At 72.3% G+C, this 55,922-nt stretch carries 53 protein-coding genes, 1 tRNA gene and 2 pseudogenes (1 of these 56 running past the window's edge); 13 read left to right on the top strand and 43 right to left on the bottom strand.

What is annotated here, in order from left to right:
* Nucleotides 1-35, bottom strand: the 5' portion of a protein-coding gene (aceB, locus tag ACPA54_RS23630) for a malate synthase A (protein ID WP_423532817.1). It extends 1,570 nt beyond the left edge of the window; 35 of the gene's 1,605 nt are visible here — the first part of the coding sequence; it begins with the start codon at nt 33-35; its stop codon lies off the left edge, out of view.
* Nucleotides 36-243: 208 nt separating this feature from the next.
* On the opposite strand from aceB, the gene ACPA54_RS23625 reads away from it, so the two are divergent.
* Nucleotides 244-1,014: an IclR family transcriptional regulator gene (locus ACPA54_RS23625; RefSeq protein WP_423532815.1), complete on the top strand. Its 771-nt coding sequence runs from the start codon at nt 244-246 to the stop codon at nt 1,012-1,014.
* A 30-nt stretch (nt 1,015-1,044) separates the two neighbouring features.
* Here ACPA54_RS23625 and ACPA54_RS23620 read toward each other — a convergent pair whose 3' ends face one another.
* The 3 genes from ACPA54_RS23620 to ACPA54_RS23610 form a co-directional block, all read right to left on the bottom strand.
* A complete protein-coding gene (locus tag ACPA54_RS23620; protein WP_423532813.1) occupies nt 1,045-1,533 on the bottom strand; it encodes a DUF1877 family protein in 489 nt (162 codons plus the stop codon).
* Between the two features lie 114 nt (nt 1,534-1,647).
* Nucleotides 1,648-3,780 carry a restriction endonuclease gene (locus ACPA54_RS23615; RefSeq protein WP_423532812.1) on the bottom strand — a complete coding sequence of 711 codons (2,133 nt, stop codon included), beginning with the start codon at nt 3,778-3,780 and terminating at the stop codon, nt 1,648-1,650.
* Nucleotides 3,781-3,858: 78 nt separating this feature from the next.
* A complete protein-coding gene (locus tag ACPA54_RS23610; RefSeq protein ID WP_423532810.1) occupies nt 3,859-4,449 on the bottom strand; it encodes a nucleotidyltransferase family protein in 591 nt (196 codons plus the stop codon).
* Here ACPA54_RS23610 and ACPA54_RS23605 point away from each other — a divergent pair.
* The 3 genes from ACPA54_RS23605 to ACPA54_RS23595 all read left to right on the top strand — a co-directional run bounded on the left by ACPA54_RS23605 (nt 4,339) and on the right by ACPA54_RS23595 (nt 8,671).
* Nucleotides 4,339-4,686, top strand: a complete 348-nt coding sequence (locus ACPA54_RS23605; RefSeq protein WP_423532808.1) for a DUF397 domain-containing protein — start codon at nt 4,339-4,341, stop codon at nt 4,684-4,686. The genes ACPA54_RS23610 and ACPA54_RS23605 overlap by 111 nt on opposite strands.
* Before the next feature lie 155 nt (nt 4,687-4,841).
* Entirely contained in the window at nt 4,842-6,686 is a 1,845-nt protein-coding gene (locus tag ACPA54_RS23600) for an ABC transporter ATP-binding protein (RefSeq protein ID WP_423532806.1), read from the top strand.
* A 131-nt stretch (nt 6,687-6,817) separates the two neighbouring features.
* Nucleotides 6,818-8,671: an ABC transporter ATP-binding protein gene (locus ACPA54_RS23595; protein ID WP_423533069.1), complete on the top strand. Its 1,854-nt coding sequence runs from the start codon at nt 6,818-6,820 to the stop codon at nt 8,669-8,671.
* Nucleotides 8,672-8,738: 67 nt separating this feature from the next.
* Here the strand turns inward: ACPA54_RS23595 and ACPA54_RS23590 are convergent, their stop codons facing one another.
* The 3 genes from ACPA54_RS23590 to ACPA54_RS23580 all read right to left on the bottom strand — a co-directional run bounded on the left by ACPA54_RS23590 (nt 8,739) and on the right by ACPA54_RS23580 (nt 12,015).
* The gene (locus ACPA54_RS23590; RefSeq protein ID WP_423533067.1) at nt 8,739-9,857 is read right to left on the bottom strand and encodes an LLM class flavin-dependent oxidoreductase; all 1,119 of its coding nucleotides are present in this window, start codon (nt 9,855-9,857) and stop codon (nt 8,739-8,741) included.
* Between the two features lie 186 nt (nt 9,858-10,043).
* Nucleotides 10,044-11,495, bottom strand: coding sequence for a catalase (locus ACPA54_RS23585; protein WP_423532804.1), 1,452 nt, complete (start codon nt 11,493-11,495; stop codon nt 10,044-10,046).
* A 52-nt stretch (nt 11,496-11,547) separates the two neighbouring features.
* Nucleotides 11,548-12,015 (bottom strand): Fur family transcriptional regulator, encoded by a 468-nt coding sequence (locus ACPA54_RS23580; RefSeq protein ID WP_423532803.1) that lies wholly within the window; start codon nt 12,013-12,015, stop codon nt 11,548-11,550.
* 206 nt (nt 12,016-12,221) lie between these two features.
* Here ACPA54_RS23580 and ACPA54_RS23575 point away from each other — a divergent pair, with 206 nt between their 5' ends.
* The gene (locus ACPA54_RS23575; protein ID WP_423532801.1) at nt 12,222-13,241 is read left to right on the top strand and encodes a S1C family serine protease; all 1,020 of its coding nucleotides are present in this window, start codon (nt 12,222-12,224) and stop codon (nt 13,239-13,241) included.
* Nucleotides 13,242-13,274: 33 nt separating this feature from the next.
* On the opposite strand, the gene ACPA54_RS23570 is transcribed toward ACPA54_RS23575, so the two are convergent.
* The 7 genes and pseudogenes from ACPA54_RS23570 to ACPA54_RS23540 form a co-directional block, all read right to left on the bottom strand.
* The gene (locus tag ACPA54_RS23570) at nt 13,275-13,940 is read right to left on the bottom strand and encodes an RICIN domain-containing protein (protein ID WP_423532799.1); all 666 of its coding nucleotides are present in this window, start codon (nt 13,938-13,940) and stop codon (nt 13,275-13,277) included.
* A 135-nt stretch (nt 13,941-14,075) separates the two neighbouring features.
* A complete protein-coding gene (gene sugE / locus ACPA54_RS23565) occupies nt 14,076-14,399 on the bottom strand; it encodes a quaternary ammonium compound efflux SMR transporter SugE (RefSeq protein ID WP_423532797.1) in 324 nt (107 codons plus the stop codon).
* A gap of 223 nt (nt 14,400-14,622) precedes the next feature.
* Nucleotides 14,623-14,925, bottom strand: coding sequence for a GroES family chaperonin (locus tag ACPA54_RS23560; RefSeq protein WP_423533065.1), 303 nt, complete (start codon nt 14,923-14,925; stop codon nt 14,623-14,625).
* A 248-nt stretch (nt 14,926-15,173) separates the two neighbouring features.
* The gene (locus tag ACPA54_RS23555; protein WP_345678916.1) at nt 15,174-15,584 is read right to left on the bottom strand and encodes a DUF3618 domain-containing protein; all 411 of its coding nucleotides are present in this window, start codon (nt 15,582-15,584) and stop codon (nt 15,174-15,176) included.
* A gap of 168 nt (nt 15,585-15,752) precedes the next feature.
* Nucleotides 15,753-16,598 (bottom strand): energy-coupling factor ABC transporter ATP-binding protein, encoded by an 846-nt coding sequence (locus tag ACPA54_RS23550; RefSeq protein ID WP_423532795.1) that lies wholly within the window; start codon nt 16,596-16,598, stop codon nt 15,753-15,755.
* Between the two features lie 11 nt (nt 16,599-16,609).
* A complete protein-coding gene (gene cbiQ / locus ACPA54_RS23545) occupies nt 16,610-17,377 on the bottom strand; it encodes a cobalt ECF transporter T component CbiQ (RefSeq protein WP_423532793.1) in 768 nt (255 codons plus the stop codon).
* Nucleotides 17,378-17,411: 34 nt separating this feature from the next.
* A pseudogene (locus tag ACPA54_RS23540) lies at nt 17,412-18,471 on the bottom strand (energy-coupling factor ABC transporter permease).
* 269 nt (nt 18,472-18,740) lie between these two features.
* Here ACPA54_RS23540 and bcp point away from each other — a divergent pair.
* Nucleotides 18,741-19,214 (top strand): thioredoxin-dependent thiol peroxidase, encoded by a 474-nt coding sequence (bcp, locus tag ACPA54_RS23535; protein WP_423532791.1) that lies wholly within the window; start codon nt 18,741-18,743, stop codon nt 19,212-19,214.
* A 62-nt stretch (nt 19,215-19,276) separates the two neighbouring features.
* Here bcp and ACPA54_RS23530 read toward each other — a convergent pair whose 3' ends face one another.
* Nucleotides 19,277-19,681: a PIN domain nuclease gene (locus ACPA54_RS23530; RefSeq protein WP_423532789.1), complete on the bottom strand. Its 405-nt coding sequence runs from the start codon at nt 19,679-19,681 to the stop codon at nt 19,277-19,279.
* Nucleotides 19,682-19,702: 21 nt separating this feature from the next.
* On the bottom strand, nt 19,703-19,942 hold the full coding sequence (locus ACPA54_RS23525) for a hypothetical protein (RefSeq protein WP_423532787.1): 240 nt from the start codon (nt 19,940-19,942) through the stop codon (nt 19,703-19,705).
* Between the two features lie 258 nt (nt 19,943-20,200).
* Here ACPA54_RS23525 and ACPA54_RS23520 point away from each other — a divergent pair, with 258 nt between their 5' ends.
* Complete coding sequence (locus ACPA54_RS23520; protein WP_423532785.1) at nt 20,201-20,878, top strand: HNH endonuclease signature motif containing protein; 678 nt, start codon at nt 20,201-20,203, stop codon at nt 20,876-20,878.
* A 47-nt stretch (nt 20,879-20,925) separates the two neighbouring features.
* Nucleotides 20,926-21,008: transfer RNA gene (locus tag ACPA54_RS23515), tRNA-Leu, on the top strand.
* Nucleotides 21,009-21,074: 66 nt separating this feature from the next.
* On the opposite strand, the gene ACPA54_RS23510 is transcribed toward ACPA54_RS23515, so the two are convergent.
* The 12 genes from ACPA54_RS23510 to clpS form a co-directional block, all read right to left on the bottom strand.
* Entirely contained in the window at nt 21,075-22,670 is a 1,596-nt protein-coding gene (locus tag ACPA54_RS23510; protein ID WP_423533063.1) for a molybdopterin-dependent oxidoreductase, read from the bottom strand.
* An 870-nt stretch (nt 22,671-23,540) separates the two neighbouring features.
* A complete protein-coding gene (locus tag ACPA54_RS23505; RefSeq protein WP_423532783.1) occupies nt 23,541-24,149 on the bottom strand; it encodes an XTP/dITP diphosphatase in 609 nt (202 codons plus the stop codon).
* Between the two features lie 161 nt (nt 24,150-24,310).
* A complete protein-coding gene (locus tag ACPA54_RS23500) occupies nt 24,311-24,697 on the bottom strand; it encodes a hypothetical protein (RefSeq protein ID WP_345681183.1) in 387 nt (128 codons plus the stop codon).
* A gap of 213 nt (nt 24,698-24,910) precedes the next feature.
* Nucleotides 24,911-25,645: a ribonuclease PH gene (rph, locus tag ACPA54_RS23495; protein WP_345681184.1), complete on the bottom strand. Its 735-nt coding sequence runs from the start codon at nt 25,643-25,645 to the stop codon at nt 24,911-24,913.
* Between the two features lie 92 nt (nt 25,646-25,737).
* Nucleotides 25,738-26,484 carry an MBL fold metallo-hydrolase gene (locus ACPA54_RS23490; protein WP_423532780.1) on the bottom strand — a complete coding sequence of 249 codons (747 nt, stop codon included), beginning with the start codon at nt 26,482-26,484 and terminating at the stop codon, nt 25,738-25,740.
* Nucleotides 26,481-27,293 carry a glutamate racemase gene (murI, locus tag ACPA54_RS23485; protein WP_423532778.1) on the bottom strand — a complete coding sequence of 271 codons (813 nt, stop codon included), beginning with the start codon at nt 27,291-27,293 and terminating at the stop codon, nt 26,481-26,483. The genes ACPA54_RS23490 and murI overlap by 4 nt, the downstream gene beginning before the upstream one ends.
* A 164-nt stretch (nt 27,294-27,457) precedes the next feature.
* Nucleotides 27,458-28,408 carry a PLP-dependent cysteine synthase family protein gene (locus ACPA54_RS23480; RefSeq protein ID WP_423532776.1) on the bottom strand — a complete coding sequence of 317 codons (951 nt, stop codon included), beginning with the start codon at nt 28,406-28,408 and terminating at the stop codon, nt 27,458-27,460.
* 2 nt (nt 28,409-28,410) lie between these two features.
* Nucleotides 28,411-28,689, bottom strand: a complete 279-nt coding sequence (locus ACPA54_RS23475; RefSeq protein WP_345681188.1) for a MoaD family protein — start codon at nt 28,687-28,689, stop codon at nt 28,411-28,413.
* A 134-nt stretch (nt 28,690-28,823) separates the two neighbouring features.
* Entirely contained in the window at nt 28,824-28,934 is a 111-nt protein-coding gene (locus tag ACPA54_RS23470; protein WP_423533061.1) for a putative leader peptide, read from the bottom strand.
* Nucleotides 28,935-29,069: 135 nt separating this feature from the next.
* Nucleotides 29,070-29,495 (bottom strand): M67 family metallopeptidase, encoded by a 426-nt coding sequence (locus ACPA54_RS23465; RefSeq protein WP_345681189.1) that lies wholly within the window; start codon nt 29,493-29,495, stop codon nt 29,070-29,072.
* Between the two features lie 71 nt (nt 29,496-29,566).
* On the bottom strand, nt 29,567-30,166 hold the full coding sequence (locus tag ACPA54_RS23460; RefSeq protein WP_423532774.1) for a DUF2017 domain-containing protein: 600 nt from the start codon (nt 30,164-30,166) through the stop codon (nt 29,567-29,569).
* A gap of 160 nt (nt 30,167-30,326) precedes the next feature.
* A complete protein-coding gene (clpS, locus tag ACPA54_RS23455) occupies nt 30,327-30,617 on the bottom strand; it encodes an ATP-dependent Clp protease adapter ClpS (protein WP_345681191.1) in 291 nt (96 codons plus the stop codon).
* A 183-nt stretch (nt 30,618-30,800) separates the two neighbouring features.
* Between clpS and ACPA54_RS23450 the strand changes: the two genes are divergently transcribed.
* Nucleotides 30,801-32,129, top strand: a complete 1,329-nt coding sequence (locus tag ACPA54_RS23450; RefSeq protein WP_423532771.1) for a nicotinate phosphoribosyltransferase — start codon at nt 30,801-30,803, stop codon at nt 32,127-32,129.
* A gap of 98 nt (nt 32,130-32,227) precedes the next feature.
* The gene (locus ACPA54_RS23445) at nt 32,228-32,854 is read left to right on the top strand and encodes an isochorismatase family protein (RefSeq protein ID WP_423532769.1); all 627 of its coding nucleotides are present in this window, start codon (nt 32,228-32,230) and stop codon (nt 32,852-32,854) included.
* A 13-nt stretch (nt 32,855-32,867) separates the two neighbouring features.
* On the opposite strand, the gene ACPA54_RS23440 is transcribed toward ACPA54_RS23445, so the two are convergent.
* Nucleotides 32,868-34,835 (bottom strand): immune inhibitor A domain-containing protein, encoded by a 1,968-nt coding sequence (locus tag ACPA54_RS23440; protein ID WP_423532767.1) that lies wholly within the window; start codon nt 34,833-34,835, stop codon nt 32,868-32,870.
* Nucleotides 34,836-34,985: 150 nt separating this feature from the next.
* On the opposite strand from ACPA54_RS23440, the gene ACPA54_RS23435 reads away from it, so the two are divergent.
* Nucleotides 34,986-35,219 (top strand): hypothetical protein, encoded by a 234-nt coding sequence (locus ACPA54_RS23435; RefSeq protein WP_345681195.1) that lies wholly within the window; start codon nt 34,986-34,988, stop codon nt 35,217-35,219.
* 119 nt (nt 35,220-35,338) lie between these two features.
* Here the strand turns inward: ACPA54_RS23435 and ACPA54_RS23430 are convergent, their stop codons facing one another.
* From ACPA54_RS23430 to hppD, 4 genes are all read right to left on the bottom strand, one after another.
* Nucleotides 35,339-35,980 carry an RDD family protein gene (locus ACPA54_RS23430; protein WP_423532765.1) on the bottom strand — a complete coding sequence of 214 codons (642 nt, stop codon included), beginning with the start codon at nt 35,978-35,980 and terminating at the stop codon, nt 35,339-35,341.
* A 155-nt stretch (nt 35,981-36,135) separates the two neighbouring features.
* The gene (locus ACPA54_RS23425; protein WP_423532764.1) at nt 36,136-37,131 is read right to left on the bottom strand and encodes an RDD family protein; all 996 of its coding nucleotides are present in this window, start codon (nt 37,129-37,131) and stop codon (nt 36,136-36,138) included.
* 166 nt (nt 37,132-37,297) lie between these two features.
* Nucleotides 37,298-38,692 carry an FAD-binding oxidoreductase gene (locus ACPA54_RS23420; protein ID WP_423532762.1) on the bottom strand — a complete coding sequence of 465 codons (1,395 nt, stop codon included), beginning with the start codon at nt 38,690-38,692 and terminating at the stop codon, nt 37,298-37,300.
* 156 nt (nt 38,693-38,848) lie between these two features.
* Nucleotides 38,849-39,979: a 4-hydroxyphenylpyruvate dioxygenase gene (hppD, locus tag ACPA54_RS23415; RefSeq protein ID WP_423532760.1), complete on the bottom strand. Its 1,131-nt coding sequence runs from the start codon at nt 39,977-39,979 to the stop codon at nt 38,849-38,851.
* 205 nt (nt 39,980-40,184) lie between these two features.
* Here hppD and ACPA54_RS23410 point away from each other — a divergent pair, with 205 nt between their 5' ends.
* Nucleotides 40,185-40,688, top strand: coding sequence for an Lrp/AsnC family transcriptional regulator (locus ACPA54_RS23410; protein WP_423532758.1), 504 nt, complete (start codon nt 40,185-40,187; stop codon nt 40,686-40,688).
* A 53-nt stretch (nt 40,689-40,741) separates the two neighbouring features.
* On the opposite strand, the gene ACPA54_RS23405 is transcribed toward ACPA54_RS23410, so the two are convergent.
* The 8 genes from ACPA54_RS23405 to ACPA54_RS23370 all read right to left on the bottom strand — a co-directional run bounded on the left by ACPA54_RS23405 (nt 40,742) and on the right by ACPA54_RS23370 (nt 50,640).
* A complete protein-coding gene (locus ACPA54_RS23405) occupies nt 40,742-41,518 on the bottom strand; it encodes a S16 family serine protease (RefSeq protein ID WP_423532756.1) in 777 nt (258 codons plus the stop codon).
* 94 nt (nt 41,519-41,612) lie between these two features.
* Nucleotides 41,613-42,329 carry an IclR family transcriptional regulator gene (locus ACPA54_RS23400; protein ID WP_345680103.1) on the bottom strand — a complete coding sequence of 239 codons (717 nt, stop codon included), beginning with the start codon at nt 42,327-42,329 and terminating at the stop codon, nt 41,613-41,615.
* Nucleotides 42,330-42,801: 472 nt separating this feature from the next.
* Complete coding sequence (locus ACPA54_RS23395; RefSeq protein WP_345680102.1) at nt 42,802-44,583, bottom strand: DEAD/DEAH box helicase; 1,782 nt, start codon at nt 44,581-44,583, stop codon at nt 42,802-42,804.
* Between the two features lie 219 nt (nt 44,584-44,802).
* Nucleotides 44,803-46,998: a xanthine dehydrogenase family protein molybdopterin-binding subunit gene (locus ACPA54_RS23390; protein WP_423532754.1), complete on the bottom strand. Its 2,196-nt coding sequence runs from the start codon at nt 46,996-46,998 to the stop codon at nt 44,803-44,805.
* On the bottom strand, nt 46,995-48,641 hold the full coding sequence (locus tag ACPA54_RS23385; RefSeq protein ID WP_423532752.1) for a 2Fe-2S iron-sulfur cluster-binding protein: 1,647 nt from the start codon (nt 48,639-48,641) through the stop codon (nt 46,995-46,997). The genes ACPA54_RS23390 and ACPA54_RS23385 overlap by 4 nt, the downstream gene beginning before the upstream one ends.
* A gap of 26 nt (nt 48,642-48,667) precedes the next feature.
* A complete protein-coding gene (locus tag ACPA54_RS23380; protein ID WP_423533059.1) occupies nt 48,668-49,483 on the bottom strand; it encodes an FAD binding domain-containing protein in 816 nt (271 codons plus the stop codon).
* A 182-nt stretch (nt 49,484-49,665) separates the two neighbouring features.
* Nucleotides 49,666-49,977 (bottom strand): DUF3039 domain-containing protein, encoded by a 312-nt coding sequence (locus ACPA54_RS23375; protein WP_423532750.1) that lies wholly within the window; start codon nt 49,975-49,977, stop codon nt 49,666-49,668.
* 105 nt (nt 49,978-50,082) lie between these two features.
* Nucleotides 50,083-50,640: a YqgE/AlgH family protein gene (locus ACPA54_RS23370; protein ID WP_423533057.1), complete on the bottom strand. Its 558-nt coding sequence runs from the start codon at nt 50,638-50,640 to the stop codon at nt 50,083-50,085.
* Nucleotides 50,641-51,301: 661 nt separating this feature from the next.
* On the opposite strand from ACPA54_RS23370, the pseudogene murA reads away from it, so the two are divergent.
* Nucleotides 51,302-52,618: pseudogene (murA, locus tag ACPA54_RS23365) on the top strand (UDP-N-acetylglucosamine 1-carboxyvinyltransferase); the annotation flags it as partial.
* A gap of 288 nt (nt 52,619-52,906) precedes the next feature.
* Here the strand turns inward: murA and ACPA54_RS23360 are convergent.
* Both ACPA54_RS23360 and ACPA54_RS23355 read right to left on the bottom strand, forming a co-directional pair.
* Nucleotides 52,907-53,188 carry an HU family DNA-binding protein gene (locus ACPA54_RS23360; RefSeq protein WP_345680097.1) on the bottom strand — a complete coding sequence of 94 codons (282 nt, stop codon included), beginning with the start codon at nt 53,186-53,188 and terminating at the stop codon, nt 52,907-52,909.
* 233 nt (nt 53,189-53,421) lie between these two features.
* A complete protein-coding gene (locus ACPA54_RS23355) occupies nt 53,422-54,822 on the bottom strand; it encodes an NAD-dependent malic enzyme (RefSeq protein ID WP_423532748.1) in 1,401 nt (466 codons plus the stop codon).
* Nucleotides 54,823-55,922 lie beyond the last annotated feature (1,100 nt).

Here is a 55,922-nt window from a genome sequence, read left to right as displayed (position 1 = left end):
GGGCCGCCGGTCACGGTGACGACCGGTGCGGTCATGTGACTCACTCCTTGTTGGTGTGGGGGGGCGGGGTACGCGGAAAGGGGCGGCCGGGTCCCTGCGGTTCAGCTAACCGCAGGTGCGGTCCGCCGCCGGGCCGACACGTCGATCCTCCTGGGTGGCACGGCGACTTCTGTAGAGTGGACATTAGTTTCCGAGACGCGGAAATTCAACAAGTTGTTGAGACATCGTGGTGGAGGGTATGGAATGGCCGAGCGGGCGACCGGCGGCGTGCAATCCCTGGAGCGGGCGTTCGACCTGCTCGAAGTCCTCGCCGACGCGGGCGGCGTCCTCGGCCTGAGCGACCTCGCGGCCCGGTCCGGGCTGCCCCTGCCGACCATCCACCGTCTGGTCCGCACCCTCGTCCCGCTCGGCTACCTGCGCCAAGACGCCTCGCGCCGCTACACGCTGGGCCCGCGCCTGATCCGGCTCGGCGAGACCGCCGGCCGGCTGCTCGGCAGCTGGGCGCGGCCGTACCTGGCGGAACTGATGGAGTCGACCGGCGAGACCGCCAACCTCGCGGTGCTGGAATCCGGCGAGGTCGTCTACGTCGGCCAGGTCCCGTCCCGGCACTCGATGCGCATGTTCACCGAAGTCGGCCGCCGCGTACAGCCGCACTGCACCGCCGTCGGCAAAGCCCTGCTCGCGCAACTCCCCGAAGACCAGGCCGCCCGCGCCCTCGGCACCGGCCCGCTCACCGCACACACCGCCTACACCGTCACCGAACCCGCGGAACTCCTGCGCCAGTTCGTCCGGATCCGCGACCAGGGCTACGCCGTCGACGACCAGGAGCAGGAACTCGGCGTCCGCTGCATCGCCGTCGTCGTCCCCGGCGCCCCCACCGCCACCGCCCTGTCGGTCTCCGGCCCGGAAGCCCGCATCCGCGCCGTCGACGAAAAGGACCTGGTCGCCACCGCCCAGGAAATCGCCGCCCGCCTGGGACAGGCGCTGAGCAGCGGCGCGGACGTGGCGGAGTAGCACCCGCGAGGGCGGGAACTGCCGCGGCGCCTACTGGTCGACGGTGAACACCACGGCGCGCCCGGCACCGGCCGCCTCGGCGAAGAAGGCACGCAGGGCGTCGAAGTTCCCGGCGGTGTACGCGAAGTCCTCCTCGCCGCGGACGCCTTGGTAGTCGACGAAGTCGAGGCCGAAGTACCGGTCGCGCAGCCACGCTTCGTCGAGCGGCGCAAGTGCGGCGGCCACCTCGGCAACCTCGTCGGCGGTGACGAACACGACCACGTAGTCGTCGGCTTCGTGGCAAGGCATACCGCCGAGGACGGCCAGCGACAGTACCGAAGCACCGTCGTCGGACAGCGTCCCGTCGGTCAGGCAGCGGTGCAGCGCGTCCCAGGCCTTGTCGGTCTCGACCAGCCAGGCCGGGTCCCAGGCCTCCTCGATCTCGGCGACCCACTCCCGCACCTCGGCGTCGTCACGGGCCGCGGCCAGAGCCGCGGCCTGTTCCCCCGTCAACGCGAAGTGCACTCCCCGGCAGGCCACGATGCCGCGCTCCCCTCGACTTTCCCGGGTTCCTCCCGGTCCGGCCGACCGTATGCCCCGGCGCCGACACGGCCGGCGAAACCCGCCGCGGAGGCACGGGCGGGCGCCCTCCGGCTACTCGACGTCGATGCCGAAGTCGCCGACGAGTTCCTCCAAGCCGCCGCGGTAGCCCTTGCCGCCGATGACGAACTGCCAGTCCCCGTTGGAGCGGCGGCGGAACGAGCCGAGGACCAGGGCGGTTTCGCCGCCGCGACCGTCGGAAACCTCGAGTTCGTCGAGTGTCTGCGAGCCGGTGCCGTCCGACAAGAGGATCTTCGCGTCGGTGAAGCCCGCCAAGTCGGCGTGCGGGTTGACCGTCGGGTCGATCGCCGCGACGAGCACCACCCGGTCGGCGCGGGCGGGCAGCGCGTCGAAGCAGACGCGCACGGCGGCCTTCGCCGCGCCCGTCGCCGGGACGCTGCGGACCGTGCCGTCCGGGGTGGCGTTGTTGTTGAAGAACACGAAGTAGTCGTCGGACAGCACCCGGTTGCCCTCGCACACCAGCGTGCAGACGTCCAGCGCGACGCTGCCCGACCACACCATGCCGAGCACGTTCGCGTCGGCGTCGGAGGTCCCGGGGGCCGGGGCGGCAGGCGCGGCGGCCTGGGCAGGTGGCGCGGCGGCACTGCCGCGGCTCCGGCGGCCCGCATTGCTCGCGTCCAACCGGCCTTGCAGACCGCACTGTTCGAGCAGCTGGAGCAACTCGGCGCCGTTGATCAACGTCATCGGCTTGCCGCGCACGAACGTGTAGGACGTCGGCCCGAACCCGGACGTCGTCACCAGCACGCCCTTGTTCGCCCCGGTGTCCAACACCGTGCCGTACAAGTCCCGCACCGCCGTCGGCGGCACCGTGTTCCGGTACCGCTTCACCTGCACCACGATCTTCCCGCCGCTCAGCGGATCCGGATCGTGCGCATCCACGTCCACGCCGCCGTCACCCGAGCGCACCGTCGTCACGGCCTGCAGCCCGCGCGACCGGAACAACTCCGCGACCAAGTTCTCGAACTCGATCGGGTCCATCGTGAACAAGTCCGGCGCCTCGTCCGAACCGCGCGACACCACCACCGGGCTCGCCTCCGCCGGACGCCGCGCCGGCGGCACCGCCGCACGCTGGTCCGGCTTCGTCGACAACGCCCCCGCCAACGGCCCCGTCAGACACTCCACCGCGGACACCTGCGCCAGGTTCAGCCGGTCGAAATCCGCCCGCGCGACCGCCGCCGACGCCAGCACGATCTCCGTGCGGTTCCCCGTCGCCGGATCGTGGTCGTCCACGAACCCGTTCACCGCCACCGAATCCAGGGCCCCGAACTCGTCCGCGGCGAACACGTCCCGCAGCACCAACAGCACGCACTGCGCCAGCAGATCCCGGTAGATCGCCCGGCGCTGCGCCGCCGACCGCGCCGTCTCCTTGTCCTGGTCCGTCGACGGCATGTACCGCACCGACTTGACCTCGGGCACCACCTCGAACGCGGGCAGCTCCCAATCCAGCACCAGCTGCTTGAGGTTCGCGTCGTAGGACGCCGACACCCGGCGCGGGAAGTCCTGCGGCCACACCGACGACGCGTACAGGACCGCCGAGAAGAACTGGATCGCCGCCTCGCTGTCGCCCCGCCGCAGCGTCTCGCCCAGATCGCGGATGCCCGCGTTGTGACGGCGCAGTTCGGCGATCCGGGTCGCCGCCCACTGGTCGTACTGCCGCCGGTACTCCTCCAACTGCCGCACCCGCTGCGTCTCCGCGGCCTGCGCGGCATACCAGTCCCGCTCGAACCGGGCCCGCGCCTCCTGCTGCGCGCGCTGGTTCGCACCCATGCCCCAACCGGACGCGTTCGGCTGGTAGTTCGCCTGGTTCGGCATCACGATCGGCACGGCCAACTGCCCCGGCGCGAACGGCTCGACCTGCTCGGGCACGAGCATCGCCGAACTGCGGAACGCGGGCGCAGCGGTCCCCGCCGCCAGCAAGCCCTCCAACGCGGCGACCTGGGCGTCGATTTCCTCAGTACGCGCCCGCGCGTCCGCATCCCGGCGGCGCCGGTACTCGGCCTGCTGCTCGCGGTGGTTCTGCGCCATCGCCCGCTCCGCGGCACGCTGTTGGCGTTCGCGTTCGCGGCGCTCCTGCTCGACCGCGCGTTGCTGCGCCTGCTGCCGGCGCTGCTCCTGACGCTGGGCCTCGGCCCAAGTACCGATCAATCCGTTGGTGCGCCGGGTCATGCCGCGACTTTAGCGCGCGCGGCCGACTGGCGTACGGGCGGCCGGGAACCTCGCGGCCGGGATGGTGCGCAGCGCCCGTCAGCGGAGTCGGTGCAGGTCGCCAGGCGTGTCGATGTCGTACGGGTCGGCGACGTCCGCGCACTCGACCGGCCGCAGTTCCGCGGCGTGCGCGCGCAGGAAGGTACGGGCGCCGGCATCGCCTTGCGCGCTGTCGGCGACGTCCGGCCACCAGCGGGCGGCGAAGAGGACGGGGTGGCCGCGGTCGCCGTGGTACGTGGCCGCGGCGAGGTCCGCGCCGTCGCGGAAGGCGGCGGCGAGGCGGGCGACGGCGGGGGCTCCGATGCCGGGCATGTCGACGAGGGTGACGACGACGGCCGCGGCCTCGGGCGGCAGCGCGGCGAGACCGGCACGGAGCGAGGAGCCCATGCCGGAGGGCCAGTCGGGGTTGTCGACAGGAAGCGCGCCGGTGAGGTCGGCTTGACCGCGGACCCGGTCGGCGGCGGCACCGAGGACGACGACCACACCCGCACAGCCGCCGTCGCGGAGCGTACGGATCCCGTGCTCGACGAGGGGGCGGCCGTGGTGCGGGAGGAGGGCCTTGGGGCGGTTGCCGAGGCGGGAGCCGGAGCCGGCGGCGAGGAGAAGACCCCAGACGGGGGTGTTTTGCATGGTTCCTCCACCCTACAGACCGCGAGGCCCGGGGCTCACTTGCCGGATTCCTCCGCACAGCCCCGGCCCCTTGGGTGGCGGAAGTCGTCCTACAGCGGTCAGACCGCGCAGGAGTGCGTCGAGGTGGCCCCGCTCGGCGGTGCGGTCGGAACGCGTGATTCCAAGGACGTATGCCTCGGCCACCTGGCCATCCCCGCGTCCTCCTGGAGTGTGCTCACGGCCGCAATCAAGCGCTGAGCACCGCCGTCCCGCTCAAGGGCGGCCCGTCGTCCGACGGGCCGCCCTTCCCCTTGTCCGGCATCCGGCAGGGGTGATCCACAGTCCCCCGCCAACCCACCCATCCCGGAAAAATCAGATGCCTCCCCGCTCCCCTCCCCGTACCGTCGGGCACCATGGCCGACCCCACGTCCGCCGCGTCGACGCCGTCCACAAGACACCGCCCGTCGACCACGGCATCACTGCTTCGCCTGCGCCCGTTCGTTCGCCCGGCGCGCACCCGCTTGGCCCTCAGCGCCTCGGCCGCGCTGCTCGGCATGGTGACCGGCCTGACCATCCCGCTGGTCATCGCGCACGTCGTCGACGGCCCGGTCGCCGACGGCGACACCGCCGCGCTGTGGCCGTGGGCGGCCTTGCTGCTCGGCCTGGGCGCGCTCGAATCGACGTTCTTCTGGGCCCGCCGCATGCTGTCCGCCCGCCCGCTCACCCGCGTCGAAGAGTCGATGCGCAACGCGCTGTACGATCACCTCCAGACCCGCCCGGTCGCCTTCCACGACCGCTGGCAGTCCGGCCAGCTCCTCTCCCGCGCCACCCACGACCTCGGCCAGCTCCGCCAGTTCCTCTCCTTCGTCGTGGTGTTCCTCGCGGTCAACTCGAGCGCGTTCCTGATCGGCACGATCGTGCTGTTCGTCCTCGACCCGCTCCTCGCCGCCCTGATCACCGCCGTCTCCATCCCGGTGTTCGTGGCCGGCACGGTCTTCGAACGCCGCTACCGCGTCGTGGCCCGCCGCGCCCAGGACCAGTCCGGCGACCTCGCCACGGTCATGGAGGAGTCGGTGCTGGGCATCCGCATCCTCAAGGCGTTCGGCCGCCACCGCGCGATGGACCGCCGCTTCGCCGCCGTCGCCCGCGACCTGCGCCGCACCGAGATCCGCAAGGCCCGCATGCTCGGCACCACGTGGGCGGTCCTCATCGCCGCCCCCGAGCTGGCCATCGCCGCGGCGCTCTACCTCGGCGTCCGGCAGGTCGCCGACGGCGCCACCACCACCGGCACCCTCGTCGCGTTCTTCACCACCGTCATGTACCTGCGCTGGCCGGTCGAGTCCATCGGCTGGCTGCTCGCCGCGACCACCGACGCCGGGTCCGCCGCCGGACGCTACTTCGAGGTCCTCGACTCCACCGGCGAACTCCCGGACACCACAGAACCGGTCGAGCCGGACAAGGTGCACGGCGCGCTCGCCTTCGAAGGCGTCCGCTTCCGCTTCCCCGACGCCCCTCCCGACACCCTCGACCTGCTGCGCGGCATCGACCTCGCCGTCAGGCCCGGCGAAACCGTCGCCCTGGTCGGCGCGACCGGCAGCGGCAAGACCGCCATGACCGCGCTCGTTCCGCGCCTGTACGACGTCACCGGAGGCCGCATCACCCTCGACGGCACCGACATCCGCGACCTGCCGCTCGCCCGGCTGCGCGGCATCGTCGCGGTCGCGTTCGAAGACCCGGTGCTGTTCTCCATGAGCGTCCGGGAGAACGTGCTGCTCGGCATGCCCGACGGCACCGACGAGGACGTCGAACGTGCCCTCGCCGTCGCCCAGGCCGACTTCGTCGCCGACCTGCCGTGGGGATTGGACACGCGCGTCGGCGAGGAAGGCATGGACCTGTCCGGCGGCCAACGCCAGCGCCTCGCGCTCGCCCGCGCGGTCGTCTCCCGTCCCGCCGTCCTGGTCCTCGACGACCCGCTGTCCGCACTCGACGTGCACACCGAGGCCCAAGTCGAACGCGCTCTGCGCAACGTCATCTCCACCACCACCGCGCTGGTCGTCGCGCACCGCCCCAGCACCGTGCAACTCGCCGACCGCGTCGCCCTGCTGGAGAACGGCCGGATCACCGCCGTCGGCACCCACGACGACCTGCTGCGCCGCAGCTCCGCCTACCGCGCGCTCATGTCCGCGGACGCGCCCCGGCTGCGCGGCCCTGCCCGCACCCCGCGCCCGTCCGCCGAACCCGCCGAGGAGGCGGTGTGACCCCCGACGACACCACCGCACCGACCCGCCCCTCCACCGGGCACGCCGACCTCGACACACCCGGCGACAGCCCCATCGACGCCGACGTCGACACCCACGTCGACCCCGCCGAGCTGCGCGCCTGGCGCGGCATCAGCTCCCGGGCCACCGACGACATCTCGCACGACGAAGCGGAGGCCGAGGACTCCGGCGCGGTCGCCGACGGCCAGGACCTGGGCGCCGCCCGCGCCGGCGACGCGCGCCGCCTGCTGGCGTCGCTGCTCGCCCCGCACCGGGCGCTGCTCGCGCTCGCCGTGCTGGTCACCGTCGTCCAGCAGGCCTCCCTGCTGGTCGGGCCGCTGCTGATCGGCTTGGCCATCGACCGCGCCGTTCCCGACGCGATCGACGGCGACACGGGCACGATCGTGCTCGTTTCCGTCGCCTATGCCATCGCCGGACTGGGCATCGCGGCCTCGGAGTTCGCCTTCCAGAACATCGCGGCGCGAATCAGCCAGGGCATCCTGCTCGACCTGCGCGAGCGAATCTTCGCGCACGCCCAGCGCCTCAGCCTGGACTTCCACGAGAAGTACACGTCGGGCCGCATCGTCTCGCGCGCCACCGGCGACGTGAACTCCGTCCGCGAACTCCTCGACGACGGCATGGACGGCATCAGCGCCGCCTTGCTGACGTTCGTCGTCTCGATCGGCTTCCTGTTCTTCCTCGACGTCCCGCTCGCCCTGCTGGTCGCCGCCGGGCTGATCCCGGTCGGGATCGTGCTGCGCTGGTACCGGCGGCGTTCCGCGCCGATGTACCGGCGCCGCAGCACCGCCATCGCCGCCGTGATCACGCACTACGTGGAGACCGTCAACGGCATCCGCGCCGTGCAGACGTTCCGCCGCGAGACCCGCAACCGGCGGATCTTCCGCACCCTCAACCGCGGCTACACCGGGAACGACGCCGACACGATCGTGCTGTTCGCGTGGGCCGCGCCGATCCTCATGCTGATCGGCCGTCTCACGCTGGCCGCGGTGCTCGTCGTGGGTGCGTTCCGGGTGGCCGGCGGCGGACTCGAACTCGGCGTCCTGACCGCGTTCGTGCTGTACGTGCAGCGCATGTACGACCCGCTCGACGAACTCACCCTGTTCCTCAGCACCTACCAGGGTGCCGCGGCGGGCCTGGAGAAGATCGCCGGGCTCCTGGCCCAGCAGCCCGGCATCGCCGAGCCCGCGCACCCGGTGGCGCTGCCCGAGCGGGAGCCGGGCGCGGGCAAGAGCCGGGCGATCGTCTTCGACGGCGTCCGCTTCGGCTACCAGGACGGCGTGACCGTGCTGCCCCGCGTCGACCTGGCGATCCCCGCCGGGCAGACCGTCGCCCTGGTCGGCGCGACCGGAGCCGGAAAGTCCACCGTCGCCAAGCTGCTCGCGCGGTTCTACGACCCGACCGAAGGCGCCGTCCGCCTCGACGGCGTCGACCTGCGGGACCTTCCGACCGCCCGGCTGCGCGGCGAACTGACCATGATCACCCAGGAATCGTTCCTGTTCTCCGGCTCGGTCGCGGACAACATCGCCATCGGGCGCCCGGACGCCACCCGCGCGGAGGTCGAGGACGCGGCCCGCGCGATCGGCGCGTACGACTTCATCGCCGACCTGCCGGACGGCTTCGACACCGACGTCCGCAAGCGCGGCGCCCGGCTCTCCGCCGGCCAGCGGCAACTCGTCGCGTTCGCCCGCGCGTTGCTCGCCGACCCGGCGGTGCTGCTGCTCGACGAGGCGACATCGTCGCTCGACATCCCCGGCGAACGCGCCGTCCAGCACGCCCTGGCGACGGTGCTGGAAGGCCGCACGGCGGTGATCATCGCGCACCGGCTGTCGACCGTGGAGATCGCCGACCGGGTGCTGGTCGTCGACGGCGGGCGCATCGTCGAAGACGGCACCCCCGACGAACTCATCGCCTCCGCCGGGCGCTTCGGCGGCCTGCACGAGGCATGGCGGAACTCCCTGGCCTGAGCCGCGCCCCTGAAGCCGCACCCCTGGAGCCGCACCCCGGGTCTCCGGACCGAGCCCCCTCAGCCCGTCACACGGCGCCAGGCAGCCCCCACTCGCGGGCGACGATCTCGTACGACCGCAGCCGCGCCTCGTCGCCGTGCACGTTGGAGATCACCATCAGCTCGTCGACCTCGGTCCGCGCCGCCAGCTCGAACAGGCCGCGCCGCACCGTCGCCGGATCGCCGATGACGTGGTCGCCCTGGTAGGCGCGCACGAACTCGCGCTCCGCCGGGGTCCACGGGTGGTTCTCCGCTTCCTCCGGGCTGGGCAGCAGCCCCGGCCGGCCGCCGCGCAGCCGCATCATCGCCAAGGCCTGCGCGAGCGCCAGCCGCCGCGCCTCCTCCTCGGTGTCCGCGGCGATCACGCCCGCCGCGATCATCGCGTACGGCTCCTTCAGGTCCTCCGACGGCTGGAAATGCTCGCGGTACAGCCGCAGCGCCGGGATCGTGTTCGCGGCGCTGAAGTGGTGCGCGAACGCGAACGGCAGGCCCAGAATGCCCGCCAACTGCGCGCTGTAGCCGCTCGACCCGAGCAGCCACACCGGCGGCCGCGACGCATCCCACTCGCCGCCGCCCGCGATCCCGTTCGCCGGGCCGGGCACGGCGTTGATGTGCCCGTACGGGTGCCCCTCCTGGAACGACCCGGACAGGAAGCCGAGCAATTCCCCCAGCTGCTGCGGGAAGTCGTCCGGCCCGGACTGCTGGGCGCTGCGCCGCAGTGCGCGCATCGTCGCCTGGTCGGTGCCCGGTGCCCGGCCGAGCCCGATGTCGATGCGCCCGGGCGCGAGCGCCTGGAGCGTGCCGAACTGCTCCGCGACGACCAGCGGCGCGTGGTTCGGCAGCATCACCCCGCCGGAGCCGAGGCGGAGCGTGGTGGTGTGTGCGGCCAGGTGCGCGAGCAGGACCGGCGGCGAGGTGGAGGCGATGCCGGGCATGTTGTGGTGCTCGGCCACCCAGAAGCGGTGGTATCCCCAGCGTTCGGCACGGCGGGCCAGCTCGGCGGTGGTGCGGAGGGCCTGGGTGGCGGTGTAGCCGGTGCCGACGGGGGCGACGTCGAGGACCGACAGGGGGATGTCGGGCTTCTCGGGCTCGCCCTGCTCGGCCGGTGCGGCGGGTTCCGTCGCGTACACGGTCGGCGACAGGCGCATGGACTCGGCGGCGGACTTGGGCGCGGACTGCGGGTTCGACACGTCGGAAGGCACGTCAAAGGGCAACATGCGTACGCCGGGACTTGTTCCGGCCGCGGGTGTCCCAGGGCTGTGGAATACGCCACCCCTCCCCCTGCTGTGGACGGACCGGGCCGAAGCCGCGCGGCCCGTCCACAGCCTCGGGGGTCAGCTCCCGTTCACGCCCTTGGACACCCGCGCGCCCAGGTCCGGGTCCACGTTCGCCCAGTACTCGATGACCTTCGGCCGCAGTTCGTCGCTGACGGGGCCGTCGCTCGTCATGTGGTCGACGATGTTCGCGGCCAGGTGCTCGCGGTCGGTCTCGGACAGCACCTCGCGGTAGAGCGTGCCGGGCTGGCCGAAATCGTCGTCCTCGGCGTGCGGGCGGTAGGCGGAGCGCACGATCTCGCCGGTCACGCCGTAGCTCTCGTCGGCGAACAGCGAGGGGTCGGCGACCGGGCCGCCGTACGAGTTCGGCGCGTACACCGGGTCGCCGGGGTTGTCGTACCGCATGGCGCCGTCCTTGTTGTACGAGTGGACGGGCACGGCGGGCCGGTTGACCGGCAGCTGGAGGTAGTTCGCGCCGATGCGGTGGCGGTGCGTGTCCGGGTAGCTGAACAGCCGTCCCTGGAGCATCTTGTCGGGGCTGGCGGCGATGCCCGGGACGAAGTTCGCCGGTTCGAAGGCGGCCTGTTCGACTTCCGCGAAGTAGTTGTCCGGGTTGCGGTTGAGGGTCATGGTGCCGATGGGGATCGCCGGGTAGTCGCCGTGCGGCCAGACCTTGGTGAGGTCGAACGGGTTGAACCGGTAGTCGGCGGCGGCCTCGAACGGCATGATCTGCATTTCCAGCGTCCACGACGGGTGGTTGCCGGATTTGATCGCCTGGTGCAGGTCCCGGATGTGGTAGTCCCGGTCCTCCGCGGTCATGGCCGCGGCCTCGGAGCCGGTGAAGTTCTCGATGCCCTGGTCGGTCTTGAAGTGGTATTTGACCCAGAACTTCTCGCCGCCGCGGTTGATCCACATGAAGGTGTGGCTGCCGAAGCCGTGCATGTTGCGCCAGGTCTTCGGAGTGCCGCGGTCGCTCATCAGGAAGGTGACCTGGTGCGCGGAGGCGGGCGTCCCAGTCCAGAAGTCCCACTGCATGTTGTGGTCGTGCAGGTGGGTGTCGGCACGGCGCTTCTGCGAGTGGATGAAGTCGGAGAACTGGCTGGGGTCGCGGATGAAGAAGACCGGCGTGTTGTTGCCGACCAGGTCGTAATTGCCCTCCTGCGTATAGAACTTGATCGCGAAGCCGCGCGGGTCGCGGACCGTGTCGGGGAAGCCGAGCTCCCCGGCGACCGTGGAGAAGCGCAGGAACATCGGGGTTTCCCGGCCGGGCTGGAAGAGGTCGGCCTTGGTGTACTGGCTGACGTCCTCGGTGATCTTGAGGACGCCGTGTGCGGCGCCGCCCTTGGCGTGCACGACCCGCTCGGGGACGCGTTCGCGGTTGAACTGCGCCATCTTCTGGATCACGTAGTGATCCTGGAGCAGCAAGGGGCCGTTGGGGCCGACGGACTGGGAGAACTCGTCGCTCGGGGCGGCGATGCCGGCGTCGGTGGTGGTCGTGGGGCGATCGGTCATCGCGCTTGTCCTTTGGTGGGGCCTGCGCGGACTTCGGTCGAACCGAACGGAATCAGACCGATGTGTCCGGCTTGTCGGTAACCCCTTGCCCGAGGCACTCCGGGCACAATCCCCAGAACGTCACTTCCGCCTCGTCGACCGCGTATCCGCGGGTCGCGTCCGGCGTCAGGCACGGCGCCGCCCCCACCACGCAGTCCACGTCCTCCACCCGCCCGCAATTCCGGCACACGAGATGGTGGTGGTTGTCCCCGGTCCGGGCCTCGAAACGCGCCGGATGATCGGCGGGCACGATCCGCCGCGCCAGGCCCGCGCGGACCAGCGCGTGCAGCGTGTCGTACACCGCCTGCGTCGACACACTCCCCAGCCGCCCCCGGGCCGCACGCGCCAGCGCTTCCGCATCGCTGTGGGGGTGGGTGCGGATCAAGTCCAGGATCGTGGCGCGGGCAGCCGTCACGCGCAGCCCCGCCGCGCGGAGCTGAGCGGGAATGTCCTCTCGGTCCTCGGGGGACGGCCCGGCCATGGTTTCAAATATAGGAGGAATCTGGAGCAGTTCAAGATATGGGACATCGCCGGAAAGCAAATCCGCGTGACCGTCGACCGCGCCCGGAGGCCCGACCTGGGCGGCGAGGGCCGATTGCGCCGTCGGCGAACCCGACCGCCGCCCGGGAAGCTCTCCCGCCCGCGCCGCGTTCCCCCCATCACCACGCGTGTGCCCAGGGGGTTCCCATGACCGCACGGCCCATCGCCCACCGATCCGACTCGTCCGAGCCCGACGACCCGGCGCCCACGACGCCGCCGCCTCTCGCCGGTCCCGCCGACCCCGACGCCCCGGCTCTGGACGCCTATTCGCGGACCGTCTCCACCGTCGCCGCCCACCTCACACCGCGGGTGGCAGCCGTCCGCGTGTCCCTCCCCCGCGGCGAAGGCGCCGGATCCGCCGTCGTGTTCACCGGCGACGGGCTCCTCCTCACCAACGCCCACGTCGTCGGCCGCGCCCGCGGCGGCACCGCCGAGTTCGCCGACGGCACCGCGGCACCCTTCACCGTCGTCGGCGCCGACCGGCTCTCCGACCTCGCGGTGATCCGCGTCGCCGCCGACACCCCGGAGCCCGCCGTCCTCGGCGACGCCGACAAGCTCGTCGTCGGCCAACTCGTGGTCGCCGTCGGCAACCCGCTCGGCCTCGCCGGATCCGTGACCGCGGGCGTCGTCAGCGCTCTCGGGCGCTCCCTCCCCACCCGCAGCGGCAACGCCGCCCGCGTCGTGGAGGACGTCATCCAGACCGACGCCGCACTCAACCCCGGCAACTCCGGCGGTGCGCTCGCCGACTCGTCCGGGCGCGTCGTCGGCATCAACACCGCCGTCGCCGGAATCGGCATCGGTCTCGCCGTGCCGGTCAACGCCACCACCCGGCACATCGTCCAGGCCCTCATCGACGACGGCCGGGTCCGCCGCGCCTACCTCGGACTCGCCGTCACGCCCGCACCGCTGCCCGCCGACATCGCCCGCCGCACCGGACAGCAGCGCGGCCTCCGGATCGTCGAAGTCGTCCCCGGCAGCCCTGCCGACCACTCCGGACTGCACCGCAACGACCTCGTCCTCACCGTCGCCCGGGAACCCGTCGGCGACGCGCAGGGCCTGCAGCGCAGCATGTTCGCCAACGCGATCGGCGTGCCGCTCGCGATCACCGTGCTCCGCAACGGCGCCATGGTCGACGTCATCGCCGTCCCGGGCGAAGAGAACGGCTGACCAGCGGACGGCTCCCGCCGACCCAGCGCCGACTCAGCCCACCGGCGTGGCCGAGAACACCAGCCCCGACGCCGGCGCCACCAGACCCAGCCCCGGCTGCCCCTTCACCTGCGGCCCCGCGCCCAGGGCCCGGCCGCCCTGCCGGTTCACGAACACCACGCCGCCGCCGCGCGCCTGCGGCTGCCACTGCTGGCGCGCATCGCGACCGCAGTTGTCCTGCACCGCGTGCGCGTCCTTGCCGCCCCGAATGTCAAGGCACATGTTGCTCGACCGCGAGATCAGGTACACATTGCCGCCGCCCGCGTCCTGCACCGTCCACTGCTGATTCGTTTTGCCTGCGCCGGGCTGGAACAAGATGATCGGCGTGTTGTCGTCCCGGTCCGCGCCGTACACGTCCATCGCCTTGCCCCCGGCCGTCAGCGTGTAGACCTTGCCGCCGGTCAGCGCGGACTTGGTCGCGGTCGGCGTCGGCGACGCGGTGGCCGACGCGGACGTCGACGCCGGAGCGGACGTCGGAACGTCGCTCGGCGGGGCCGACGTCGGCGGGCCGGACGTCGCACTTGTGCTCGGCGTCGCCGCGGCCGACGAGGCACCCTTGCCTCCGCCGCCACCGCCCAGCACTCCGGTGATGCCGCCGACGAGAACGCCGATCACCGCGGTCGCGATCAGCGCCGCTATGACGATCCGACGAGACAGCATGGCCAGAACTCCTTCCGGACCGGCCCGGCGGCGGCCCCTCAGGGCGGACATACTCCCAGACCGGCCGCGGAACGCGGCAAGCGCCGTCGGGCCGAACAGCCCGACGGCGCTTGCCGTCCACCGGAAAACCCCGGGTCAGTGGCTCGACCCGGTGAACTTCAGACCGAGGATCGCCACCACCATCAGGGACAAGAAGAAGATCCGGGCCGCCGTCGCCGGCTCGCCCAGGACCAGAATGCCCAGCAGACCCGAACCGACCGCGCCGATGCCGACCCACACGCCGTACGCCGTACCGATCGGCAGCGACTTCGCGGCAATCGACAGCAACACCATGCTGCCGGCGATACCGGCAACGGTCAGCACACTGGGAACGAGACGGGTGAAACCCTCGGTGAACTTGAGGCCGATCGCCCACCCGACCTCGAGCAGACCGGCAATACCGAGCAGAACCCACGCCATGACGACACCTCACACGCGTCGTCGTCGTGGCCCGGTACGTCGCACTCGTCGGGAACAGGCCGCCCATCGGGCCCGTCCCCACCAGCCTCTCAAACGCCCCGAGACAGGCCAAACCCCCGGCCGGTGACCTCGGTCACCGAACCGGCGCAGACCGCCCCGCGGAACACCGCGGCGCCTCGGCGACGACGCAGAGGCCTCGGAGACCTCGGAGACCTCGGAGACCTCAGAGATACAGGCCGGTGGCCTCGCCGGAGCCCTCCACCCGCTCCGCCGCCACCGCATGCAGGTCGCGCTCGCGCAGCAGCACATACGCCACGCCGCGCACCTCCACCTCGGCACGGTCCTCCGGGTCGTACAGCACCCGGTCGCCCGCCTCGACGGTGCGCACGTTCTGGCCCACCGCGACGACCTCGGCCCACGCCAGCCGCTTGCCGACCTGCGCGGTCGCCGGGATAAGGATGCCGCCGCTCGACCGGCGATCCCCCTCGCCGGCGTCCTGCCGCACCAGGACGCGGTCGTGCAGCATGCGGATGGGGAGCTTCTCACCGAAGGCGGAAGACTGGGAAACGTCGGAACTCACGCATGAAACGTACCCGCCCCGGCGCCCGCGCGTGACACCAGGGCAACCAACCCGCGACCGATCCGCGCCATATGAACGAACGGCCGCCCCGGGAAAGCCCGAGACGACCGCCCGCACACGAAAAACCACCGCACCACCGCCGCAACACGGCCGCACCACTGCCGCAGTTCGGCGGCCGTGGCGGCGGTGAACCGCTACTTCTTCCGCTTCCCGCGCCGCTTCACCACGATCACCAGCGCCAGCACGCCCGCCACCCCGCCGACCACCGGCGCGATGCGGTCCATACGCGGCGCACCCGTGTCCGGGTCGACGAACTGCGCGCGGATCTGGTCCGCCGTCCGCTTCGCCACATTCGCCGGCTTCACCCGGTCGACCAGCTCGTCCAGCGTCACCGCGAGGTTCGCGCGCGCCCGCTCGATCTCCGCCTCGATCTGCTGCGGCGACCGCGGACCGGCCGGCGCCGCACCGTTCGCGCCCGAGCCGTTCGCCGGCTCGATCCGCGAATGCTCCGCCTGAGCCGTCACCGGCCGCCCCAGCGCCGCCCGGCCGGCCTTCTCCAGGTCCGCCGGGGAACGCTCCGCGCCGCCGTGCCCGTTCTCGCCCACAGCCCGTCCTCTCGCTCCCGCCGCGTCGCACACCGCGCGTTCTGCGCGTGTGCCCCCAAGTCAAGCAGGTATCCCCCCGGGCATGCCGCATCCGGGTGGTCTCAGCCGTGTTCCGCGTGCGGTTCGGACCCTGACGCCACCCCGGATTCAGCCCTGCCCGGCCGTGCTTCAGCCGGGGTGCCGGGCCGCGAACGCCCGCGGAGCGCAACGCTCGCAATCCGGCAGCGCATAGCCGTACGGCAGCTCCAGCCGGTGCGCCTCCCGCAGCTCGCGGTCGGCCAGCAGCTCGCGCGTCGGGCCATCCGCGGCGATCACCCCGCCGGACAGGATCAGCGCCCGCGGGCACAGCTCCAACGCATACGGCAGGTCATGCGTCACCATCAGCACGGTTACGTCCAGCCGCGCCAGGATCTCGGCCAGCTCCCGGCGGCTCGCCGGGTCCAGGTTCGACGACGGCTCGTCGAGCACCAGGATCTCCGGCCGCATCGCCAGCACCGTCGCCACCGCGACCCGGCGGCGCTGCCCGAAGCTCAAGTGGTGCGGCGGCCGGTCCGCAAACGCGGTCATGCCGACCTGCTCCAACGCCTCCGCGACGCGGGCGTCCAGCTCGGCGCCGCGCAGCCCCAGGTTCGCCGGGCCGAACGCGACGTCCTCGCGCACGGTCGGCATGAAAAGCTGGTCGTCGGGGTCCTGGAAGACGATCCCGACCCGCCGGCGGATCTCCTGCAGGTTCCGCTTGGCGACCTCCAGCCCGGCCACCCGCACCGTGCCCCGCCCGGTGCCGGTGTCCGCGGACAGGATGCCGTTGAGATGCATGACCAGCGTCGTCTTGCCCGCACCGTTCGGCCCGAGCAGCGCCACCCGCTCGCCGCGGCCGATCCGCAGGTCGACGCCGAACAGCGCCTGATGCCCGTCCGGGTACGCGAACGCGAGCCCCTCGACCTCCAGCGACGCGGGAACCGCCGCCGCCCCGCCGTCCTCGCGCGCCGCCGGAATCCCGTCAGTTTCGACCATGGCGTCCATCCTCACGCATGCACCAGCCAGGCCGCCGCACAGGCCAAGGCCGCGGCGGCCGGCAACGCCGCCGCCGCACCCCACTGGCCGGCGGACGCCCGGACGTCGACGATCACCGGCATCGTGCCCGTGTAGCCGCGGCTCAGCATCGCCAAGTGCACGCGCTCGCCCCGCTCGTACGAGCGGATGAACAACGCACCCGCCGACTTCGCCACCACCGGAAGCTGCCGCACATCCCGCGCCTGGAACCCGCGCGACTCCCGCGCCACCTTCATCCGCCCCATCTCCCCGGTGATCACACCCGAGTACCGGAGCATGAACTGCATGATCTGCACCAGCAATTGCGGCATCCGCAGCCGCTCCATGCCGAGCAGCAGATCCCGCAACTGCGTGGTCGCCGCCAGCAGGATCGACGCGACGACGCCCAGCGTGCCCTTCGCCAGGATGTTCCACGCACCGAGCAACCCGTTGTGACTGACCGTCAGCCCCAGGAACTCGGTCTTCTCCCCGCCCGCCAGAAACGGCAGCGCGACCGCGAACACCACGAACGGGACCTCGACCACCACCCGCCGCAGCACATACCCGGCCGGCACCCTGCCGACCACCGCCACGGCCGCCAGCAGCAGCGCGTACACCCCGAACGCCCAGAACCGCTCGCGCGGCGTCGCCACCACCGCGAACACGAACAGCACCACCGCGACGAGCTTGCACTGCGGCGGCAACCGGTGCAGCGGCGTATCGCCCGGCCGGTACAAGTCGTGCGCGTGCCCGGCGCCCATCAGACGACGCCGCCCCGACGCGGTCCCGCGCCCGTCATGCGGTGTCCGCCTGCGGCTCCTTCGGCGTGCCGCGCCGCTTCACCACCCAGAACACCCCGGTCCCGACCAGCAGCGTCCCCGCGACACCCAGCACGCCCGCCAGCCCGCCGGAGACGCGCTCGTTGTGCACGCCCTTCACCGAATAGTCGGCCAGCGGACCGTCCGCCATCTCGTGCGGCTTCTCCTTGGCATCGATGCCCTTGTCCGCGGCGACCTTCTCCAGCCCGTCCGGGCTCTGGCTCGCGTAGTAGCTGAACAGCCCGGCCAGCACGAGCGCGACCAGCGCACCCGCGATCAGCAGCGTCCTCGTCCGGACCTTCACATGCTTCACGATCGTCACCCGATCCTCCTCAAACCCGCGCCGCGGGGGCGGACTGCTCGGCGCCGGAGCGCAGTTCGAGCGTCCGGGCCAGCCCGCGCGCGCCGTACACCAGGTCGGGGCGCACCGCGAGCACACTCGACACCGTCGCGGCGGTGATGAGCGCCTCGCCGATGCCGATGAGCACATGGACGCCGATCATCGCGCCCGCGACCTTCGCGATCGGCACATCCGTCGTGCCGCCGATCGCATAGATCGCCGTGAACACCACCGCGCACACCGGCACCGACACCAGCGCGCCGACGAACCCGGCGGCCGACACCGACTTGCGGGTCTTCGGCAGCACCTTCACCAGCACCCGGAACAGGCCGTAGCCGACCACAGCCGTGGTGATGCCCATGACGGTGATGTTGACGCCGAGCGCGGTCAGCCCGCCGTCCGCGAAGAACACCGCCTGCATCAGCAGCACCACCGACATGCACAGCACACCGGTGTACGGGCCGACCAGGATCGCCGCGAGCGTCCCGCCGAGCAGATGCCCGCTGGTGCCGGACGCGACGGGGAAGTTCAGCATCTGCACGGCGAAGATGAACGCCGCGACCAGCCCGGCCAGCGGCGCGGTCCGTTCGTCGAGTTCCTTGCGCGCGCCGCGAAGGCTGATGCCGACGCCCGCGGCGGCGACCACGCCTGCGGCGACGGAGACGGGCGCGTTGATGAACCCATCGGGCACATGCATGGGGACCTCCCCCGAGAGAAGCGGCGGTGCGGACGTGTGGCTGGTGAGCCGTCCGATTTTATGGGTCATGCTCGCACTTGCAAAAGATGTGCAACAAGCCGACCCCACCACTCCGGCGCACGCCCGGCGCGTTGTTTGCCGTCGTCGGACCCCGCACCTAGCGTGGCGAGACGAACCCGCGGCCCCGCACCCCCACCGACCGGGCCCCTGCACCCGCCGCGCCGGCCGACCCGAAAACCGACCCGAAACCCACCGAAAACGAGGCCCCCGTGAGCGACCGACTCAACACCGGCGACACCGCCCCCGCCTTCACCCTCAAGGACGCCGACGGCAACGAGGTCTCCCTGGCCTCGCACCACGGCCGCAAGGTGATCGTGTACTTCTACCCCGCCGCCCTCACCCCCGGCTGCACCAAGCAGGCCTGCGACTTCACCGACAACCTCGCCCTCCTCGCCGACGCGGGCTACGACGTCCTCGGCATCTCCCCCGACAAGCCCGAAAAGCTCGGCAAGTTCCGCGACAAGGAATCCCTCAAGGTCACCCTCCTGTCCGACCCCGACAAGGCCACCCTCACCGCCTACGGCGCCTTCGGCGAGAAGACCATGTACGGCAAGAAGGTCACCGGCGTCATCCGCTCCACCTTCGTCGTCGACGAAGACGGCAAGATCGAACACGCCTGGTACAACGTCCGCGCCACGGGCCACGTCGCCAAGCTCCTGAAGGACCTGAAGATCGCCGCGTAGCAACGGAAAGGGCGCCCTGCCAGGCATGGGCGGGGCGCCCTTTCCCCGGTTCCTCGCCTGTGTCAGTTCAGCGAGCCAGGCGACGCAAGCCACTCGACCTGCTGGCCGGTGACCTTCGCGATCGTGTCGAAATCACGGTCGTAGTGCAGCACCGTCAACCGATGCCGCAGCGCCGTCACCGCCACCAGCAAATCGACCACACCGGCCGACCTGTGCGCACCCGCATCCAACAGATCACGCTGCAGACGCTGCGCCGACGACCAGCCGTCCTCTGGCACCACCTGCCACGCATACAACTGCTCGAACTGCTCGCGCATCTCCTGGAACTCCGAGCGCGACCGGGCAGAGAATTGCAGTTCCAACTCCGTCGGCGCACACATGGCCACCCGGCCCTGCCTGGCGGCCGAGTGCCAGTGGTCTTCGACCTTCGGCCGGAACATCCGCACCGCGGCGGACGAATCGATCAAGTAGCGGACCTCCCCGGACACTCAGGCCCCCGCTCGCCGCTCGCGGGCAGACGAGCCCTGCGCACCCGACGTCGGCTCGCCGAAGGCACCGCCCTCGGACATCTCCTGCAGCCGATCGAACGCTTCCGCCCGGCGCTCGGGCGTCACGGCAGCCCGCAGCAGCGCATAGATCGTGTCCTCGTCACGCGCGGTCCCGAACCGCTCCGCGGCCAAGTCGAGCAGACGCCGGTTCACCTTGATCGTGATCTCTTCGTCAGCCACGGCCATCTCCCGGATCGCGGGCGTGCATTCCCGCTCCAGCGTAGCCGCGCGCCCTTCCCCTGACGGTGCCATCAATCCCCTCCTCACCCCGGACACACCTCGCGCCCGGCGCCGTGCGCAACGAGCGGCCAACGCCCTGGTTACGATCTGACATTCAGTCAGAAAATAGCTCGATTCACCCGCGTGACTCGCACTGGTGTTCGTCGTTGAGTGGAGTGAGAGCGGGCTCATGGGGAGGCGCTCGGGGGAGGTTGAGGCATGGCCAGGTATTACAAGTACCCGCCGGAGCGGCTTGCGGAGGTCGCGGCCGAGGCGTCCAGCATGAACGACGTGCTGACACGGCTCGGCTTGCCGCAGCTGGGCGGGTACCACACGCACATCAGCCGGCAGATCCGGAAGTTCGGCATCGACATCAGCCACTTCGGCACAGCCAAGTACGCGGGCGGGAAGCGCAGCATCGACCCGGAAGTGTTCCGCCGGGCCGTCGCCGAATCGCAGTCCATCGCCGCCGTCGCCCGCGCGCTCGGCATGTCCCGGAGCGGCTCCAGCAGCCGTCAGATCCACGCCTGGTCGGTCGAGCACGACGTCGACCTCGGCAAGATGCCCGGGCAGGGCCACAGCCGCGGGAAGTCACTGCCCCGGCGGACTGCGCAGGATTTGCTGCAGCACCGCCCGGAGAGCGTCAAGCGCGCCAACGTCGCCCTGCTCCGCCGAGCCCTGTCCGACATCGGGCGTCCCTACCACTGCACGATCTGCGGCGTCGGTGAGGCTTGGAACGGCCGTCCCCTGATCCTCGAAGTCGACCACATCAGCGGCGACTGGCGGGACAACCGCGCGGAGAACCTCCGCTATCTATGCCCTAACTGCCACAGCCAGACGGATTCGTTCTGCGGAAGGAATCGCGCGGCCAACGTCGCCGCACGCCAACGCCGTTAAGATGAGGCTCGCAGTTCCCCGGGCAGCCGTCCGGGGAATTACGAGACGCGGCCGTGGTGAAATTGGCGATACACGCGGGGTTTAGGTCCCCGTCCCTGCGGGGTTGTGGGTTCGAGTCCCACCGGCCGCACCGCGTTGAGAGCGCCCCCGGGTTCCGGACGGCGCTCTTCGCGTATCCCGGTCGAGCCCCGTCCGGCTACGTCACCGTCATCGAGATCGTGTGCCACCCCGTCGCCCCGTCCGGGCCCACGCCGACCTCTTCGTCGGTTTGGACGTAGCCCGTCTTGTCCGTCGCGCGGATGCGGATGCGGTGGGGGCCCGGTTTGGCGTCCCAGTACCAGACGAACTGGCGCCAGGTGTCGACGGTGTCTTCGGCGGCGAGTTCGGCCTGCTGCCAGGGCTCGTCGTCGATCTGGACTTCCACGGCGGCGATGCCCTTGTGCTGGGCCCAGGCCACGCCCGCGACGGGGATGCGGCCGCGCGGCACCTTGGCCATGTTCTTGGGGGTGTCGATACGGGACTCGGTTTTGACGGGGCCTTGGGCCGCCCAGCCGCGCGGGACCCAGTACGCGTCGTAGTCGGCGAACGTCGTCGCCTCGATCTCGACGATCCACTTGCATGCCGACACGTAGCCGTACAGCCCCGGCACCACCATCCGCACCGGGAATCCGTGCACGATCGGCAGCGGCTCGCCGTTCATGCCGACCGCCAGCATCGCGTCGCGTCCGTCCATCACCACCGCGGTCGGCGTGCCGATCGTCATGCCGTCCGAGGAGCGGGACACGAGCTGGTCGGCGTCCGGGTGGACACCCGCCTCGCGCAGCAGGTCGGCGAGCGGGATGCCCTGCCACCGCGCGGTGCCGATGTACGGTCCGCCGACGTCGTTGGAGACGCAGCACAGGGTGATGTCCCGCTCGATCGTCGGTCGGGCGGTGAGCTGGGCGAAGTCGATCTCGATTTCTCGGTCGACCTTGCCGTGGATGCGCAACTTCCAGTCCTCGGCGCGGATTTCCGGGACGACGAGGGCTGTGTCGATGCGGTAGAAGTCGCGGTTGGGCGTGATGTGGGTGCTGACCCCGGGGATGCCGAGTTCGGTGCTCGCGGGCGGCTTGGACGCGGGGGCCGCGGGCTGCGGCAGCACGACGCGGGAGCGGGATTTGCTGACGTCGAACCGTACGTCCTGGAGCCACCGGCCGACCCCGGCCAGCACGACCCCGGCGCCGATCGCCCCGCCGACCAGCGTCCGTCGCCGCGGCCCGGTGGCGGTGACAGCGGCGGCAGGGGTAGCGGCGGCGGCCTCGGATTCCCCGTCGGCCGGCGCGGTCGCGGTCCGCCGCCCGAACACCAGCCCCGGCCGCGTCAACATCACCAGTGCCACCGCGCCCACGGCTGCTCCCACCAGGGCCGGGATGACGTCTGTGCCTTTCTCCGCAGGCCGTGACAGGGCGGCCGCGACGGTGACGGCCCCCAGAATGCCGACCCCGAGCAGCCCGGCCCACAGCCACCGGCGTGCGACCACCCCGATGATCGCGGCGAACACCGCGAGCAGCACGCCGACGCCTATGCGCAGCACCAGCTTGTCGTCGGTGCCGAACTGCCGGATGGCCCATTCCTTGAGGTCGCGCGGTGTCCGGTCGATGACGGATTGGCCGACGGTGACCAGGGGCGCGGCTTCGCGGCGGACGAATGCGGCGGTGAACTCCGCGGCGGCGACCGCGAGGCCGCCCGCCACCAGACCGTTGAGCGCGGCGGCGCCGTGGGTGCGCAGCAGGCGCCCTCCGGCCGGAGACATGGGCACGCGGCTCCCCCTCACAGACGCGGAACGTGGTGCCTCACATCATCGCCGCGCCCGCCGCAAAAAGCCCGACCCCGAAGACTACGAACCCGTGACGTCCCGGTGGGGATGTGCGACGGGACGGCCGCGCGGGCGGCGCATCACGGCTCGCAAGCGGCCGCTTTTCGCGCGGGTCGAGCAGACGCGCCGCTGCCACCGGCCGGAAAGCCGAAACGGTCGGCGTCGGCCGTCACAGGGCCGGGCGGCCTGCCGACCAGCCGACCGGTGCAGCTCGTCGGTCCGCGGTCGGCGGGTCGGCCGGGCGGTGAGTGGCCGCCAGAGGCGCTCCGCGGGACGGCAAATCCGCTGCATGGCAAGGCGGGTCAGGCCTTCGGTGGTCGTTGGGCGGGATGCCGGAACCGGCGGCTGCCCTGCGCTCAGTCGGCCGTCTCGCCTGGCGACCGGCAATGACTGCGTGCTCGCGTGCCTGGCGGCACCCGGCCCCGGTTCGGCAGCGCACGCCCTTCGCGCAGCCCGAGGGATGGTCCCGACCGCGTTCGCCGTCGATGGTCCCGATGGCATTCGCCGTCAGCGCCGCCGCGACAGCCGCGGTCATCGGCATGCGCACCCGCGGCCTCCGCGAATTCACCGAAGCTCAGGCCTTGGAGGGAGCCGAAGCGGCAGCCCGGGGGCACTTCGGACGCGGCCTGAGCCGGCCCCGAAACCGCCGCCGCACCGACCCGTCGGCCGGTGCCTCCGCCCCGCCGCGAGGTTCGCGCGGCAGGACCATCCCAGCCGGCGGAGCCACGGCGCGCCGGCCGTCTGTCCGCCCGGCCGCCCTGGCGGCCCCGACGGCGCCCGGTGCCGACCGCCCCCCGACGAAACCCTCTACCTCCGCCCCACCAGTTCCTCCACCACCGGCACGATCGCTCGAAATGCCTTGCCCCGGTGGCTGATGGCGTTTTTTTCGTCCGGGGTGAGTTCGGCGGTGGTGCGGGTGTCGCCGTCGACCTGGAGGATCGGGTCGTAGCCGAAGCCGTTGGTGCCGCGGGGGGCGGTGGTGAGGGAGCCGTTGAGGCGGCCTTCGACGACGCGTTCGGTGCCGTCGGGGAGGGCGAGGGCGGCGGCGCAGGCGAAGTGGGCGGTGCGGTGTTCGGGGGCGATGTCGGAGAGCTGGGCGAGGAGCAGGTCGAGGTTGGCGCGGTCGTCGCCGTGGCGGCCGGCCCAGCGGGCGGAGAAGATGCCGGGCATGCCGTTGAGGGCTTCGACGCAGAGGCCGGAGTCGTCGGCGATGGCGGGCAGGCCGGTGGCCTTGGCGACGGCGTGGGCCTTGAGGAGGGCGTTGGCGGCGAATGTCAGGCCGGTCTCGGGGACGTCGGCGACGTCGGGGAACTCGGTGACGCCGACGAGTTCGACGTCGAGGCCGGCGGCTTTGAAGATCTGCTGGAGTTCGGTGACTTTGTGGGCGTTGCGGGTGGCGAGTACGAGACGGCTCATGTCCGGCAGCCTACGCATCGAGGCGGGGCGGGTAGGTGCCCCGCCCCGCCTCGTCCGCAAACCGGTCGCGGTCCGTCACAGCCGCGCAAAAGCTGCCGTGTAGAAGCAGCCGTGCAAATCAGTCGGCAAGAACAGCCGCACTGAAAGCGGCAGCCGGCGCCTCAGCTGGTGCACGCGCTCCCGATGGCCTTGGCGCTCGAGCTGAGCAGGCCCAGGACGTCGGGCGACGGCGTTTCCTTGTTGGCGATCTGCCGGCTGAGGGTGTCGACCTGGCCGATCATGTCGTTGATGGCGTTCTTGACGTCCTGCGAGTCGATGTCGCTCGCGGCGTTGGTGAGCGTCTTGCTCATGTGCTGGAGGGCGTCGGAGGCGGCGTCGGGGTCGTTGATGACGTTCTGCAGGCTGCTGACGTCGTTGGCGAGCTGCTGGCCGAGTTTGACGCAGTCGATCGCCTTCTGGGCCTCGGAGCACGCGGTGGCCGTGAACAGGGCGGCGGCGATGGCGACGGCGGCGACGCTCGTACGCACGGCGCGGTGGGCACGGAACATGACGCTCCTTGGTGGGATCCGGTGCGGAATGTGGGCGGACACGCCTGACTGGTGATCAGAAGGTAGCGGAGCGCAGCCCGAGCCGTCCGGTGCGGTGGCGGATTCCGCGCACGGCGGTTGCAGCCTCGTGACACCCGCAACCGCCGCGTTATCCGCAGTCGGGGCGAACCGCCCCGGTTGTCCGGAAGATCCCGAAAGGAGGGACCGGGGGCGTCAGCGGGCGGTTTCCTCCAGCGCGATCTGCTGAAGCAGCGTCAGTTCGGCGCATCCGGCGGCGCCCAGGTCGATGAGCCGGTTGAGCAGGTCGCGGTCGAACGGCTCGCCTTCGGCGGTGCCTTGGACCTCGACGAAGCGGCCGTCGCCGGTGCAGACGATGTTCATGTCGGTTTCCGCGCGGACGTCTTCCTCGTACGGGAGGTCGAGCATCGGCACGCCGTCGATGATGCCGACGCTGACCGCGGCGACCGATCCGGTGAGCGGTTCGGCCTTGGCCTTGACGAGCTTGTTGCGCTGCGCCCAGGCGACGGCGTCGGCGAGGGCCACGTAGGCGCCGGTGATGGCCGCGGTGCGGGTGCCGCCGTCGGCCTGGAGGACGTCGCAGTCGAGCTGGATGGTGGTTTCGCCGAGGGCCTTGTAGTCGACGACGGCGCGCAGCGAGCGGCCGATGAGGCGGGAGATCTCGTGGGTGCGTCCGCCGATGCGGCCCTTGACGGCTTCGCGGTCGCCGCGGGTGTGGGTGGCGCGCGGGAGCATGGCGTACTCGGCGGTGACCCAGCCGAGGCCGCTGCCCTTGCGCCAGCGCGGGACGCCTTCGGTGACGCTGGCCGCGACGAGGACGCGGGTGCGGCCGAATTCGACGAGGACGGAGCCCTCGGCGTGGTCGAGCCATCCGCGGTGGAAGGCGATGGGGCGGAGCTGTTCGGGGGTTCGGCCGTCTGCACGTGACATGGCTTCAGCCTATGCCGCGGGCACGCGGGAACCGTTCGCGAGCCGTCCGGGCGCCACGGTGCGCCCCGCCCCGGGGGGCGCCCGTGTCGGTGTCACACCTCGTATACGGCGCCGGGCACGGCGAGTTCGGCGGGCCCGGAGTAAGCCTTGCGGGCGTCGTCGAGGTTGCGTTCGCCGTCGGTCCACGGGGGGATGTGGGTGAGGACGAGCCGCCGGGTTCCGGCGCGTTCGGCGTGTTCGCCGGCTTCGCGGCCGTTGAGGTGGACGTCGGGGAAGGTGTCGCGGCCGTCGGTGAACGACGCTTCGCACAGCAGCAGGTCGCTGTCGGTGGCCAGGTGGACGAGGGTTTCGCTTTCCGCGGTGTCGCCGGAGTAGACGAGGGAGCTGCCGCCGGCTTCGAGGCGGAAGCCGAAGGATTCGACGGGGTGGTTGACGTGTCCGGCGGTGATGCGGAACGGGCCGATCTCGAAGACGCCGGGGTCGATGGTGCGGAAGTCGAAGGCTTCGGTCAGGCCGGGTTCGCCGGGTATGTCGTAGGCGCGGGCGAGCCGGTCGGCGGTGCCTGCGGGTCCCCAGACGGGCATCCGCGGGAGGCGGCCTTCGGGGTGGTAGTTGCGGTAGACGTAGAAGCCGCACAGGTCGAGGCAGTGGTCGGCGTGCAGGTGGGACAGCACCACGGCGTCGATATCGGCGAGGTCGGTGTGGTGCTGGACGCTGCCGAGGGCGCCGTTGCCGAGGTCGAGGAGGATGCGGACGCCGTCGGCCTCGACGAGGTAGCACGAGCACGCGGCGTGCGGGCCGGGGTAACTGCCCGAGCAGCCCGCGACGGTGAGCTTCATACGGTCGCCCCCAGGGTGTCGACGTGGGTGAGTTCCGGCCCGAGGAACCGGCGGCCGATCTCCCGGAACTGGCTGGGGTTGCCGGTGGTGAGGAAGCGGTGCTCGGGTTCGGGGCGGGCGGTGTCGCGCATGAGCCGGTTGGCGGCGAGGACGCGGTAGACGTCCTTGGCCGTTTCCTCGCTGCTGGTGATGAGGGTGACGTTCTCGCCCATCACGTAGCTGAGGACACCGGTCAGCAGCGGGTAGTGCGTGCAGCCGAGGATGAGGGTGTCGACGTCGGCGGCGACGAGCGGTTCGAGGTATTCGTCGGCGGCTTTGAGGAGTTCGTCGCCGCCGGTGACGCCCGCTTCGACGAATTCGACGAAGCGCGGGCAGGCCTGGGTGGTGACGGTGATGTGCGGGGCCGCGGCGAACGCGTCCTCGTAGGCCATCGACTGCTTGGTGGCGGCGGTGGAGATGACGCCGACGTTGTTGTTGCGGGTGGCGGCCGCGGCGCGCCGGGTGGCGGGGTGGATCACCTCGATGACGGGTACGTCGTAGCGTTCGCGGGCGTCGCGGAGCATCGCGGAGCTGGCGCTGTTGCAGGCGATGACGAGGGCTTTGACGCCTTGGTCGACGAGCCGGTCGAGGCATTCGAGGGCGTACGCACGGACCTGGGCGATGGGGCGCGGTCCGTAGGGCTGCCGCGCGGTGTCGCCCAGGTACAGGATCGGCTCGTGCGGAAGCTGGTCGAGGACCGCACGGGCGACCGTCAGGCCGCCGAAAGAACTGTCGAAGATGCCGATGGGTGCGTCGCCGAGGTCTGCCACATACAGGAGGGTACGTTCCGCCCCGGCCGATCTCCGGAGGGCTCACCCTGCTTGTGTTGCGAATCACCACGGGACCGCGCGCGAAGGCCCCCGCCGGTCTGGTTCCGGCGGGGGATGCACGCTATTCGGTTGTCGTCCGCCCGAGACGGCGGCGCCGGCGCGGGTCAGGCCCAGAGTTGGCCGTGCAGCCGTTCGATGGCTTCCTCGGTGGTCGCCGCGGTGTAGATGCCGGTGGACAGGTACTTCCATCCGCCGTCGGCGACGACGAAGGCGATGTCGGCGCGCTCGCCGGCCTTGACCGCCTTGCGGGCCACGCCGAGGGCGGCGTGCAGTGCGGCGCCGGTCGACACGCCCGCGAAGATGCCCTCGTGTTCGAGGAGTTCGCGGGTGCGGCGGACGGCGTCGTGGGAGCCGACGGAGAACCGGGTGGTCAGCACGTCGGCGTCGTACAGCTCGGGGATGAAGCCTTCGTCGAGGTTGCGCAGCCCGTAGACGACGTCGTCGTAGCGGGGCTCGGCGGCGACGATCTGTACGCCGGGGACCTTTTCGCGCAGGTACCGGCCGACGCCCATGAGGGTCCCGGTGGTGCCGAGCCCGGCCACGAAGTGGGTGATCGTGGGCAGGTCTTCGAGGAGTTCGGGGCCGGTGGTGGTGTAGTGCGCGTCCGGGTTGGCCGGGTTGCCGTACTGGTAGAGCATGACCCAGTCGGGGTGCTCGGCGGAGAGTTCCTTGGCGACCCGGACGGCGGTGTTGGAGCCGCCGGCGGCCGGCGAGGAGATGATCTCGGCGCCCCACATGCGCAGGAGTTCGCGGCGTTCCTCGGAGGTGTTCTCCGGCATGACGCAGACGATCTTGTAGCCCTTGAGGCGGGCGGCCATGGCGAGGGAGATGCCGGTGTTGCCGCTGGTCGGCTCGAGGATGGTGCAGCCGGGGGTGAGCAGGCCGTCGCGTTCGGCGGCTTCGATCATGTGCAGCGCGGGGCGGTCCTTGACCGACCCGGTGGGGTTGCGGTCCTCCAGTTTCGCCCAGACGCGGACGTCGGGCGACGGCGACAGGCGCGGAAGGCCGACCAGCGGGGTGCGGCCTACCGCGTCGATCAGGGAGTCGTAACGCATGATCAGGCGCCGCCGGCCACGGCGGGGAGGATGGTCACGGTGTCGCCGTCGTCCAGCGCGGAGCCGATCCCGTCGATGAAGCGCACGTCCTCGTCGTTGAGGTAGACGTTGACGAAGCGACGCAGCTCGCCGCTTTCCTCGATGAGGCGGTTGCGGATGCCGGCGTGCCGGGACTCCAGGTCGTCGATCAGCTCGGTGATCGTCTTCCCGTTGCCCTCGACGGCCTTCGCGCCGCCGGTGTAGTCGCGCAGGATGGTCGGGATGCGGACCTCGATGGCCATGGGGCGCTCCAAGAATGCGGGTTGCGTGCTGCAGGCGGGAGCGCGCTCCCGGGCGTTCCGGGGGCGCGGGGTGCTGGGGGGCGGGACCGGTGACCGGGGCCGCGGGCCGGGGTCGGTCCGGGGCGGCGGCGGGGTCAGCCCGCGGGCAAGGCGCGACACAGCGCGCTGGACAGCCGGCACAGGTCGACGTGCAGGCGGGCGACGAGCAGCGCGCCGGGGGCGGTGCCCGGGCCCGTGCTCGTCATGTCCATGCCTGCGTAACGCATATCGTCATGCTAGCCATTCCGCGGGCCGAGCCCCGACGGTCTCTCGCATGTCGGAACATGGTGTTCCGGCATATGAGATCCCGACGAGGTCCACGGTGGGGCGTTCGGGACGAATCAGTACGCGTCGACCACGTTGACGTCTTCTTCGGTGATGACCCCGTCCACGATCCGGTACGACCGGAACTCGTAGGGGCCGTCGTCGTTGCCGGTCTCGCGGGTGGAGACGAGGACGTAGTGCGCGTTCGGCTCGGACGCGTAGGCGACGTCGGTCCGCGACGGGTAGGCCTCGGTCGCGGTGTGCGAGTGGTAGATCACCACGGGTACCTCGTCGCGGTCGTCCATCTCGCGGTAGAGCGCGAGCAGGTCGCCGGAGTCGAACTCGTAGAACGTGGGCGACCGGGCCGCGTTGAGCATCGGGATGTAGCGCTCGGGGCGGTCGCTGCCTTCCGGCCCGGCGACCACGCCGCAGGCTTCGTCCGGGTGGTCGGCGCGGGCGTGCGCGACGATCGCGTCGCGCAGTTCGGTGGTGATCGTCAGCATGCTCGAAGGTTACGCATACCGGTGGGGGTTTGTGCGGGCAGGGGCGGGCAGGGCCTTCTGCGGCGTTTGCGTCAGGGCAGCAGGGCCTCGACGAGGGATTCCTGGAGCACGCCGAGCCAGTGGTAGACGGCGAGGACGGCCAGGCGCGGGTCGTCCGGGTCGAGGCTCTCCGCGTACAGGTCGAGGTCCTCGGTGACGCCGAGGTTGGTGCCGAGCGCGAGCCGCAGGTCGTTGAGGGCGCCGAGCCAGGCCTGCGCGTGCGGTTCGTCGAGGACGACGCGGGCGCCGGGGCCGGCCGCGGCGATGTCGGCGCGCACCGTGCGGGCGTTGTCGACCTTGCGCAGCCGCAGGTCGTTCTCGGTGTAGCGGCGGAACTCGGCGGACGCGGCGGCGTCGTCGCGGTAGGCGTCGGGCAGCAGCCGGGCGAGGACCGGGTCCTCGGGCGCGGCGGGCGGCGGGGCCTGCTCGGCGCCGTCGAGGCCGCCCCAGTCGAGGCCGTCGAGGCCGAGTTCGCGGGCGAGCGGGTCGGTGGAGGCGGGGCGCCCGTCGTCGGGTTTGGGTTCGACGAGTTCGATCACCTGGCGGCACAGGTCCGCGAGGAGTTCCCCGTGCATCTCGTCGAGGACGATCTCCGGTCGTCCCGCGCGGCCGCGGACGAATTGGCCGGTCATTCGCCGTTCACCGTTCCCCTGTCACCGTGCTGCTGCCACTGTTCCGCTGTCACTTTTTCGGTGTCTTTTCGGTGCCACTGCTCTGGTGCCACTGCTCCGGTGCCACTGCTCCGGTGTCGCCGTGCCGGTGCCACCGCTTGCCGCCGCCCCGCTGCGCGGGTCACTTGTCGTGCTGGAGCGTGGCCCACAGACCGAAGCCGTGCATGGCGGTGGTGTCGCGCTCCATCTCCTCGCGCGTCCCGGACGCGACGACGGCGCGGCCCTTGTTGTGGACGTCGAGCATGAGCTTCTCGGCCTTCTTCTTGGGATAGCCGAAGTAGCTCTGGAACACGTACGTCACGTACGACATGAGGTTGATCGGATCGTTCCAGACGATGCAGACCCAGGGCGTATCGGCCTGGACGTCTTCGTCCGACTCCGGTTTCTCGACCTCGATGGGCGCGACGCTCATGGGTTCCATGCTCCCATCCGGCGAAGGGTGGGGCGAACCCGGTCCCGGGGTGCGCGCGGGGCTGCCGGGCAGGGTGCGGGGCCCCCTGTGGGGCAGGGTGCGGGGCGGGGTGCGGCAAACCCTCCGGAAAGCCCCACCCCCATAATCGTCACTCTGACGAGTAGTGGTGCTATCCTCGCTGGCATGAACGCGATGGGCACTCCCGCCGGCGCCGTTGCGGCCGGCACCGCGCTGTTGACCGACCACTACGAACTCACCATGGTCGAGGCCGCGCTGCGCAGCGGCGCCGCGCACCGCCGCTCGGTGTTCGAGGTGTTCGGCCGCCGCCTGCCGCACGGCCGGCGGTACGGCGTGGTGGCCGGCATCGGCCGCCTCCTCGACGCGATCGAGGCGTTCCGTTTCGACGACGCCACGCTCCGCTACCTGGCCGACCGCAAGGTGGTCGACCGGACGACCCTCGACTGGCTGGCCGACTACCGGTTCGGCGGCGACGTCTACGGCTATCCGGAAGGCGAGTGCTGGTTCCCCGGCTCGCCGATCGTGGTGGTCGAGGGCACGTTCGCGGAGGCGGTGCTGCTGGAGACGCTGGTGCTGTCGGTGCTCAACCACGACTGCGCGGTCGCCGCGGCGGCGTCCCGCATGACGTCGGCGGCGGCGGGGCGGCCGTGCATCGAGATGGGATCGCGGCGCACCCACGAGCAGGCGGCGGTCGCGGCGGCGCGCGCGGCGTATGTGGCGGGCTTCGCCAGCACGTCCAACCTGCGGGCGGGTGAGGCGTACGGCATTCCGACGCTCGGGACCAGCGCGCACGCGTTCACCCTGCTGCACGACAACGAACGCGAGGCGTTCGAGGCGCAGATCGCGGCGCTCGGCAAGAACACGACGCTGCTGGTGGACACCTACGACGTGACGTCCGCGGTGCGGACCGCGGTCGAGCTGGCCGGGCCGGAACTCGGCGCGGTGCGGCTGGACTCCGGCGACCTGCTGCTGCTCGCGCACCGGGTGCGGCGGCAGCTGGACGAGCTGGGCGCGGACCGCACGAAGATCGTGGTGACGAGCGACCTGGACGAGTACGCGATCGCGGCGCTGCGGGCGGCCCCGGTGGACGCCTACGGGGTGGGCACGCAGCTGGTCACCGGCAGCGGGCACCCGACGGCGTCCCTGGTCTACAAGCTGGTGGCGCGTGCGGCGACCTCCGATGCGGACGCCCCGCTGGCGTCGGTGGCGAAGCGGTCTCCGGGCAAGCCGAGCCACGGCGGCCGCAAGACCGCGCTCCGGGCCTACGACGCGGACGGCATCGCCGAGGCGGAGGTGCTGCGGACCGGCGGGCGCGGCGAGGTCGGGCCGGAACTGCGGGAGCTGCTGGTGCCGTTGATCATCGGCGGCGAGGTGGTCGGACGCGAGCCGCTGGAGAAGTCCCGCGAACGGCACCTGCGGGCGAGGGCGGAGCTGCCGCTGTCGGCCACGCAGCTGTCCCGGGGTGAGCCGGTGCTGGCGACGGTGTACGAGTAGGGGCCGAGGGGTAGTCGGGGGCTGGTGCGCGGGCGGTCGACGCGCACCGGCCCGGGCAGGTGGGCGGCAAGGCCGAAGACGTCGAGGAGGCGGGTGTCATGACCCGGGCATTGATCGTCGTGGATGTGCAGAACGACTTCTGCGAGGGCGGCAGTCTCGCGGTCGCGGGGGGCGCGGACGTCGCCGCGGCGATCCGCGCGCACGTCGCGGGCAACGCGGCGGAGCAACCGCCGGACCCGGTGCACGCGGGCGGGGCGCCGGCGTACGCGCACATCGTCGCGACGCGCGACCACCACGTCGACCCGGGCGCGCACTTCGCCGCGGAGCCGGACTACGTGGACACGTGGCCGGTGCACTGCGTGGCGGGGACGCCGGGGGCGGACTTCCACCCGGCGTTCGCGCCCGTGGTCGCGGAGGGCCGCATCGAGGCGGTCTTCGCGAAGGGCGCGCACGCGGCCGCGTACAGCGGCTTCGAGGGCGCCGATGCCGACGGCACCGGCCTGGCCGCGTGGCTGCACGGCCGCGGCGTGACCGAGGTCGACGTGGTCGGCATCGCCACCGACCACTGCGTCCGCGCGACGGCCTTGGACGCGGCCGGCGAGGGTTTCGCAACCCGGGTGCTTCTCGGCCTGACCGCGGGTGTGGCCGCCGACACCACGGCCCGCACGCTGGACGAACTGCGGGCCGCGGGGGTGGACCTGGAGGGCGAGCCGGTCGTCCGGTGAGCCCGGACGGGAGTCATCCCCGTCCCGTCGGCTCCACCGTCACCCGCACGGCGTCGCCCTTCCGCGCCGCGGACTGCACCTCGACCCGCACTCCCACCCCCGGCAGTTTGACCCCCGCCAGCGGGGCCCGCGACGACCAGTAGTCCGGGGCCTTGTCGTCGAACACCGGCTGCCCCGGCCTCGGGGCCAGAGCCGTCCGGGCCCCGGGGTCGCCGACCGACACCGGGTCGGTCGTGTCGCCGGGCAGGCCGAATGCCGCGTCGTACATCTGGATCCGGGCCCGTACCGGCGCCCCGCCGGCGAGCAGCGGTGCCGGGTGGGCGTCGACCGGCAGGATCAGGCCCTGGCCCGGGTGGGCGACGACGTCGTTGTCGGCCGTCCCGGTGTCCCACAGCCACACGAGCACGCCGGGCCCGTACGGGAAGTAGTCCGACTCGCCGGCCCCCGCCTGCCCGTCGTAGGGCCCGGTCCGCAAGGCCGCGTCGGTGCCCGTGTACTGCCGGTTCTCCACGATGTACCAGCGCGGTTTGCCGCCCGCCCGTTTCGGCTGCAGCGGGATCAGCACGGCCTGCGGGTCGCCGATCGACTGGAGTGGTGCGACCATCAGCGACGTCGTCGTGCCCGGGTCGGCGACCATCCAGTCGAGCCAGCCGAGCTGGATGCGGTCCCATGCGGACAGCGAGCCGGGTGAACTCCCCACCCCGTCGCGTCCGTTGCTGAGGTATCCGGCGATGCTCATCAGTGACCAGAAGGCCACCGGGGAGCCGCTGAGCCCGTCCTTCCGGTCGTACAGGTCGGGCAGGCCGAGGTCGTGTCCGAACTCGTGGGCGATGGTGCCGAGTCCGCCGTTCTCCGACTGGATCGTGTAGTCGCCCGCCCACAGGCCGCTGCGGCCGATCCGGGTGCCGCCGGCGAGGTGTCCGGGCGGGCCGGTGCGGCCGGCGCCGTCGCTGAAGGCGTACCAGCGGTGCGACCAGATCGCGTTGTTGCGCGACGCGCCGCCGCCGGCCGCCTTGTCGACGCCGGCTTTCACGATCTCCAGATGGTCGATGTAGCCGTCCGGCTGGTCGAACTTGCCGTTGGCGTCGTGGTCGTCGCGGTCCCACAGGTCGAACTGGCGCAGATAGTCGTCGATCTGCTTCTCGGACTTCCCCGCGGCGACCTGCCCGTCGTACCAGGTGTCGAGCGCGTCGCGCACCAGGTCCCAGACGTTCGTGCACACCGTCGCGCCGCACGCTTCGGAGCCGTAGCGGGCCTCGTTCCACGGCACCCGCACCCAGTCCGCCACCGCGCCTTCGACGCTCATCCGCCCGGATGACTGCGCGCGGTAGTGCGTGGCGAGCGACCCTCCCGCGCTGCCGTCGCCAAGGAACAGGTTCTGGAAGTAGCCGCGGTCGAAGTGCGGAACCCAGATGGTGTCGGTGTCGACCTGGCGGTCGGGCTGCGGGATCTGGTCGTGCCGCGGTCCGGGCACGCCTTGCGGCTGCCCCGACCCGGCGGGATCGAGAGGCCCCGGGTCCCCGCCCCGGTACAGCTTGTCGCCGAACTCCACGAGGATCACGAACACCCGGGCCACCGACGGTGGCCGCAACTGCACCTTCGGCCCCTGCGGGAGCTGCACGGTGTCGGGGGCGCGGTGCGGGCCCACGCCCGCGCTCTGGGAGGCGGTGACGACGGACGTGACGGCCGCGTCCCGCCGGGTGCGGCGTTCTTCGCTGTACGGCCCCGGCAGATCGTCGCCCGGCGCCTGTCCGGCGGCGGCCGGAGCCACCGACCGGGCCCGCCCGTCCCAATACGCGCGGGTCCCCGCCGGATCCGGCCCGGACGGCCCCGGATCGGCGAGCCCGGGTCCGGCCAGCAGCAGGCACGCGAGCCCGGCGACCCCGGACGCCGCGGCGGTCCGGCGGACGGCCGACCGGCGCAGGAAAGCGCGGCGCGGCCCGTGGTCCCCGTGCGGGTCGGGCGAGTGGTGATCGGCCATGGCTGCTCCGGGAGTTCGTCATCGGCTGGGCGGCCCCCGGACCGCGTGGAACTACTCCCCCGGACGGACGCGGCGAACGGCGCGCCGCAGTACCGTGAATCGCAGGGCCGGGCGCGAAGGACCCGGCGGAGGCGGGGAGGTGAGCCGGTCGTGAACCGACTCGACATCACCCATCTGTCGTTCGGAGCGTTGGCTGCGGTCACGGCGACCGCGCTGTTCCTCGTCCTGTCGGGGACGCGTTCCGTGGGCGGGGCGGCCGTGGCAGCGGCGCTGGGGATTGCGCTGGGCACCGCGACGACGGTGTTCGCGGCGCGGCACGGAGCCGCGGGCCGGGCACCGGTTCCGGTGCCGCGGCGGGCTCCGCGGCCGGGCCGCCGCGGGTAGTCCACCCGGCAGCACGGCGGACGGCGAAGGCGAAGTGCGGCAGGCCGGGCGGGATTTCCCGTCCGGCGCGCCGCATGTGACGCATCGCCCGCTCCTCGGTCGTGGGGCCGCGCGGCGGATCAGATCCGGATCACGGTGGTGTGGGCGGACTTGTCGTGCAGGCATTGCTGCCACGGCTGGTCCCACAGGTGCCACAGGCAGTTGACGACGAAGAACACGAATCCGATGCACGGCGCGATCAGCGGCAGCGCGAACACGCCCGCGCGCGTCCAGGCGGGCGAGCCCTGCACGGAGCCGCCGTCGGCGACCCGGACGACCTTGATCTTGGTGGCCATCTTGCCGAGGGTCTGGCCGTTGTTGTTGAGCATGAAGCCCTCGTACAGGAAGTACAGGACGGTCGCGACGGCGCCCGCGGCCCATTCCTTGCCGAAGTTCACGTTGTCGGTGTCGGTGCCGACGAACGCGAACCCGATGGCGCAGCTGAACGCCAGGTAGACGAGGAAGTCGACGCACCGCGCGAGGAACCGCCGCCCGCTGCCGCCCAGGACGGGTCCGCCTTGGTAGTCGTAGCCGCCGGGCGGGGGCGGCATCTGGCCGTACGGCTGCTGCCCGTACGGCGGCTCCTGCCCGTAGGGCCCCGGCGGCGGCTGCTGACCGTAGGGCCCGGGCGGCGGCTGCTGCCCGTACGGGGGCTCCCCGCCGGGCGGCTGCTGCCCGTACGGCGGTTCCTGCCCGGGCGGGGGCGGTTCGCTGCTGCTCATGCGATCAGTAAAGCGACAGTTATGACTAATTCCCGGCAATACGCGCACGAGTGGCGAGACGCGTCACCCGGATGCCGCAGCACCGCCCGGACCCGGCGGACCGGGCGGACTCGGCGATTTCGGCGGGCTCGGCGGGCTCAGCGGGCTCGGCGGGCTCAGCGGTCCCGTGCCACGAACGTCTTTGCCGCGCGGTCGTGCCAGGCCTGCCGCCACGGTGCGTCGAGTGCCCCCTGCACCAGGCCGATCGCGCCGATCACCAGCAGTCCCGGCACGCCGAACGTGGCCCAGCGCAGCACCGACCGCCCCAGGGTCGGGGTGCGGTGGGTGTCGAGGTCGACGACGCGGAGCCCGAACAGCCTTTTGCCGAACGAGCGTCCGGTGCGCCAGGTGGGCAGCGTCTCGTAGAGGAACATCGCGGCGAGCACCACGGCGGCGACGACGGCCGCGGCGCGCAGCACCGGGCCGTCGACGAGCCAGATCGTCTCGGTGCGTCCTTCGTAGCGGATGCGGTCCGCGCGGGCGTCGATGTGCCGGCCGACGCCGGGCGCCACCGCGGCGGTCGCGGCAAGGCCGGCCAGCAGCGGGACGACGGAGTCGACGAGGCGGGCGTAGAGGCGTTCCTTGAGCGGCGCCGGTCTGCGTCTCGGTGCGGCGGCGGACGACGCGCGGCGCGGACCGGGGATCGTCGCGGCCGCGCCGGCCCGGCGGCGGCCGCGGGCGGCGGCCCGCGATCCGGGCCGGGCCGGCCGCGCGGCAGTGGCGGTCCGAGCCCGGCCGACGGTTTCCACGGCGGTATCGGCGGAGGCTTCCGTGCCCTCCGTACCCTCCGTGCCCTCCGTGCCGAGGCCCGCGGCCGCGGCTTCGGCGGCCTCCATCTCGGCGGCGAGCACTTCCCCCATGGTCACCGCCTCGGCGGCGATCACCTCGCCCGCGATGACCTGGCCCGGCCACGCCTCGGTGGCTTCGGCGCCGCCTTCCGGGACGTCGGGCGCGGTGCCGTCGGCGTAGGCCTCGGGCCCGGGCTGCTCGTACTCCCCGGCCGGGCGGACCGAGTCGGGGACCCATGCGGTGCCGTCCCAGTAGCGGACGTAGCCCGGGGACTCGGGGTCGGCGTACCAGCCGGGCGCGGGCGTCGAGGTGTTCCAGGACATGCCCCAGAGTGTGCCGCACGACCACCCGGTCGCACCCGCCCGGCCGAACCGACGGCGTCTTCCGGCCACCCGCCGGCGGTCGCCGGGACTCCCCGCCCCGACCCTCCGCCGTTGGTCCTCCGCCGCCGGCCCTCCGCCGCTGCCCTCCGCCCCTAGCCCTCCGCCCCTAGCCCTCCGCCGCGACGACCTTCCCCGGGTTCATGATCCCCAGTGGGTCGAAAGCCGCCTTCACCGCGCGGTGCACCCGCACCCCGACCGGTCCCAGCTCGCGGACCAGCCAGTCGCGCTTGAGCGTCCCGACGCCGTGTTCGCCGGTGATGGTCCCGCCCAGTTCCAGGCCGAGCGCCATGATCGCGTCGAAAGCGGCGCCCGCGCGCTCGGTCGCCGCCGTGTCGGCGGCGTCGAAGATGACGATCGGATGGGTGTTGCCGTCCCCCGCGTGTGCGCACACCCCGATGACCGTGTCGTGCCGCTCGGCGATCCGGGCGACACCGTCGAGCATGTCGGCCAGGCGGGAACGCGGCACCGCGACGTCGTCGATCATGCTGGAGCCGAGCCGTTCCAGCGCGGGCAGCGCAAGGCGGCGCGCGGTCAGGAACATCGCCGAGTCGTCCGCGTCGTCGGCGGCAAGCACTTCGAACGCGCCTGCTTCCGTACACAGTTCGGCGATGGCGGCGAGTTCCGGCCGGGGGTCGGGGGTGTCGACGGCGACCAGCAGCAGGGCCTCGGTCCGCTCGGGCAGCCCCATGTTGGCCAGGTCGTTGACGGCGCGGACCGTGGTGCCGTCCATGAGTTCCATCAGCGACGGCACGTGCCCGGCCGCGGTGATCGCCGCCACCGCCCGCCCGACCGCCGTCGTACTGGCGAACTGCGCGACCACGACCAGCGCGGGCGGCGGTGTCGGGCGCAGCGCGAGCGTCGCGCGGACGACCACGCCGAGGGTGCCTTCGGCGCCGACGAACAGCCGGGTGAGGTCGTAGCCCGCGACGCCCTTGGCGGTGCGGCGCCCGGTGCGCAGGAGCTCCCCGTCGGGGAGCACGACGTCCAGGCCGAGCACGTACTCGGCGGTGACGCCGTATTTGACGCAGCACAGCCCGCCCGCGCCGGTGCCGATGTTGCCGCCGATCGTGCAGGTCTCCCAGCTGGACGGGTCCGGCGGGTAGACGAGGCCGAACTCCCCGGCCGCCTTGGACAGATCCGCGTTGACCACGCCGGGCTCGACGACGGCAACACGGTCGACCGGGTCGATCTCCAGGATCCGGTTCATCCGGACCAGCGACAGCAGGATGCACCCGTCGACGGCGCTCGCGCCGCCGGACAGCCCGGTGCGCGCCCCCTGCGGCACGACGGGCACCCGCAGCCTGGTCGCGACCCGCATGACGTGCTGCACCTGCTCGACGGTGTCCGGGAGCACCACCGCGGCCGGCCGCCCGGCGGGGCACAGGCTGGCCATGTCGTGGGCGTAGGACGCGGCGACGTCGGGGTCGGTGACCAGCGCGCGGTCGGGCAGTCCGGCGCGCAGCTCCGCGGCGAGGCCGGCCGGGTCGGGGTGGGTGCTCATGGCCGCAGAGTAACGCCGCGATTCGGACGTTCGTACAACAGCCCGGGCGCGGCAACGCCCCCGGTCCACGTCGTTGGGGACCGGGGGCGAAGCCGTCGAGCCGGCGGAGAGTCGGAAAGGGCCGGAAGGCCCGGAGGGACGGGAAGCCGCGGCTGCTCAGAGGTTGCCGCGCGCCTCCTGCTCGCGTTCGATCGCCTCGAACAATGCCTTGAAGTTGCCGAGCCCGAAGCCCTGCGACCCGTGCCGTTCGATGATCTCGAAGAACACCGTCGGCCGGTCCTGCACGGGCTTGGTGAAGATCTGGAGCAGGTAGCCGTCCTCGTCGCGGTCGGCGAGGATCTTCAGCTCACGCAGCGTCTCGACCGGGACACGGGTCTCGCCGACCCACTGGCCGAGCGTGTCGTAGTACGAGTCCGGGGTGTTGAGGAACTCGACGCCCGCGTCGCGCATGGCGCGGACGGTGCGGACGATGTCGTCGGTGGCGAGCGCGATGTGCTGGACGCCGGGGCCGCGGTAGAACTCGAGGTACTCGTCGATCTGCGACTTCTTCTTCGCGATCGCGGGCTCGTTGATCGGGAACTTCACCTTGCGGGTGCCGTCCGCGACGACCTTCGACATGAGCGCGGAGTACTCGGTGGCGATGTCGCCGCCGACGAACTCGCGCATGTTCGTGAAGCCCATGACGCGCTGGTAGAACTCGACCCAGGCGTCCATCTTGCCGAGTTCGACGTTGCCGACGCAGTGGTCGATGGAGGTGATCCACGGCTTCGCGGGCGCCGGGGCGAGGGGGCCGCGGGCGGCGTAGCCGGGCAGGTAGGGGCCCGCGTAGTCGTGCCGGTCGACCAGCGAGTGGCGGGTCTGGCCGTACGTGGCGATCGCGGACCGCACCACGGTGCCGTGGTCGTCGCGCATTTCCGCGGGCTCGTCGAGGCCGGTCGCGCCGTGGCCGGTGGTGTACGCGTAGCCGGCCCGCGCGTCGGGCACCGCGATGGCCAGGTCGACGACGCCGTCGCCGTGTTCGGCGATGTGCGCGGCGAGCGGATGGTCGGGCCGCAGCGGCGACGTCACCACGAACCGGGCTTCGCCGGATTCGAGCACGTAGGACACGGTGTCGCGGTTGCCGGTCTCCGGGCCGGAGTAGGCGGTGCAGCGGAATCCGAAGGCGGTCGAGTACCAGTGCGCCGCCTGGCGGGCGTTGCCGACGGCGAACACGACCGCGTCCATGCCGAGGACGGGGAAGGGGTCCTGCGCCGTCTCTGCGTCGGAGCGGTGCAGCATCTCGGTCATGACGGCTCCCGGAGGGGTGGGGGGCGGGTGTCGGCGACGAGGTCGACGTCTCTCCGCAGGGTCGCCCCGTCCGGCAGGTTGCGCAACAGGTGTTGATTCCCCTGGGCAATCTGTACAGTCGATCCGGGCGCGCAACCGGGTGAATGTACAGCCTGACCAGCCCGCGCGCCCGCCGTGGACACCGCCCGCGCACCCTGGAGCCGCCGTGCCGATCGATCGTCTGGACGCCGCGTTGATCCGTTTGCTGGACGAGGAGCCGCGGCTGGGGGTGCTGGAGTGCTCGCGGCGGCTCGGCGTGGCGCGCGGCACGGTGCAGGCGCGGCTCGACCGGCTGCACGCGCGGGGCGTGGTGCGCGGGTTCGGTCCGCATCTGGATCCGGCAGCGCTCGGCTTCGCGGTGACGGCGTTCGCGACGCTGGAGATCCGGCAGGGCCGGGGGCCGGACGTGCGGGCGCATCTCGCGTCGATTCCGGAGGTGCTGGAGCTGCACACGATCACCGGGCGCGGGGACATGCTGTGCCGGCTGGTGGCGCGGTCGAACGCGGACCTGCAGCGGGTGATCGACCATGTGGTGGAGTTCGAGGGGATCCTGCGCGCGTCGACGGCGATCGCGCTGGAGAACCCGGTGCCGTATCGGGTGCTGCCGCTGGTCGCGGCGGCGGTCGGCGACGGGTCCGAGCCGGAACCGGACGAGCAGCCCGACCGCTGAGCGGATCCGGTCGGGCCAGGCCGGGTCGGATCGCCAGGTCAGGTCAGGTCAGGTCAGCAGGACGGGACCTTGCCGCCGTTCTGCAGGGCCATCAGCGCGTCGACGGCCTGCGGCAGGGTTTCCACCGGGACGAGGCGCAGCCCGCCGGGGGCGGCGGCCTTGGCCTTCTTGCACTCTTCCTTGGGCAGCAGGAACACGGTCGCAAGGCTCTTCTTGGCGCCCTTGGTCTTCATTTCGATGCCGCCGATGGGGCCGACCTTGCCGGTGTCGTCGATGGTGCCGGTCCCGGCGATGACCTGGCCCCCGGTGAGGTTCTGGGCGCCGAGCATGTCGACGATGCCGAGGGAGAACATCAGGCCGGCGCTGGGGCCGCCGATGTCGCCCGCGTTCAGCTTGACCTTGACCTGGTTCGGGTCGAGCTTGAGGTAGTTCAGGGCGGCGACCACGGCGTGGTCCTGCGACTCCACCATGTCCTGCGTGACCTGCTGGATGATCTGCGCCTTGGACTTGCCCTCGGGGTACACCGACTTCTTGGGCACGACGGCTTCGTTGCTGTCGAACCACGCGTCGAACAGCCCGGCCAGGTGGTGATCGGTGTCCGGGTCGTCGGCGCGGATCGTGGTGAGCAGCAGTTGGCCTTGGCCTTCGGGGGGATTCGGGGTGGCCCCGGTGATCTGGATGACCGGGTCTCCGGCGGCATCCTTGCCCAGCGTGTTCACCGTGTCGCCCGGGGTGATGACCGTGAACGGCAGCGGCGCGGTGAAAGCGAAGACGCCGAGGATCACGATCAGCAGCAGTGAGAGGGCGAGGGTGCGCTTGGAACGGGCCACCCCGGAATTAAACCAGTGTGTCCGGGCGGCCCGGGCCGCCGCCCGCGGGTCCCCACCGCAGGGGTAGGCGGGGGTCTGCGGGAGCGGACGGCGGCTATCCGGCGCGGACCACGGTCTCCGGCACGGCCTCGTCGTCGCGCTGGACGGGCAGCCGCGGGCCGCCGCCGAGCGTCTCGGCGAGTTCCAGCGCGGCTTCGGCGACACGGGGGCCGAAGCGTTCGCTGTCGAGTTCGCTGAAGGACAGCACGCCGACGCTCGCCTCGACGCCGGCCAGGGCCGGGACGGCCGCGGCGATGCCGGGGGCCGAGCGGTGCCCGTCGCCGGCAACGTGCACGTACGGCACGGCCGGGTCGAGTCCGGCACGGACCCGGCGGGCGGTCAGGATGGCCTGGCCGGCCGCGCCCTGTTCGAGCGGATGGCGCGAGCCGACCCGGTAGGCGACGTGGTAGTCGGTCCAGGTGGGTTCGGCTACCGCGACGGCGAGCGCGTCGAGGCCGTCCACGATGGTCAAGTGCGCCGTCGCGCCGGTCTCTTCGGCGAGCCGGCGCAGGCACGGCACGGCCGCGTCGCGCACCAGCGGGTGGGCGCGTCGGGCCAGCTGCAGGGCGCCCAGGCCGAGCCGGGTCCGGCCGCCCGCGTCGCGACGGATCAGCCCGTGCTGCTCGAGGGTGGCCAGGATGCGGTACACGACGGTACGGTTCACGCCGAGCGCGGCCGATATCTCCGGCACCGTCAGCCCTTCCGGGGCATCGGCCAATTGTTCGAGGACCTTGAGTCCCCGGTCCAGGGTCTGTGATGTCTCCGCGGCCACGAGAAGCCTCCCTTGCACGCGTGCGTTGCATTCCCGGGAATCACCAAAGGCCCGGGTCCCCACCGGCGCGACTCCGGGCGCGGCCGTGTGGCGGACGCCGGGGTCACGATGCTGCTGCGCGGCGCCAGGTCGTGGTTGCGCGGTCAACTCGTCTTGCCGGCCGGGCAGGCCCGGACGGGCTGTCGGACGCACAAGGGCTCTTGTCCCTGGCGCGACTGATGTCAATCACGTTAATCAGAGGCCCGGCCCCAGGTAAGCGAGTTTCCGGAATGTGGACGGATTCCGCGAGGGATCTGCGCACCAAGTCCCGTTAAATACGGACAAACTTCCCAGAAGTCTGCGCAGTGACACGTGCCTCAGCCGAAGTTGATCTCATGATGCGGACCCCTTGGTGTCCGCCTGGCGCGTACCTACCGTCCGGTAGGCGGGGCACTTGTCCCGGTTCGCTCCCGACGGACCGTCAGGAGCCGCGTCAGCGCGCGGAGGTCGCCCACTGCTGGATCTTGGCGATCCGGTCCTGGAGCTGCCCCGCCGACGCCTGCGCGGTCGGCGGCCCGCCGCATACCCGGCGCAGTTCGTTGTGGATGACGCCGTGGGGCTGGCCGCTGCGGTGGTGCCACGCGGCCACCAGGGTGTTCAGCTCCTTGCGCAGCCCGGAGAGCTGACGGTGCGTCACTACCGGTCGCTGGGCGGCCGTCTTCTCCGACAGGTCGGCCTCGGCGTCGGGCTTCTTGCGGCTGCGGGCGATCTGCTTGGCCTGCCGGTTCTGCAGCAGCATCTGCACCTGGTCGGGCTCCAGGAGGCCGGGGATGCCCAGGTACTCCTCTTCCTCTTCGCTGCCGGTGTGCGCCTGGAGGCCGAACTCGGCGCCGTCGTAGAGCACGCGGTCGAACCGCGCCTCGCTCTCCAGCGCCTCGAAGGAGAACTGCTCCTGCTCTCCGGGGGTGTCCTTCTCCTGGTTGGCCTGCGCGAGCAGCGCGTCCTCGGTGTCGTAGAGGCCCTCGCCCTTCTTCTGCTTGTCGAGGACGTGGTCGCGCTCTTTCTCCATCTCGTTCGCGTGCTGGAGCAGCGTCGGGACGGACGGCAGGAACACCGACGCGACCTCGCCGCGCCGCCGCACCCGGACGAAGCGCCCGACGGCCTGCGCGAAGAACAGCGGCGTGGAGATCGTGGTGGCGAACACGCCGACCGCCAGCCGCGGCACGTCGACGCCCTCGGAGACCATGCGGACCGCGACCATCCAGCGCGAGTCGCCCTCGCTGAACTCCTCGATCTTCTTCGACGCGCCGACGTCGTCGGATAGCACTATGGTCGCGCCGGTGCCGGTGATCTCGCGGATCATCTTCGCGTAGGCGCGCGCCGACTCGTGGTCGGTCGCGATCACCAGCGCACCCGCGTCCGGCACCGCCTTGCGGACTTCGGTGAGCCGCTTGTCCGCGGCGCGCAGCACCTGCGGCATCCACGACCCGTGCGGGTCGAGGGCGGTGCGCCACGCCTGGTTGATGGCATCTTTCGTCATCGGCTCGCCGAGGCTGGCCGCGACCTCGTCGCCGGACTTGGTGCGCCAGCGCATCTCGCCCGAGTACGACATGAAGATGACCGGGCGGACGACGTGGTCGGCGAGGGCATGGGCGTAGCCGTACGTGTAGTCGGCCGCGCTGCGGCGGATCCCGTCGGAGCCCTCGACGTAGCTGACGAACGGGATCGGGTTGGTGTCGGACCGGAACGGCGTCCCGGTGAGCGCCAGCCGCCGGGTGGCCGGCTCGAACGCCTCGAAAACCGCGTCGCCCCACGACTTGCTGTCGCCCGCGTGGTGGATCTCGTCGAGGATGACCAGCGTCTTGCGGTTCTCCACGCGGCGCCGGTGCAGCATCGGGTGGACGCCCACCCCCGCGTAGGTGACCGCCACGCCGTGGAACTCGCGGTTGGCGGGGCCGGACGAGCCCGAGTAGTTGGGGTCGATCCGGATCCCTATCCGCGCCGCCGCCTCGGCCCACTGCTTCTTCAGGTGCTCGGTCGGCGCGACGATGGTGATCTGCTGCACTATGTGCCGCTGCAGGAGTTCGCTGGCGATCCGCAGCGCGAACGTGGTCTTGCCGGCGCCCGGCGTGGCGACCGCGAGGAAGTCCCGGGGGTGCCGGTCCAGGTATTCGTCCAGAGCGCCCTGCTGCCAGGCGCGCAGCTTGCCTGCGGTGCCCCAGGGGGCGCGGGCGGGGAAGGCCGGGGACAGGTGGGACGCGGCTGAAGTACTCACTGCGGGACAAGCGCTCCGGGGTCGCACGAAGGTACGGACGGACGGGTGCCGGGGGTCGATCGGACAGGCCCTGCCCGGCACGGACGGGAACGGCTCAGGCTACCCGAGCCCCTTCCGCAGGCCGCGCAACGACGCGGTTGAGCCGGGCTCTTGGCGCCTCGCCCGGGGCGCCCGGCGGCGAGCCGGATCACCGCAAAAGCTGTCCTGGGTCACTGTCGGTCACCGCCGGGCGGCGACGTCGCGCGGCCGCAGCGGCAGGCTCGGCAGGTCCAGTCCGGTCGCGTCGCGCACCGCCGCCGCCACCGCCGCGGGAACCGGCACCACGGCCGCGTCGGCGAGCCCCTTGGCGCCCATCGGGATGCCCGGCTGCGGTTCCTCGTGCCACGCGGCGACGCGCACCGGCGGGACGTCCAGCGCGGTCGGCTGGGTCCACGCGATGGGCCCGTGCAGCCGCGCGGCGTCCAGGTCCTCGACGAGCGCCATGCCGATGCCCATCGCCACCGAGCCCTCGACGCGGGCGAGCGCCAGCACCGGGTCCAGGACCTTGCCCGCGTCGTAGGCGCCGGTCACGTCGACGACCTGCACCGCCCCGGTCTCCGGGTCCACGTCGGCGACCACCCGGCACGCCGCGAACGCCACCGCCGGATACGCGTCGCCCTGCCCGGCGTCGTCGAGCGGCTCGGTGTGCCGCGCGCGGGCCGCGCCCGCGGTCGCGGCGATCTCCTGGCCCTCGGTCATCACCTCGGCGGGCAGGTCGACCAGGCCGTCGTACGACACCAGGCGGCCGCCGCGCACGTCCAGCAGCGCCGCCGTCATGCCGTAGCGGGCGGCGATCGGCGCGAGCAGCCGGGCCCGGATGTCCCGGCACGCCTGGTCGACCGCACCCGCGGTCAGCATGGTGTGCCGCCCCACCCCGGCCGGGCCCGCGCTCGGCATCGCGGTGCCCGCGGGCAGCACGATCGCGTCGGCGATGCCCAGCACGTCGGCGACGATCCGCCGCACCAGTGCGGTGAACCCCTGCCCGGCCTCGACCGCCGCGCACGTCACCGTCACCACGCCGTGGTCGAGGCGCACCGTCGCGGTCGACGACTCGTCGGCGCCCTCGATGCCCAGCAGCGGCACCAAGCCCACCGCGAAGCCGGTGCCGCGGCGCAGCCCAGGCGCCGGTTCGCTTTCCGGCGCCGGGTGTTCCGCCACCGCACGCAGCAACTCCCCCGCCGGAGCGGGGCCGTCCAGGACCTGGCCGGTGGTCAGCATGGTGCCGGTGCTCAGCGCGTTGCGCAGCCGCAGCTCGACCGGGTCCATGCCGAGGGCGGCGGCGAGCTTGTCCATCTGCGCCTCGTACGCGAAACACACCTGCGTCGCGCCCGGCCCGCGCATCGTCCCGGCCGGCGGATTGTTGGTGCGCACCGCCCACACGTCCACGGCCGCGTGCAGCACCATGTACGGCCCGGTGGCGCACCCGGCCAACCGGCCCACGACTTCGGGGGACGTGGTGGCGTACGCGCCGCCGTCCAGCAGGATTTCCGCCTCGACCGCGAGCAACCGCCCGTTGCTGTCCGCCCGGTGCGTATATTTCAGCCGCGCCGCATGCCGGTGCCCCCCGCCGGTCAGCGCGTCCGCGCGGTCGGCGACGATCTTGACCGCCCGCCCGGTGCGCGCCGCGAGCCACGCGGCGACCGCGAGCATCCCGGCCTCCTCGCGGGTGCCGGACGATCCGCCGACCCCCGCGGGCACCACCCGCAGCGTGCCGGACGCGAAGCCGAGGCACTGCGCGACCTGGTCGCGGTCGGCGTGCGGCCACGGCGACGCGGTGTGCAGTTCGATGCCGCCGTCCGCACACGGCAGCGCGAGGACGGCGTCGGTCGCCGGGTTGAGCTGGTCCTGTGCGGCGATGTCGTAGAGGCCTTCGACCACGACCTCTTCGACCGGAGAACCGTCCGGGCGCCGCTGCACGGGTCGCCCGTGGCGCAGCGCGACATGCCGGAACAGGTTGCCGTCCGGATGCAACGGGGCGCTGGCGAAGGCGTGTTCGGGGTCGAGGCGGGCGTCCAGCGGCTCGTACTCGACCTCGACGGCTTCGGCGCCGCGCAGCGCGGCCATGCGTGTCTCGGCACACACCGCCGCGACCGCTTCGCCCGTGAACCGCACGACGTCCGAGGCCAGCACGGGCCGGTCGACGACGACCGGGCCGTGGAACGCCTCGGCCGGCAGGTCCGCGGCGGTCACCACGGTCGTGACGCCGGGCACGGCGAGCGCCGCCGAGGTGTCGATGCCGGTGATCCGCGCGTGCGGATGCGGCGACCGGACGAGCACGCACCACTGCATGCCGGGCACCCACAGATCGGCGGTGTACGCGAAACGCCCCTGGGTCTGCGCCTGCGCGTCGGGCGGCTCCGCGATCAGGCGCGTCACCGTCCGTCCTCCGCCCCAGCGGGCGCGAACGCGGACGCGTCCGGCGGGACTTCGTGATCGGCATCGGGCGGCGTCGCGGCCGCCGCGGCACACACACCGGCCACCATCCGGTTCGGGCCGACGCAGCGGCACGGGTGCCCGGCCAGCGCCCGGCGCACGGTCGCTTCGTCCGGCCTCGGTATACGGGCAAGGAGCGCGTGGGCACTGACCACCACGCCGGGGATGCAGTAGCCGCACTGGACGGCGCCCTGCTCGATCAGCCCCTGCCGGATCGCGGCAGGCCCGGGCCCGGCGAGCCCTTCGACGGTCGTCACCTCGCGCATGCCGAGCGTCGCCGCGGACACCAGGCACGCGGCGGCCGGGGCCCCGTCGACGAGCACCGTGCAGGCCCCGCACACGCCTTGCCCGCAGCCGTCCTTCGCACCGGAGAGGCCGAGGCGGTCGCGCAGGACGGTGAGGAGGCTGTCGCCGATCCAGCCGTCGGCGACGTACTGCAGGGCTCCGTTGACGTTCAGGGTGTACGACACGACCGGCTCGGCAGGCGACAACGCCGCCGCGCCGGCCCCGAACGCGCCGGGCATGCCCGGGACATCGGCGGGCGCCGCCGGAGCCACGTGCACCATCGGCGACCGGCCGAGGGGCTCGGCTGCGGGTATCGGGTCGGTCAGGGGATCCGCCGGCGGCGGCACGGCGGCCACAGCGTCGGGCGGCAGCGCGGCGAGGTCGGGCCCGAACCCGGCCTCCAGGTCCGCGAACGACGGCGGAGCGCTCCGCACTTCGGGCATTTCCCCGACGACCGCGCCGGAGCCGAACTCCGCACCGCTCCCGAAGCCGTCGGCACCGCCGAACGTGCCCGACGGGAGGCCGCCGAAGTCCGTGTCGCCGATGCTCACGGCGTGGAAGTACCCGGACGGGGGATGCAGTTCGGCACGCGCGCCGGGGTCCGGCAGGTCGCCGCCGATCTGCGGCAGGATCAGCGTGGTCTCCAGCGCCCCGGGATCGAACCCGCCCGGCGCCGGGTATCCGGCGTGGGGCTGCGCCTCGGGGCCTGCCGCGTACGGATCCACGGCCGGCATCGGCGCCGGGTACGCCTGCCCGGCCTCCGCCGGCGCTTCTCCGGCGTCGCCCGCCACAAACGGCCGCCACGACGACGTCCCGTCGGCCGGGAACCCGTGATCGGCACCGAAGCCCGGCGACCCCGGCTGCGGTTCCGCCGCCGGAACGAACGCGTGGAAGAACCCGGACGGCGGAGTCTCCTCGGCATAACCCCCCGGATAGCCCCCGGGCCCCACGCCCTCCGGCGCGGGCATGCCGCCCGCATACCCGCCGTCGCCCATCCCGGGCGCGGCCATCGTGTCGTAGAACCCCGACGCGGGCGGCTCGCTCGCCGGCATGCCGCCGTAGTCGCCCGCGTACTCGTTGCCGCCCACCGGCGCGTGGCCGGCGGCGTTGCCGCCGTCGCCGCCGCGGGATCCGCCCCGGCTTCCGCCGCCGTCCACCGCGGACAGGTCCACCGCGTAGAAGAACCCGGACGCGCCCGCGTCCAGGCCCGGCACCGCGCTCGCCGAGCCGGGCGGGGCCGCGGCCGACCCGTCCCCGGGTATCGCCCACGAACCCGCCGTCTCGTCCGGCTCCCCCGTCATGCCGCCTCGTTCCCCGTCCGCCGTCGTCATGGCGCCCACACCCGTTCCGCGGCGCGGCCGACCAGCGCCGCCACCACCCGGGCCTCGTGGGCGCGCGCCGCCCGCGAGCCGTCGCCGGGCGACAGGCCCTCGGCGACGAGCGCGCCGAACCGGGCCGCGTCGTCCCGGTCCACGAGCCGCCCGGTCGCCGGGTCGATCCGCCCCGCCAGCCACGCCTCGGCACGCAGCGCACGCTCCGCGCCCGGGCGGATGCCGCCCACGGCACACCGCACCGCTCCCGTACGCGCGTCGGCCACCAGCGCGACCGTGGCGTGGAACCCGGTCGAGATGCGTGCCTTCGCGAACTCCTGCGGGCCCTGCGCGACCGGCACCCGTACTGCCGTGATCAGCTCCCCCGGCCGCAGCTGCGCACCCGGATGGGCGTCGCACACGAACTCCCGCATGCCGCCCGCCGACGCCACGATCACCGTGGCCTCCAGCGCGGCCAGCACCGGCACCGCGTCCGCTTCCCGGGTGCGCGAGGCCAGGTTGCCGCCGAGGGTCGCCATCATGCGGATCTGCGGGGTGCCGAGGCGGCGTGCGGCGGCGGCCAGCGCGGGCGCGACCGCGGCCAGGTCCGGGCCGGCCAGGCGGGCCCACGTCAGGCCGGAGCCGATGACGGCGGTGGCGCCGTCGTACTGCCAGGCACGCAGCTCGGCGAGTCCGGACAGGCCGACGAGCGCACGGGGCCGCAGCATCCCGGCGTTGACGCGCGGCATCAGGTCGGTGCCGCCGGCCACCGGAAGGGCGGCGGGCTCGCGGGCCAGCGCGTCCACGGCCTCGCGCAGCGACAGCGGCAGCATGATCGCTTCGTTCACAGCGGCACAACGCTACTGCGCCGGAGGGGCGGCGGGGGCCCGGGATCGCAGATGTGCGCGCCGCGGACGCTACCGCGACGCGCACCGGACGCGGCCGGCGAGCGCGGCCGGCGGGCGGCGCTCACCGCGAGCCGCCGCACCGCACGGCCGAGCGACGCGGCCGAAGGCTACTTGTCGCCGCCCTTGCCGCCGTTGCCGCCCTTGTCGCCGTCGCCGCCCGGGCCCATGGACTCGTAGATCTCCTTGCACATGGGGCACACGGGGTACTTCTTCGGGTCCCGGCCCGGCACCCACACCTTGCCGCACAGGGCGATCACCGGAGTGCCGGTCATGGCACTCTCCATGATCTTGTCCTTCTGCACGTAGTGCGCGAAGCGCTCGTGGTCGCCGTCGCCGTGCGAGACCTGCGGGGTCTCCTCGACGAGCGTGGAGGTGCCGCCGACGCGCTCGGGCTCCGGGTAGTCCTGCGGAGTGGTCATGGGTCCGATTCTACGGGGGGACGGACGCACCGACCCGGGCCGGGCAAGGCCGCCGCCCTCCCCCGCCCGGATACGCCGACCGGGTGCCCCGCCGGACCGCGCCGCTCAGTTCAGCGACGGGTCCTCCGGATAGGTCGCGACCATCGCCAGCTCGCCGCGCTGGCGGCGCAGCACCGCGCGCCACAGGCGTTCCGGCTCGGCGCTGAACGCGTCGCCGGGCTCGGACTCGACGACGTACCAGGCGCCCTCGCCCAGCTCGGCCTCCAGCTGGCCGGGGCCCCAGCCCGCGTAGCCCGCGAAGATCCGCATCGACCCGAATTCGGCGCCGACCACCTCGGGCGGCGCGTCGAGGTCGACCAGGCCGAGGCGGCCGAAGACCTGCCGCCAGCCGATCGGCTCGCCGCCGCCGGGCACCGACGCGATCGCCAGCGCGGAGTCCATGGCGACCGGGCCGCCTTGGAACACCACGGCCGGGCCGGTGACCGTCTTTTCCCACCCGGCCAGCACGTCGTGCACGTCGACCGGGGTCGGGCGGTTGAGGACGACGCCGTGGGCGCCCTCCTCGTCGTGGTCGAGCACGAGCAGCACGCACCGGTCGAAGTTCGGGTCGGTCAGCGCGGGCGTCGCCACGAGCAGGCGTCCGGTGAGCGAGACCTCGGTCATGCGCCCATGATCCTGCATGCCGACCGCCGGAGTCTCGCCTCCCGCCGACTCCCCGGGATTCCCGGGCGCGTCCGGCGGGCTCGCCGGAAAGCCCGGTGACGCGGGGCGCCCCGCGTCACCGGGCTTTCCGGGGCCGTCGGGGCGTGCGGGGTGTTCGATCGCGCGCTGCGCGGAGTGCGCGACGGTGCGGACGGCCTCGACGACCTTGTCGCGTATCCCGGCGAGGAAGCCGCGGCGGCCGACCGGCCGGCCCGCGCCGGAGGCCGCGTCCGGACCGGCGCCGGCCGGTGTCCCGGATGCGGCGCGATCTGGAGCCGCGCCCGGGTCAGCCATGCGCCCGGCGCGGCCGCGGCGTCCGCCACGCACCCCACTCCCTCGTCCCGTACGCCCCCACACAGCACACCAGCCCCACGTGTAACACCCGCAGCCGTCGTCCGAGGTCCCCGACGCGGCCACCGCGAGGGCGACGCGCCGGAAGGACCAGGGTCCCGAATCCCGCTCCCGTCCGAGGTCCTGTGCCCGCCAGGGCCTCCGACAATGCACCTTCCCCGCCAACGAGCGCGTACCGTTGTCCGCTGTTGTCCACACGTGCCGCGCGTATCCCGCACGGCGTGTGTGCTCCGTCCGAAGTCGGCCACTTCCGTCCAGGAACGCGAGATTCATGAAAGACGACGTGCTGTTCGTTCACGGTGGTTCCCCGCTCGAGGGCGAGGTCCGGGTCAAGGGCGCCAAGAATCTGGTGCCCAAGGCGATGGTGGCGGCCCTGCTCGGCGAGGAGCCGAGCCGGCTGCGCAACGTCCCCGGCATCAGCGACGTGCACATTGTGCGCGGCCTGCTCCAACTGCACGGTGTGGCGGTGTACGAGGGCGACGAGCCGGACGAGCTGGTCATGGACCCGTCGTCGGTCGAGCTGGCGAACGTCGCGGACATCGACGCGCACGCCGGCTCCAGCCGCATCCCGATCCTGCTGTGCGGGCCGCTCCTGCACCGCATCGGCCGGGCGTTCATCCCGGACCTGGGCGGCTGCCGGATCGGCGACCGGCCGATCGACTTCCACCTGAACGTGCTGCGCGAGTTCGGCGCGACGGTGGACAAGCGCCCCGAGGGCCTCTACCTGGAAGCGCCCGGCGGACTGCACGGCACCAAGATCGAACTCCCGTACCCGAGCGTCGGCACCACCGAGCAGGTCCTGCTGACCGCGGTGCGCGCGGAAGGCACCACCGAGCTGCGCAACGCGGCCGTGGAGCCGGAGATCATAGACCTCATCTGCGTGCTCCAGAAGATGGGCGCGATCATCTCGGTGGCGACCGACCGGGTGATCCGGATCACCGGTGTGGACCGCCTCGGCGGCTACACGCACCGGGCGCTGCCGGACCGCCTGGAGAGCGCGTCGTGGGCGTGCGCGGCGCTGGCGACCGGCGGCGACGTGTTCGTGCGGGGCGCGCGGCAGCTGGACATGATGACGTTCCTGAACGTGTTCCGGCAGGTCGGCGGCGCGTTCCGGGTGGACGACGACGGCATCCGGTTCTGGCACCCGGGCGGCCGGCTACGCGCGATCGCGCTGGAGACGGACGTGCACCCGGGCTTCCAGACGGACTGGCAGCAGCCGCTGGTGGTGGCGCTCACCCAGGCGTCCGGGCTGTCGATCGTGCACGAGACGGTGTACGAGTCGCGCCTCGGATTCACCTCCGCGCTCAACCAGATGGGTGCCACGATCCAGCTCTACAACGAGTGCCTCGGCGGAACGCCGTGCCGGTTCGGGCAGCGCAACTTCCAGCACTCGGCGGTCATCTCGGGTCCGGCGAAGCTGCACGGCGCGGACCTGGTCATCCCCGACCTGCGCGGCGGTTTCTCGTACTTGATCGCGGCGTTGGCCGCGGAGGGCAAGTCGCGGGTGCACGGCATCGACCTGATCAACCGCGGCTACGAGGGCTTCCTGGGCAAGCTGGAGGCTCTCGGAGCCCGGGTCGGGCTGCCCCCGGCCGACCCCCAGCCGCAAGCCCCGCAGACGGCGTCCCAGGGCGTTTCCGGTGGTCTGGCCGCCCGCGCGGCCGAAGAGGCCGGGGTGGTGGCCGACGACCGCGGGGACGAACTCCCGGAGACGGTCGGCCAAGGCGTGGCCTGAGCCGGACGCGCGCCGCCCTCGCGGGCGGCGCGCACCGACCAACTTGTTCGACCAGCTGGGTCGACGCCGAAGGGCGGTTCCCGTACCGGGAACCGCCCTTCGGCTTACGTGCGATCGAGTGCGCTCAGCGAGCGCGCCCGGTCACTTGCCCTTCGCGGCGTCCTTGAGCTTCGAGCCCGCGGAGACCTTGACGCTGTAGCCGGCCGGGATCTCGATCGGCTCGCCGGTCTGCGGGTTGCGCGCGGTGCGCGCCGAGCGGTGGGTCCGCTCGAAGCTCAGGAAGCCGGGGATCGTGATCTTCTCGTCGCCCTTGCTGACGATCTCACCGACGACCTCGGCGAAGGCGTTCAGCACGGCGTCGGCGTCCTTGCGCGTGACGTCGGCCCGCTCCGCGAGGGCGGCCACCAGCTCACTGCGGTTCATGTATTTCTCCCGTGGTCTTTCCAACTCGCTGTTCTTGCCCCGGGGACGAATCCTGCACGTATCCGGGCCCGGAACCTAATCAGGGACACGCCGAATCACGCGGAAAGCCCCGTGATTTGGCGGGTCGTGGCAGATTACGGGCCCGAATCGGGGCTGTGCACGCCCGCCACACCCCGACGATACGACCAGCATTCGTACGCTCGTCGCACCGCCCGGCATACGGCGGGTCCCGATCATGATTGCCGACGGTCCTCGAGAACCGCGTCCCGGACGGCGGCCGCGACGACGTTCGACACTTCCGGGTGGAACACACTCGGAATGATGTAGCTGGCGTTCAGCTCGTCGTCGGTGACGACGGAAGCGAGCGCCCGAGCCGCGGCCAACAACATGTCTGTTGTGATGTGCCGGCTCTGCGCGTCGACCAATCCGCGGAACACCCCCGGGAAAACCAGAACGTTGTTGATCTGGTTGGGGAAGTCGCTGCGGCCCGACGCGACGACCGCGGCGTGCTCCTGGGCGACCGCCGGGTAGATCTCCGGCTCCGGGTTGGCGAGCGCGAACACGATCGCGTCGTCGGCCATCTTCGCCACGTCGCCGCCGTCGATGACGTTCGGCGCGGAGACACCGACGAACACGTCCGCGCCGACCACAGCCTCCTTCAAAGTCCCGGTCAGGCCCTCGAAGTTGGTGTGGTCGGCGATCCACCGCAAATCGTCGCCGAGGTCGTCGCGGCCGCCGTGCACGACACCGTGCACGTCCGCGACCACGACGTCGCGCAGGCCGGCGGCCTGCAGCAGCTTGAGGATCGCGGTGCCGGCCGCACCCGCGCCGGACATCACCAGGCGGACGTCCTCGATCTTCTTCCCCACCACCCGAAGGGCGTTGGTCAGCGCGGCGAGCACGACGATGGCGGTGCCGTGCTGGTCGTCGTGGAAGACCGGGATGTCGAGGGTCTCGCGCAAGCGGCGCTCGATCTCGAAGCAACGCGGCGCGGAGATGTCCTCGAGGTTGATCCCGGCGAAGCCCGGGGCCATCAACTGGACGGCCCGCACGATCTCGTCGGGGTCCTGCGTGTCCAGGCAGATCGGCCACGCGTCGATGCCGGCGAAGCGCTTGAACAGCGCGGCCTTGCCCTCCATGACCGGCAGCGCGGCCTTCGGGCCGATGTTGCCGAGGCCGAGCACGGCCGAGCCGTCGGTGACAACAGCGACCGTGTTGCGCTTGATGGTCAGGCGGCGCGCGTCTTCCGGGTTCTCCGCGATCGCGAGACACACCCGGGCAACGCCCGGGGTGTAGATCATCGACAGGTCGTCGCGGTTGCGGATCGGGTGCTTGGCCTGCATCTCGATCTTGCCGCCGAGGTGCATGAGGAACGTCCGGTCGGACACCTTGCCGAGGGCCACACCCTCGATCGCAGCGAGCGCTTCGACCAGCGCGTCCGCGTGGTCGGTGGACGACGCGGCGATCGTCACGTCGACGCGGAGCCGCTCGTGCCCCGATGCGGTGACGTCCAGGCCCGTGACCGAACCCCCCGCGGATTCCACCGCGTTGGTGAGCTGGCTGACCACGCGGCCCCCGGCGGGGACCTCGAGTCGGGCGGTGATCGAGTACGAAGCGCTCGGCGCTGCGGGCATGAAGCAGTCTCCTCAACAGATCGGCGCCATGGCACGGCACCGCAGACGATCGTCTCACTTCGCGGGACAGAACGACGAAACGGCACCCACGAGCAACGACGCCCGGTGGCACAGGGGGCTCAGGAGACGGGGGAGGTGGGGGGTGCCGCACCGGGGGCGGGGCGTGCGGCACGGGGGCGACTGGGGGTGTGGGGGCGACCGCAGGCGCGGGAGCGTGAGGGCAGGGCGTGGGGTGTTGGAGGGGGCGGCGCCACAGGGGCGACCGCGGGCACGAGGCGGGCGCGGGGGCGAGGCGGGCGCGGGGGCGCGGGGGCTTGGGCTGATGGCGGGGGCACGGGGCGACCGCGGGTGTGATCGCCGCGGCGACCGCGGGAGCGGGAGCGGGGCGGGGGGCACGGGGCGACCGCGGGCGTGGGGTGATGGCGATACGGCATGGCGGAGCCGGTCGGGTGGCTGCGGGAGGGGAACGGGAGCGGGCCTAGTGCGGGGGTGGGCAAGTGCAGGTCAAGGGTGCGGCGGGGGCCGAGGCCGGCGCGGGGTGTGTTGCCGGGGCAGGCGATCCCTCGGGAGGGGGTCGGTGCGTTGGCGGGAGCGGGTTGAGCGGGGCGAAAGTGAGCGGGGTTGGCGGGAGCGGGCACGTGCGGGGGCAAGGAGCGCACGAGAGCCGAGGTCGGCGCCGTGGTCCGCGGGCGGGGGCAGCGACGAGCGTGTGACGTGCAGAGCGCGCGCCCCGGCCGCCCCCTGCCGTAGCCCCGCCTCGCCCCATCCCCGTCCCCCGTCCTCGGGCCCGTTCCCCTCGTCTGCGGGCGGTCTCGGTACCCCGTCCCGGTCGCCGCGCAAACTGTGATCCGCGTCCATCCGCGACCGCCTTCCGCTTCCGGGCGGGTCGGTTACTCTGGTGATGGCACCGGCTCGATCCAAGCCCCCGGGCCCAACCATTAGTCCCTACGAGGGACCACTTGCCGAGAGGCGAGCATTGGCGGGTCGGTGTCGTAGTCCTGACGGAACCGGGGGCTCCTCGGAGCCGCCCGGTCCGGGCTTTCCGGTCACAAGGCGCCAGGAGCATAAAAACAAAAGAGCCAGCCGCCCAAAAAACCCGT

Origin of the sequence: Uniformispora flossi (assembly GCF_049534875.1) — a bacterium.
GTDB lineage: Bacteria > Actinomycetota > Actinomycetes > Streptomycetales > Streptomycetaceae > Yinghuangia > Yinghuangia aomiensis.
The sequence above is the reverse complement of the archived record's forward strand: the minus strand, read 5'-3'. Positions and strand labels throughout refer to the sequence as shown.

Bases quoted from the DNA above. Each gene is read 5' to 3' on its own strand.
- ACPA54_RS23510 (WP_423533063.1), bottom strand. From the start codon at position 22,670: ATGTCTCCGGCCGGAGGGCGCCTGCTGCGCACCCACGGCGCCGCCGCG.
- ACPA54_RS23580 (WP_423532803.1), bottom strand. From the start codon at position 12,015: ATGGCCGGGCCGTCCCCCGAGGACCGAGAGGACATTCCCGCTCAGCTC.
- ACPA54_RS23615 (WP_423532812.1), bottom strand. From the start codon at position 3,780: ATGACCCGGCGCACCAACGGATTGATCGGTACTTGGGCCGAGGCCCAG.
- ACPA54_RS23600 (WP_423532806.1), top strand. From the start codon at position 4,842: ATGGCCGACCCCACGTCCGCCGCGTCGACGCCGTCCACAAGACACCGC.
- sugE (WP_423532797.1), bottom strand. From the start codon at position 14,399: ATGGCGTGGGTTCTGCTCGGTATTGCCGGTCTGCTCGAGGTCGGGTGG.
- ACPA54_RS23585 (WP_423532804.1), bottom strand. From the start codon at position 11,495: ATGACCGATCGCCCCACGACCACCACCGACGCCGGCATCGCCGCCCCG.
- ACPA54_RS23550 (WP_423532795.1), bottom strand. From the start codon at position 16,598: ATGGTCGAAACTGACGGGATTCCGGCGGCGCGCGAGGACGGCGGGGCG.
- ACPA54_RS23465 (WP_345681189.1), bottom strand. From the start codon at position 29,495: ATGCTGACGATCACCACCGAACTGCGCGACGCGATCGTCGCGCACGCC.
- ACPA54_RS23480 (WP_423532776.1), bottom strand. From the start codon at position 28,408: ATGCGTTACGACTCCCTGATCGACGCGGTAGGCCGCACCCCGCTGGTC.
- rph (WP_345681184.1), bottom strand. From the start codon at position 25,645: ATGTCACGTGCAGACGGCCGAACCCCCGAACAGCTCCGCCCCATCGCC.
- clpS (WP_345681191.1), bottom strand. From the start codon at position 30,617: ATGAGCGTCGCGCCCATCGAGGTCGAGAAACCGGAGTCGGACGAAGAC.
- ACPA54_RS23610 (WP_423532810.1), bottom strand. From the start codon at position 4,449: ATGCAAAACACCCCCGTCTGGGGTCTTCTCCTCGCCGCCGGCTCCGGC.
- ACPA54_RS23380 (WP_423533059.1), bottom strand. From the start codon at position 49,483: ATGCTGCCGCTGTCGCTGCGCGAGGCCGTGGACGCGCTGGCCCGCGAG.
- ACPA54_RS23440 (WP_423532767.1), bottom strand. From the start codon at position 34,835: ATGGCCGATCACCACTCGCCCGACCCGCACGGGGACCACGGGCCGCGC.
- ACPA54_RS23370 (WP_423533057.1), bottom strand. From the start codon at position 50,640: ATGACCGAGGTCTCGCTCACCGGACGCCTGCTCGTGGCGACGCCCGCG.
- ACPA54_RS23625 (WP_423532815.1), top strand. From the start codon at position 244: ATGGCCGAGCGGGCGACCGGCGGCGTGCAATCCCTGGAGCGGGCGTTC.
- ACPA54_RS23475 (WP_345681188.1), bottom strand. From the start codon at position 28,689: ATGGCCATCGAGGTCCGCATCCCGACCATCCTGCGCGACTACACCGGC.
- ACPA54_RS23590 (WP_423533067.1), bottom strand. From the start codon at position 9,857: ATGCGCCTGTCGCCGACCGTGTACGCGACGGAACCCGCCGCACCGGCC.
- ACPA54_RS23450 (WP_423532771.1), top strand. From the start codon at position 30,801: ATGAACGCGATGGGCACTCCCGCCGGCGCCGTTGCGGCCGGCACCGCG.
- ACPA54_RS23425 (WP_423532764.1), bottom strand. From the start codon at position 37,131: ATGTCCTGGAACACCTCGACGCCCGCGCCCGGCTGGTACGCCGACCCC.
- ACPA54_RS23360 (WP_345680097.1), bottom strand. From the start codon at position 53,188: ATGAACCGCAGTGAGCTGGTGGCCGCCCTCGCGGAGCGGGCCGACGTC.
- ACPA54_RS23430 (WP_423532765.1), bottom strand. From the start codon at position 35,980: ATGAGCAGCAGCGAACCGCCCCCGCCCGGGCAGGAACCGCCGTACGGG.
- ACPA54_RS23355 (WP_423532748.1), bottom strand. From the start codon at position 54,822: ATGCCCGCAGCGCCGAGCGCTTCGTACTCGATCACCGCCCGACTCGAG.
- hppD (WP_423532760.1), bottom strand. From the start codon at position 39,979: ATGACCGAGATGCTGCACCGCTCCGACGCAGAGACGGCGCAGGACCCC.
- ACPA54_RS23575 (WP_423532801.1), top strand. From the start codon at position 12,222: ATGACCGCACGGCCCATCGCCCACCGATCCGACTCGTCCGAGCCCGAC.
- ACPA54_RS23445 (WP_423532769.1), top strand. From the start codon at position 32,228: ATGACCCGGGCATTGATCGTCGTGGATGTGCAGAACGACTTCTGCGAG.
- ACPA54_RS23460 (WP_423532774.1), bottom strand. From the start codon at position 30,166: ATGACCGGCCAATTCGTCCGCGGCCGCGCGGGACGACCGGAGATCGTC.
- ACPA54_RS23420 (WP_423532762.1), bottom strand. From the start codon at position 38,692: ATGAGCACCCACCCCGACCCGGCCGGCCTCGCCGCGGAGCTGCGCGCC.
- cbiQ (WP_423532793.1), bottom strand. From the start codon at position 17,377: ATGGGCGCCGGGCACGCGCACGACTTGTACCGGCCGGGCGATACGCCG.
- ACPA54_RS23505 (WP_423532783.1), bottom strand. From the start codon at position 24,149: ATGAGCCGTCTCGTACTCGCCACCCGCAACGCCCACAAAGTCACCGAA.
- ACPA54_RS23470 (WP_423533061.1), bottom strand. From the start codon at position 28,934: ATGACGAGCACGGGCCCGGGCACCGCCCCCGGCGCGCTGCTCGTCGCC.
- ACPA54_RS23570 (WP_423532799.1), bottom strand. From the start codon at position 13,940: ATGCTGTCTCGTCGGATCGTCATAGCGGCGCTGATCGCGACCGCGGTG.
- ACPA54_RS23560 (WP_423533065.1), bottom strand. From the start codon at position 14,925: ATGCTGCACGACCGCGTCCTGGTGCGGCAGGACGCCGGCGAGGGGGAT.
- ACPA54_RS23490 (WP_423532780.1), bottom strand. From the start codon at position 26,484: ATGAAGCTCACCGTCGCGGGCTGCTCGGGCAGTTACCCCGGCCCGCAC.
- ACPA54_RS23375 (WP_423532750.1), bottom strand. From the start codon at position 49,977: ATGACCACTCCGCAGGACTACCCGGAGCCCGAGCGCGTCGGCGGCACC.
- ACPA54_RS23500 (WP_345681183.1), bottom strand. From the start codon at position 24,697: ATGTTCCGTGCCCACCGCGCCGTGCGTACGAGCGTCGCCGCCGTCGCC.
- ACPA54_RS23385 (WP_423532752.1), bottom strand. From the start codon at position 48,641: ATGACGGGGGAGCCGGACGAGACGGCGGGTTCGTGGGCGATACCCGGG.
- ACPA54_RS23520 (WP_423532785.1), top strand. From the start codon at position 20,201: ATGGCCAGGTATTACAAGTACCCGCCGGAGCGGCTTGCGGAGGTCGCG.